Annotated in this window: 51 protein-coding genes (2 of these 51 only partly in view); 40 read left to right on the top strand and 11 right to left on the bottom strand. The window is 56.6% G+C overall.

Annotated elements, in window-relative coordinates; translation table 11 throughout:
* A protein-coding gene (gene pdxJ / locus ACOTY9_RS07505) for a pyridoxine 5'-phosphate synthase (protein WP_348565328.1) crosses the window boundary here: on the top strand, positions 1 to 208 show its 3' end. Its footprint begins 524 nt before the window's first position; 208 of the gene's 732 nt are visible here — the last part of the coding sequence; the start codon falls outside the window, past its left edge; the stop codon is at positions 206 to 208.
* The gene (gene acpS / locus ACOTY9_RS07500) at positions 208 to 588 is read left to right on the top strand and encodes a holo-ACP synthase (protein WP_348565329.1); all 381 of its coding nucleotides are present in this window, start codon (positions 208 to 210) and stop codon (positions 586 to 588) included. The genes pdxJ and acpS overlap by 1 nt, the downstream gene beginning before the upstream one ends.
* On the opposite strand, the gene ACOTY9_RS07495 is transcribed toward acpS, so the two are convergent.
* Positions 585 to 845, bottom strand: a complete 261-nt coding sequence (locus ACOTY9_RS07495) for a YfhL family 4Fe-4S dicluster ferredoxin (RefSeq protein ID WP_014884842.1) — start codon at positions 843 to 845, stop codon at positions 585 to 587. The two genes, acpS and ACOTY9_RS07495, sit on opposite strands and share 4 nt — an antisense overlap.
* 56 nt (positions 846 to 901) lie before the next feature.
* Positions 902 to 1,750 carry a MurR/RpiR family transcriptional regulator gene (locus ACOTY9_RS07490; protein WP_014884841.1) on the bottom strand — a complete coding sequence of 283 codons (849 nt, stop codon included), beginning with the start codon at positions 1,748 to 1,750 and terminating at the stop codon, positions 902 to 904.
* Between the two features lie 118 nt (positions 1,751 to 1,868).
* On the opposite strand from ACOTY9_RS07490, the gene murQ reads away from it, so the two are divergent.
* From murQ to tadA, 4 genes are read left to right on the top strand one after another with little or no spacing between them, the layout of a single operon-like run.
* Entirely contained in the window at positions 1,869 to 2,762 is an 894-nt protein-coding gene (murQ, locus tag ACOTY9_RS07485) for an N-acetylmuramic acid 6-phosphate etherase (protein ID WP_032635831.1), read from the top strand.
* A gap of 11 nt (positions 2,763 to 2,773) precedes the next feature.
* The gene (locus ACOTY9_RS07480; RefSeq protein ID WP_014884839.1) at positions 2,774 to 4,135 is read left to right on the top strand and encodes a PTS transporter subunit EIIC; all 1,362 of its coding nucleotides are present in this window, start codon (positions 2,774 to 2,776) and stop codon (positions 4,133 to 4,135) included.
* A gap of 3 nt (positions 4,136 to 4,138) precedes the next feature.
* Entirely contained in the window at positions 4,139 to 4,774 is a 636-nt protein-coding gene (gene yfhb, locus ACOTY9_RS07475) for a phosphatidylglycerophosphatase C (RefSeq protein ID WP_023331092.1), read from the top strand.
* A gap of 24 nt (positions 4,775 to 4,798) precedes the next feature.
* Positions 4,799 to 5,338 carry a tRNA adenosine(34) deaminase TadA gene (gene tadA, locus ACOTY9_RS07470; RefSeq protein WP_014884837.1) on the top strand — a complete coding sequence of 180 codons (540 nt, stop codon included), beginning with the start codon at positions 4,799 to 4,801 and terminating at the stop codon, positions 5,336 to 5,338.
* Here tadA and mltF read toward each other — a convergent pair.
* Entirely contained in the window at positions 5,226 to 6,776 is a 1,551-nt protein-coding gene (gene mltF, locus ACOTY9_RS07465; RefSeq protein WP_179121138.1) for a membrane-bound lytic murein transglycosylase MltF, read from the bottom strand. The genes tadA and mltF overlap by 113 nt on opposite strands.
* 268 nt (positions 6,777 to 7,044) lie before the next feature.
* On the opposite strand from mltF, the gene purL reads away from it, so the two are divergent.
* The 5 genes from purL to glnB all read left to right on the top strand — a co-directional run bounded on the left by purL (position 7,045) and on the right by glnB (position 15,358).
* Entirely contained in the window at positions 7,045 to 10,932 is a 3,888-nt protein-coding gene (purL, locus tag ACOTY9_RS07460; RefSeq protein WP_348565331.1) for a phosphoribosylformylglycinamidine synthase, read from the top strand.
* 532 nt (positions 10,933 to 11,464) lie between these two features.
* Positions 11,465 to 12,892: a two component system sensor histidine kinase QseE/GlrK gene (gene qseE, locus ACOTY9_RS07455; RefSeq protein ID WP_014884834.1), complete on the top strand. Its 1,428-nt coding sequence runs from the start codon at positions 11,465 to 11,467 to the stop codon at positions 12,890 to 12,892.
* A 1-nt stretch (position 12,893) separates the two neighbouring features.
* Positions 12,894 to 13,631: a two-component system QseEF-associated lipoprotein QseG gene (gene qseG, locus ACOTY9_RS07450; RefSeq protein ID WP_023337635.1), complete on the top strand. Its 738-nt coding sequence runs from the start codon at positions 12,894 to 12,896 to the stop codon at positions 13,629 to 13,631.
* A complete protein-coding gene (glrR, locus tag ACOTY9_RS07445) occupies positions 13,618 to 14,955 on the top strand; it encodes a two-component system response regulator GlrR (protein WP_014884832.1) in 1,338 nt (445 codons plus the stop codon). Before qseG ends, glrR begins: the two co-directional genes overlap by 14 nt.
* A 64-nt stretch (positions 14,956 to 15,019) precedes the next feature.
* Entirely contained in the window at positions 15,020 to 15,358 is a 339-nt protein-coding gene (glnB, locus tag ACOTY9_RS07440) for a nitrogen regulatory protein P-II (RefSeq protein WP_003860685.1), read from the top strand.
* An 83-nt stretch (positions 15,359 to 15,441) separates the two neighbouring features.
* Here the strand turns inward: glnB and hmpA are convergent, their stop codons facing one another.
* Positions 15,442 to 16,632 carry an NO-inducible flavohemoprotein gene (gene hmpA, locus ACOTY9_RS07435; RefSeq protein ID WP_348565332.1) on the bottom strand — a complete coding sequence of 397 codons (1,191 nt, stop codon included), beginning with the start codon at positions 16,630 to 16,632 and terminating at the stop codon, positions 15,442 to 15,444.
* A gap of 304 nt (positions 16,633 to 16,936) precedes the next feature.
* On the opposite strand from hmpA, the gene glyA reads away from it, so the two are divergent.
* Complete coding sequence (gene glyA / locus ACOTY9_RS07430; RefSeq protein ID WP_008502165.1) at positions 16,937 to 18,190, top strand: serine hydroxymethyltransferase; 1,254 nt, start codon at positions 16,937 to 16,939, stop codon at positions 18,188 to 18,190.
* Positions 18,191 to 18,244: 54 nt separating this feature from the next.
* Here glyA and ACOTY9_RS07425 read toward each other — a convergent pair whose 3' ends face one another.
* Positions 18,245 to 18,667: a DoxX family protein gene (locus tag ACOTY9_RS07425; protein WP_014884830.1), complete on the bottom strand. Its 423-nt coding sequence runs from the start codon at positions 18,665 to 18,667 to the stop codon at positions 18,245 to 18,247.
* 172 nt (positions 18,668 to 18,839) lie between these two features.
* Between ACOTY9_RS07425 and ACOTY9_RS07420 the strand changes: the two genes are divergently transcribed.
* Positions 18,840 to 19,979, top strand: a complete 1,140-nt coding sequence (locus ACOTY9_RS07420; protein WP_050862350.1) for a 3-phenylpropionate MFS transporter — start codon at positions 18,840 to 18,842, stop codon at positions 19,977 to 19,979.
* Here ACOTY9_RS07420 and csiE read toward each other — a convergent pair whose 3' ends face one another.
* Complete coding sequence (gene csiE / locus ACOTY9_RS07415) at positions 19,980 to 21,257, bottom strand: stationary phase inducible protein CsiE (protein ID WP_023337632.1); 1,278 nt, start codon at positions 21,255 to 21,257, stop codon at positions 19,980 to 19,982.
* Positions 21,258 to 21,382: 125 nt separating this feature from the next.
* On the opposite strand from csiE, the gene ACOTY9_RS07410 reads away from it, so the two are divergent.
* Together ACOTY9_RS07410 and ACOTY9_RS07405 are read left to right on the top strand one after the other, a co-directional pair.
* Positions 21,383 to 22,021, top strand: coding sequence for a DUF1007 family protein (locus ACOTY9_RS07410; RefSeq protein ID WP_014884828.1), 639 nt, complete (start codon positions 21,383 to 21,385; stop codon positions 22,019 to 22,021).
* On the top strand, positions 22,012 to 22,992 hold the full coding sequence (locus tag ACOTY9_RS07405; protein ID WP_348565333.1) for a nickel/cobalt transporter: 981 nt from the start codon (positions 22,012 to 22,014) through the stop codon (positions 22,990 to 22,992). The genes ACOTY9_RS07410 and ACOTY9_RS07405 overlap by 10 nt, the downstream gene beginning before the upstream one ends.
* A 60-nt stretch (positions 22,993 to 23,052) precedes the next feature.
* On the opposite strand, the gene suhB is transcribed toward ACOTY9_RS07405, so the two are convergent.
* The gene (gene suhB, locus ACOTY9_RS07400; protein WP_003860668.1) at positions 23,053 to 23,856 is read right to left on the bottom strand and encodes an inositol-1-monophosphatase; all 804 of its coding nucleotides are present in this window, start codon (positions 23,854 to 23,856) and stop codon (positions 23,053 to 23,055) included.
* A gap of 131 nt (positions 23,857 to 23,987) precedes the next feature.
* Here suhB and trmJ point away from each other — a divergent pair, with 131 nt between their 5' ends.
* The 11 genes from trmJ (at position 23,988) to sseB (ending at position 32,729) form a co-directional block, all read left to right on the top strand.
* Positions 23,988 to 24,713 carry a tRNA (cytosine(32)/uridine(32)-2'-O)-methyltransferase TrmJ gene (gene trmJ / locus ACOTY9_RS07395; protein ID WP_348565334.1) on the top strand — a complete coding sequence of 242 codons (726 nt, stop codon included), beginning with the start codon at positions 23,988 to 23,990 and terminating at the stop codon, positions 24,711 to 24,713.
* A gap of 236 nt (positions 24,714 to 24,949) precedes the next feature.
* Positions 24,950 to 25,441 carry a Fe-S cluster assembly transcriptional regulator IscR gene (gene iscR / locus ACOTY9_RS07390; RefSeq protein WP_008502158.1) on the top strand — a complete coding sequence of 164 codons (492 nt, stop codon included), beginning with the start codon at positions 24,950 to 24,952 and terminating at the stop codon, positions 25,439 to 25,441.
* 116 nt (positions 25,442 to 25,557) lie between these two features.
* Positions 25,558 to 26,772 (top strand): cysteine desulfurase, encoded by a 1,215-nt coding sequence (gene iscS, locus ACOTY9_RS07385; protein WP_008502157.1) that lies wholly within the window; start codon positions 25,558 to 25,560, stop codon positions 26,770 to 26,772.
* A 24-nt stretch (positions 26,773 to 26,796) separates the two neighbouring features.
* Positions 26,797 to 27,183, top strand: coding sequence for a Fe-S cluster assembly scaffold IscU (gene iscU, locus ACOTY9_RS07380; protein WP_003860661.1), 387 nt, complete (start codon positions 26,797 to 26,799; stop codon positions 27,181 to 27,183).
* Positions 27,184 to 27,196: 13 nt separating this feature from the next.
* On the top strand, positions 27,197 to 27,520 hold the full coding sequence (gene iscA / locus ACOTY9_RS07375; RefSeq protein WP_003860659.1) for an iron-sulfur cluster assembly protein IscA: 324 nt from the start codon (positions 27,197 to 27,199) through the stop codon (positions 27,518 to 27,520).
* Between the two features lie 76 nt (positions 27,521 to 27,596).
* Entirely contained in the window at positions 27,597 to 28,112 is a 516-nt protein-coding gene (gene hscB / locus ACOTY9_RS07370; protein WP_003860657.1) for a co-chaperone HscB, read from the top strand.
* Positions 28,113 to 28,126: 14 nt separating this feature from the next.
* Complete coding sequence (gene hscA / locus ACOTY9_RS07365; RefSeq protein ID WP_014884825.1) at positions 28,127 to 29,977, top strand: Fe-S protein assembly chaperone HscA; 1,851 nt, start codon at positions 28,127 to 28,129, stop codon at positions 29,975 to 29,977.
* 1 nt (position 29,978) lies between these two features.
* The gene (gene fdx, locus ACOTY9_RS07360) at positions 29,979 to 30,314 is read left to right on the top strand and encodes an ISC system 2Fe-2S type ferredoxin (protein WP_003860652.1); all 336 of its coding nucleotides are present in this window, start codon (positions 29,979 to 29,981) and stop codon (positions 30,312 to 30,314) included.
* 1 nt (position 30,315) lies between these two features.
* Positions 30,316 to 30,516, top strand: coding sequence for a Fe-S cluster assembly protein IscX (gene iscX, locus ACOTY9_RS07355; protein ID WP_014171178.1), 201 nt, complete (start codon positions 30,316 to 30,318; stop codon positions 30,514 to 30,516).
* A 53-nt stretch (positions 30,517 to 30,569) separates the two neighbouring features.
* Positions 30,570 to 31,856: an aminopeptidase PepB gene (pepB, locus tag ACOTY9_RS07350; protein WP_023331086.1), complete on the top strand. Its 1,287-nt coding sequence runs from the start codon at positions 30,570 to 30,572 to the stop codon at positions 31,854 to 31,856.
* A 96-nt stretch (positions 31,857 to 31,952) separates the two neighbouring features.
* The gene (sseB, locus tag ACOTY9_RS07345; protein WP_014884823.1) at positions 31,953 to 32,729 is read left to right on the top strand and encodes an enhanced serine sensitivity protein SseB; all 777 of its coding nucleotides are present in this window, start codon (positions 31,953 to 31,955) and stop codon (positions 32,727 to 32,729) included.
* A 16-nt stretch (positions 32,730 to 32,745) separates the two neighbouring features.
* Here sseB and ACOTY9_RS07340 read toward each other — a convergent pair whose 3' ends face one another.
* The 4 genes from ACOTY9_RS07340 to ACOTY9_RS07325 all read right to left on the bottom strand — a co-directional run bounded on the left by ACOTY9_RS07340 (position 32,746) and on the right by ACOTY9_RS07325 (position 37,379).
* On the bottom strand, positions 32,746 to 33,516 hold the full coding sequence (locus tag ACOTY9_RS07340) for a MurR/RpiR family transcriptional regulator (protein ID WP_014884822.1): 771 nt from the start codon (positions 33,514 to 33,516) through the stop codon (positions 32,746 to 32,748).
* Entirely contained in the window at positions 33,516 to 34,364 is an 849-nt protein-coding gene (gene sseA / locus ACOTY9_RS07335; protein ID WP_014884821.1) for a 3-mercaptopyruvate sulfurtransferase, read from the bottom strand. The genes ACOTY9_RS07340 and sseA overlap by 1 nt, the downstream gene beginning before the upstream one ends.
* A gap of 90 nt (positions 34,365 to 34,454) precedes the next feature.
* Complete coding sequence (locus ACOTY9_RS07330) at positions 34,455 to 35,822, bottom strand: 6-phospho-alpha-glucosidase (protein ID WP_023331083.1); 1,368 nt, start codon at positions 35,820 to 35,822, stop codon at positions 34,455 to 34,457.
* Positions 35,823 to 35,834: 12 nt separating this feature from the next.
* A complete protein-coding gene (locus tag ACOTY9_RS07325) occupies positions 35,835 to 37,379 on the bottom strand; it encodes a PTS transporter subunit EIIC (protein ID WP_348565335.1) in 1,545 nt (514 codons plus the stop codon).
* A gap of 287 nt (positions 37,380 to 37,666) precedes the next feature.
* Here ACOTY9_RS07325 and ACOTY9_RS07320 point away from each other — a divergent pair, with 287 nt between their 5' ends.
* From ACOTY9_RS07320 to der, 14 genes are all read left to right on the top strand, one after another.
* A complete protein-coding gene (locus tag ACOTY9_RS07320; RefSeq protein ID WP_213784406.1) occupies positions 37,667 to 42,619 on the top strand; it encodes an alpha-2-macroglobulin family protein in 4,953 nt (1,650 codons plus the stop codon).
* Position 42,620: 1 nt separating this feature from the next.
* Positions 42,621 to 44,948 carry a peptidoglycan glycosyltransferase PbpC gene (gene pbpC, locus ACOTY9_RS07315; protein WP_348565337.1) on the top strand — a complete coding sequence of 776 codons (2,328 nt, stop codon included), beginning with the start codon at positions 42,621 to 42,623 and terminating at the stop codon, positions 44,946 to 44,948.
* A gap of 88 nt (positions 44,949 to 45,036) precedes the next feature.
* Positions 45,037 to 47,415 carry a DMSO/selenate family reductase complex A subunit gene (locus ACOTY9_RS07310; RefSeq protein WP_047361985.1) on the top strand — a complete coding sequence of 793 codons (2,379 nt, stop codon included), beginning with the start codon at positions 45,037 to 45,039 and terminating at the stop codon, positions 47,413 to 47,415.
* Positions 47,412 to 48,041 (top strand): DMSO/selenate family reductase complex B subunit, encoded by a 630-nt coding sequence (locus ACOTY9_RS07305; protein ID WP_348565338.1) that lies wholly within the window; start codon positions 47,412 to 47,414, stop codon positions 48,039 to 48,041. Before ACOTY9_RS07310 ends, ACOTY9_RS07305 begins: the two co-directional genes overlap by 4 nt.
* A complete protein-coding gene (locus ACOTY9_RS07300; protein ID WP_023338668.1) occupies positions 48,034 to 48,822 on the top strand; it encodes a dimethyl sulfoxide reductase anchor subunit family protein in 789 nt (262 codons plus the stop codon). Before ACOTY9_RS07305 ends, ACOTY9_RS07300 begins: the two co-directional genes overlap by 8 nt.
* Positions 48,822 to 49,697, top strand: coding sequence for a 4Fe-4S binding protein (locus tag ACOTY9_RS07295; RefSeq protein ID WP_348565339.1), 876 nt, complete (start codon positions 48,822 to 48,824; stop codon positions 49,695 to 49,697). The genes ACOTY9_RS07300 and ACOTY9_RS07295 overlap by 1 nt, the downstream gene beginning before the upstream one ends.
* A 121-nt stretch (positions 49,698 to 49,818) precedes the next feature.
* Positions 49,819 to 50,250, top strand: a complete 432-nt coding sequence (ndk, locus tag ACOTY9_RS07290) for a nucleoside-diphosphate kinase (protein ID WP_003860625.1) — start codon at positions 49,819 to 49,821, stop codon at positions 50,248 to 50,250.
* A 169-nt stretch (positions 50,251 to 50,419) separates the two neighbouring features.
* Entirely contained in the window at positions 50,420 to 51,586 is a 1,167-nt protein-coding gene (locus ACOTY9_RS07285) for a bifunctional tRNA (adenosine(37)-C2)-methyltransferase TrmG/ribosomal RNA large subunit methyltransferase RlmN (protein ID WP_014884812.1), read from the top strand.
* Positions 51,587 to 51,878: 292 nt separating this feature from the next.
* The gene (gene rodZ / locus ACOTY9_RS07280) at positions 51,879 to 52,886 is read left to right on the top strand and encodes a cytoskeleton protein RodZ (RefSeq protein ID WP_348565340.1); all 1,008 of its coding nucleotides are present in this window, start codon (positions 51,879 to 51,881) and stop codon (positions 52,884 to 52,886) included.
* Between the two features lie 26 nt (positions 52,887 to 52,912).
* Complete coding sequence (ispG, locus tag ACOTY9_RS07275; RefSeq protein WP_023337626.1) at positions 52,913 to 54,031, top strand: flavodoxin-dependent (E)-4-hydroxy-3-methylbut-2-enyl-diphosphate synthase; 1,119 nt, start codon at positions 52,913 to 52,915, stop codon at positions 54,029 to 54,031.
* 80 nt (positions 54,032 to 54,111) lie between these two features.
* Positions 54,112 to 55,386 (top strand): histidine--tRNA ligase, encoded by a 1,275-nt coding sequence (hisS, locus tag ACOTY9_RS07270; protein WP_014884809.1) that lies wholly within the window; start codon positions 54,112 to 54,114, stop codon positions 55,384 to 55,386.
* 13 nt (positions 55,387 to 55,399) lie between these two features.
* Entirely contained in the window at positions 55,400 to 56,020 is a 621-nt protein-coding gene (locus tag ACOTY9_RS07265; protein ID WP_014884808.1) for a YfgM family protein, read from the top strand.
* 10 nt (positions 56,021 to 56,030) lie between these two features.
* Positions 56,031 to 57,209 (top strand): outer membrane protein assembly factor BamB, encoded by a 1,179-nt coding sequence (bamB, locus tag ACOTY9_RS07260; protein WP_014884807.1) that lies wholly within the window; start codon positions 56,031 to 56,033, stop codon positions 57,207 to 57,209.
* Positions 57,210 to 57,321: 112 nt separating this feature from the next.
* Positions 57,322 to 57,671: the 5' end (the start) of a ribosome biogenesis GTPase Der gene (gene der, locus ACOTY9_RS07255; RefSeq protein WP_014884806.1), read on the top strand. 1,123 nt of this gene lie beyond the right edge of the window; the window shows 350 of its 1,473 coding nt (coding positions 1-350); the start codon lies at positions 57,322 to 57,324; its stop codon lies beyond the right edge, outside the window.

Raw genomic sequence — 57,671 nt, 5'->3', positions numbered from 1 at the left:
TGCCAAAGCGGCCACCTACGCGGCGAGCCTGGGGCTGAAGGTTAACGCCGGACACGGCCTGACCTACCATAATGTTAAGGCTATCGCTGCCCTGCCGGAGATGCATGAGCTGAATATCGGTCATGCGATTATTGGTCGTGCGGTGATGAGCGGCCTGAAAGAGGCGGTCTCAGAAATGAAACGCCTGATGCTGGAAGCGCGTCAGTAATGGCCATTCTGGGCTTAGGCACTGATATCGTTGAGATAGCCCGCATAGAAGCGGTGATCGCCCGTAGCGGCGAGCGCCTGGCAAAACGCGTGCTCAGCGATAACGAATGGGCCATCTGGGAAGCGCATCAGCAGCCGGTGCGCTTTCTGGCAAAACGTTTTGCGGTAAAAGAGGCGGCAGCCAAAGCGTTCGGTACGGGCATTCGTAACGGCCTGGCGTTTAATCAGTTTGAAGTATTTAACGACGAACTGGGCAAGCCGCGCCTGCGGTTATGGGGCGAGGCGCAAAAGCTTGCGGAGAAACTGGGCGTGAATCACATGCATGTGACGCTCGCGGACGAACGTCACTACGCCTGCGCAACGGTGATTATTGAAAGCTAGAGTTTGTCCGCGTGGTGCAGCAGGACAAACTTATCCCACAGCTGCTCTTCACTCTCAACGTGTGCCGGATCCTTCAGGATGGTATTCGGGATCGGGCACACTTTCTGACAGGTCGGCGTTTCATAGTGGCCGACGCATTCGGTGCAGCGGTCGCTGTTAATCTCATAAATGCTGTCGCCCATCGAAATCGCCTGGTTCGGGCATTCCGGTTCGCACATATCGCAATTGATGCATTTTTTGGTAATTAACAGCGCCATCAGGAAATTCTCAGAAACATCACAAACAGGGCGGGCATTATACGCTCATTCCTTACTCAGACCAGTTTTTTTACCAGCTCTTCACTATGGCGAATGCGCTCAGGCGCCCGCTCTAAATCCTGCTGCACCAGCGCCATAAACAGCAGGTCCGTCAGCATCATTTGCGCACTGGTTGACGAGATCGCCGCGCTGCGCGTGGCCTGCTCTTCGGCAATGGTATACAGACAGCGCGTGGCCCGCTGTTGCAGGGCATTCGGGGTGAACCCGGTGATGGCGAGGATTTTGCCGCCGACGCGCAGCACTTCGTCCGTTGCCATGTTAATCTCGCGGCGCTCACCGGAATAGGAGATGGCCAGCAGCAGATCTTCAGGATCCATCGCCTGCACGGTCGCCAGCAGGGCGTGCATATCCTGCTCGACAATCGCGTTAAAACCGATTTTGGTCAGCTTCCAGCCAAAATTACGCGCCACCAGGCCGGATGCGCCAATACCGGTTAAAATAATACGCCGCGCCGCTCGCAGCATCGCCACGCTTTCCAGTAACTTCTCTTCGGTATTCACGTCGAGGGTGGCATGCATGGCCGCGACGTTCTCTTTAATCAGCTTTTCCCCGACCACACGCATTGGATCATCCCCGCGGATCTGGTTATGCACCGGCATAGATTGCGGGTTGGGATTACTCACCAGCGCTTCGCTAATTGCCAGCTTTAGGGCAGGGAAGCCTTTAAAACCGATCTTCTGGGCAAATTTCACCACGCTTGACTGACTTACCCCGGCTTCGCTTGCCAGCTGTTGCGAGCTGAGATGACGGGCGCGGTCAGGCTGAGAAAGCAGAAAGTCCGCCAGTTTTTTGTCGCTTTGAGCAAAGCCGGCGTAGCGCTGGCGAATGCGAATTAAACAGTTCATAAGTACTCCCGGCGGAAATGTGATTGTCTACGCAAATACGAATTTTGCTCGCCTGAATGAATTTTATATTCCATTATAGTGTGATTATTATGAATTAAAAATTCTTGAGGTACAAAAAATGAATCTTGGCTCACTTGTTTCTGAAACGCGTAACCCGCAAACCATGGATCTGGATGCGCTCTCTACTCTGGAGCTGGTTAACCGCTTTAATCAACAGGATACGCTGGTCGCGCAGGCAGTGAAAGAGACATTACCTGAGGTAGCGAAAGCGGTCGATGCGGCGGCGGAAGCCCTCAAAGCGGGTGGCCGCATTATCTATATGGGCGCCGGTACCAGCGGCCGTCTCGGCGTGCTGGACGCCTCCGAATGTCCGCCAACGTTTGGCGTGCCGCATGGGCTGGTGGTCGGGTTGATTGCGGGGGGGCCTGGTGCGCTGCTGAAAGCCGTTGAAGGGGCGGAAGATAACAAACAGCTGGGTGAGGATGACCTGAAGGCACTTACTCTGACGGCGAAGGATCTGGTCGTCGGGCTGGCGGCATCCGGGCGCACGCCGTACGTCATTGGCGGTCTGGAATACGCCAACCAGACCGGCTGCACGACGGTCGCCATCTCCTGTAACCCCGGCTCTCCAATCGCTCAGGTGGCCGCCATCGCCATCTCGCCGGTTGTCGGGCCAGAAGCACTCACCGGCTCCACGCGACTGAAATCCGGTACCGCGCAAAAGCTGGTGCTCAATATGATCTCCACCGGTGCGATGGTGAAGTTCGGCAAGGTGTATCAGAACCTGATGGTGGATATGCAGGCCACTAACGTCAAGCTGGTGGACAGAGCCTGCCGCATGGTGATGGAAGCGACAGGCGCAGGTCGTGAAGAGGCAGAAGCAGTGCTTAAACAGACCGATCACGATGTCAAACCCGCCATATTGATGATCTTAAGCGGGCTGGATGCGGCAGCCGCGCGAGCCAGACTCGATGCGCATAATGGCTTCTTACGGGCGGCATTAGAAAACTAACAGAGGCGTGTATGGACAAAACAGCAGCGCTCGCCAGCGATATCCTGCGAGGGATCGGCGGAGAAGAGAATATTCAGCGTCTGGAAAACTGCATGACGCGCGTGCGCGTCGAGGTGCATAACGACGACCAGCTGGATGTGCCGGGCCTGAAGAAGCTTTCCGGTGTCAGCGGTTACGTGAAGCAGGGGCAGCAACACCAGCTGATCGTCGGGCCGGGGAAAGCGGCGCAGGTGGTTGATGCCATGCGCGCGCTGATGGGCGGCGGCGCGAGTGTGACGCTCGACGATGCTGCGCGCACCAAAGCGCAGGCGAAGGCGAAATACAAAGCCCCCATGAGCGACGCGCTACGACAGCTGGCAAATGTCTTTATCCCGCTGATCCCGGCGTTTATTGCTTCCGGCTTGATCACCGGGATTATCAATATTCTCAAGCGTCCGGATATCGTCGGGGACTTTGCCACCCAGTATCCGAACCTGTTGGGTATTCTGGGGATCTTCGGCAGCGCGGTGTTTGCCATTATGAACATTCTGGTCGGGGTGAATACTGCCAAAGTGTTTGGCGGTTCGCTGGCGATGGGGGGCGTGATGGCGGGCATTCTCTCCAGCCCGCAGCTGGCGCAAATTACGCTGTTTGGCGAGGCGCTCCAGCCTGGTCGCGGCGGGGTGATTGCCGTGCTGCTGGTGGTCATCCTGATGTGCTGGATTGAGAAAAGACTTCGCGCGGTATTGCCCGGCTCGATTGAACTCATCCTCAACCCCCTGCTGACCACGTTAATTACCGGTAGTGTGGCGATTGTGGTTCTTCAGCCATTAGGGGGATGGATCTCTGATGCCATCGCTCATGGCGCGTCTCTGGCCATTGACCGCGGCGGTTTGTTAGTGGGGGCGGTGCTGTCAGGCACCTTCCTGCCGCTGGTGCTGACCGGTCTGCATCAGGGACTGGTGCCGATCCACGTCGAACTGGTGCAGGCGCACGGTTACAACGCGCTGCTGCCTATACTCTCAATGGCGGGGGTGGGGCAGGTCGGTGCGGCGATTGCCGTACTGCTGAAAACCCGCAACGCACGCCTGAAAAAAGTGATTAAAGGCGCGCTTCCGGTTGGATTGCTCGGCATTGGCGAACCGCTGATTTTTGGCGTCACGTTGCCGCTGGGTAAACCGTTCCTGGCTGCCTGTCTGGGCGGCGCGGTCGGCGGGGCGCTCATCAGCTACTGGAAAGTTGCTACCGTCATTACGTTTGGTCTCTCCGGTTTGCCGCTGGCGTTAACTATCGTGACCGGAAAAGTGATGCTCTATCTGTTAGGCTATTCTGTAGCGGTGATCGCCGGGTTCCTGTTTACCTGGCTGTTAGGATTCAACGACCCAGAGGAGTAAGGTTTGGCAAATCACGAGCGTCGCGTTGTCTTTTTCGATCTGGATGGAACGCTGCATCAGCAGGATATGTTTGGTACGTTTATGCGCTACCTGCTGCGGCGCCAGCCTCTGAATGCGCTGCTCGTCTTACCGCTGTTACCGGCGATCGGCATCGCGCTGCTGGTGAAAGGCCGGGCGGCGCGCTGGCCGATGAGCCTGCTGCTCTGGGGATGTACGTTTGGCCACAGCGAAGCGCGGCTAAAACAGCTAGAAAAGGAGTTTGCGCACTGGTTTCGCGGTCATGTCGCCGCGTTCCCGGTTGTACAGGCGCGCCTCACCAGTTACCTCGACGCCAACGATGCCGACATCTGGTTGATCACGGGCTCCCCGCAGACGCTGGTTGAACAGGTTTATTTTGATACGCCCTGGCTGCCGCGCGTGAATCTTATCGCCACACAAATTGCCCGTGGTTACGGCGGCTGGGTACTGAGTATGCGCTGCCTGGGGCATGAAAAAGTGGTGCAGCTGGAGAAACGAATCGGCACGCCGCTGCGTCTCTACAGCGGCTACAGCGACAGCAAACAGGACAACCCGCTGCTCTATTTTTGCCAGCATCGCTGGCGCGTCACGCCCGCAGGCGAACTTCAGCAACTCGAATAGTCTTATCTATAGCGGGTGTGTATAATGCCGCCCGCTTTTAGACTGGAGTATCAACCGTTGTGCAACCCTGAACGCGATCATGAATACTGGATGCGCCATGCGCTTACGCTTGCCCAGCGCGCCTGGGACGAGGGAGAAGTGCCCGTGGGTGCCGTGCTTGTCCACAATAACCAGGTGATAGGGGAAGGGTGGAACCGCCCGATTGGCCGTCACGATCCGACTGCGCACGCTGAAATCATGGCCCTTCGTCAGGGCGGAATGGTGCTGCAAAACTATCGTCTGCTTGATACCACGCTGTATGTCACGCTTGAGCCGTGCGTGATGTGTTCCGGCGCGATGGTGCACAGCCGGATTGGTACGCTGGTCTTTGGCGCGCGGGATGAAAAAACCGGTGCGGCCGGTTCTCTGCTGGACGTGCTGGGTCACCCAGGGATGAATCACCAGGTGAAAACTATCGGTGGGGTACTTGCACCAGCGTGTTCGGCGCTATTAAGCGATTTCTTTCGAATGCGCCGTCAGCAGAAAAAGCAACAAAAGGCAGAATTGAAGTTGTCGGACGATTAAGCTCGTCCGGCGCCACAACCGGATAACTCTCAGCCAGCTGTCTTGCCTCTGTCGCCTCTTTTTCTTTCTCGAGCAGATAGCCGACCAGGCTAATCTGATACTTACGGATATTTTCCACGTAGGCGTAGGCTTCATGTCCGCGCGCGTAGCCGTAAGTCAGCTTGTTATACCACGGCTTCTGGCTTAGCAGCGGCAGACGTTGCTTTACGTCTGACCAGCTGTCCGGGTTACCTTTCGTTTTCGCGGTCAGCGCCCGCGCGTCAAGCATATGCGCGTAGCCCATATTGTAGGCTGCCAGCGCAAACCAGATCCGTTCCTCTTCCGGCACCGTTTCCGGCACTTTGGCCATCATATCCTGCAGATAGCGAGCCCCGCCGCTGATGCTCTGTTCCGCATCGGTACGGTCATTCACGCCCAGGCTCAGCGCGGTATTTTTGGTTAACATCATTAAGCCACGCACGCCGGTCGGGGAGGTGGCCTGGGTGTCCCAGTGGGACTCCTGATACGAAATAGCCGCCAGCAGTTTCCAGTCAATCTCCTGGGCGTATTTTTCGAATAATGGCTGCAGGTCTGGCAGGACGCTATCTACCGCGCGCAGGAAGCTGCGGGTGTCAACATAGTCAAAGTCATCACCGTGGCCGAGATATTTTTCCTCCAGGCGTGCCAGCGTGCCGTCTTCATTGATGGTGTTGTAGAAATCGAGCATGGCCGCAGAAAGAGTCTGATCGTCATCGAGCTGGCTAAACCAGGTCACCGGCTGCTCGTCGGTAACGTCGAGCGCTACGGCAATTTCAGGATGCACGCGCTGGAACAGACTGATCGCAACCGAATCGGCAATGGTGTAGGGCAGTTTCTGATCTTTTACCTGCTCCAGCAGCTCCGTTGTGCCCAGTTTCGAATCAACCTTCCAGCTCAGGTCGGGGTATTTCTTCTCTTTCAGCTCACGCAGATCCTCAATCACCACATGGCCGGGCGCAATGGTCAGCTGTTGATCGTTAATGGAGGCCAGCGTGCGTGGCCGCAGACTCCCGACGCGATAGACCAGCTGTTGCGAAACGGAGTAATAGGTCGGGCCCGGTTGATAGTTTTTGCTACGCTCACTGTTATAGACCAGACCGGCTGCCAGTATGTCGGCATCGTTGTTATCAAGGTCGTCGAACAGCTGGTTGATATTCTGGCGAACGGTAATTTTAAGCTTCACGCCAAGATAATCGGCGAACTGCTGCGCCAGTTCATAATCAAGGCCAATAATTTTGCCGTTAATGTCGCTGTAAATCAGCGGAGAGTTGAGCGTACTGACGCGCAGCTCCCCCCGCTCCTGAATGGCGGCGATACGGTTTTCGGCTTTACCGAACCAGGGGATGGAAGGCCAGAGGGCCACTGCCAGCAGCAACGTAACAATGCCGATGAGCAGATAATTAATCTTTAATTTTTTCAATTAGTTAATTCTCTGCGACGCCGGTTGCCTCAGTATGCTGTAGCCATGTTTGATAATCAGGTTTGCCATTGAATGAGCGGCATTTTGCGTAAACTTGCGCCACTTGGCAACCAATTAGAGAGACAGGTCACATCTATTGCTAAATGTCTCCGCCAATTTTATTTCCACGCAAACGGTTTCGTCGGCGCTCAGGATTCTCTATAATGACGCCCGTTTTCCCCCCTTGCGCACACTGAAAGCGCCCCGGCGCTTCGAAGACGAGAGACTTATGATGGAAATTCTGCGTGGTTCGCCTGCACTGTCTGCCTTCCGTATTAACAAACTGCTGGCACGTTTTCAGGCGGCCGACCTTCCGGTAAGCAATATTTACGCTGAGTATGTCCATTTTGCTGACCTGAATGCCCCCCTGAATGCAGAGGAGCGCGTACAGCTGGAACGCCTGCTCAAGTATGGCCCAAATCTGAGTAGCCATACGCCAACCGGCAAACTGATCCTTGCGACGCCGCGTCCGGGCACCATCTCCCCCTGGTCTTCTAAAGCCACCGACATTGCCCACAACTGCGGCCTGAGCCAGATTAACCGTCTGGAGCGCGGCGTGGCCTACTACGTTGACGCCTCGACCCTGAGCGACGCGCAGTGGCAGGCGGTTGCCGCCGAGCTGCATGACCGCATGATGGAAAGCGTGTTTGCCTCTCTTGATGACGCACAGAAGCTCTTCTCCCACCATCAGCCTGCGCCGGTACAAAGCGTAGACCTGCTGGGGCAGGGCCGTCAGGCGCTGATTGACGCTAACCTGCGTCTCGGCCTGGCGCTGGCAGAAGACGAAATCGACTACCTGCAGGATGCGTTTGTTAAGCTGAACCGCAACCCGAACGACATCGAGCTCTACATGTTCGCGCAGGCCAACTCCGAGCACTGCCGCCATAAAATTTTCAACGCCGACTGGATTATTGACGGCGAACAGCAGCCTAAATCGCTGTTCAAAATGATCAAAAACACCATGGAGCAAACCCCCGACCACGTGCTGTCTGCCTATAAAGACAATGCCGCGGTGATGGAAGGCTCCGAGGTTGGGCGCTATTTTGCTGACCACGCTACCGGTCGTTACGACTTCCATCAGGAGCCTGCGCATATCCTGATGAAAGTGGAAACCCACAACCACCCGACGGCAATTTCCCCGTGGCCGGGTGCGGCCACCGGTTCAGGCGGTGAAATCCGTGATGAAGGTGCAACGGGACGTGGTGCGAAACCAAAAGCGGGTCTGGTTGGTTTCTCCGTCTCCAACCTGCGCATCCCGGGCTTTGAGCAGCCATGGGAGGAGGATTTCGGCAAGCCAGAGCGCATTGTGACCGCGCTGGATATCATGACCGACGGTCCACTGGGCGGCGCGGCATTCAACAACGAATTTGGCCGTCCGGCACTGAACGGCTACTTCCGTACCTATGAAGAGAAAGTGGACAGTCATAACGGCGAAGAGCTGCGTGGCTATCACAAACCGATCATGCTGGCGGGTGGGATCGGCAATATCCGTGCCGATCACGTCCAGAAAGGCGAGATCGTGGTTGGCGCGAAGCTGATCGTGCTGGGCGGCCCGGCGATGAACATCGGCCTGGGCGGCGGCGCGGCATCCTCCATGACCTCCGGTCAGTCAGATGCGGATCTCGACTTTGCTTCCGTTCAGCGCGACAACCCGGAAATGGAGCGTCGCTGCCAGGAAGTCATCGACCGCTGCTGGCAGCTGGGCGACGCGAACCCGATTCTCTTTATCCATGACGTGGGCGCGGGCGGTCTGTCTAACGCCATGCCGGAGCTGGTGAGCGATGGCGGACGCGGTGGCCGCTTCAACCTGCGCGATATCCTGAGCGATGAGGCAGGCATGAGCCCGCTGGAAATCTGGTGTAACGAATCCCAGGAACGTTATGTTCTGGCGGTTGCAGCGGATCAACTGCCGCTGTTTGACGAGCTGTGCCGCCGTGAGCGCGCGCCGTATGCCGTCATCGGCGAAGCGACCGAAGAGAAGCACCTGACCCTGAGCGACACCCATTTCGACAACCAGCCGATCGATCTGCCGCTGGACGTTCTGCTCGGTAAAACGCCGAAGATGACCCGCGACGTGCAAACGCGTAAAGCAGCGGGCAAAGCGCTGGATCGCCAGGGCATCACCGTTGCAGAAGCGGTCAACCGCGTGCTGCACCTGCCGGCGGTGGCAGAGAAAACCTTCCTGGTCACCATTGGCGACCGTACCGTAACCGGTATGGTCTCGCGCGATCAGATGGTCGGCCCGTGGCAGATCCCGGTCGCGAACTGTGCCGTAACCACCGCGAGTCTCGACAGCTACTACGGTGAAGCGATGGCCCTGGGCGAACGCACGCCTGTGGCGCTGCTGGACTTCGCCGCGTCCGCCCGTCTGGCTGTGGGTGAAGCGCTGACCAACATTGCCGCGACGCAGATTGGCGATATCAAACGTATCAAGCTCTCCGCTAACTGGATGGCCGCTGCCGGTCACCCTGGCGAAGATGCGGGCCTGTATGAAGCCGTGAAAGCGGTGGGCGAAGAGCTGTGTCCTGCGCTTGGGCTGACCATTCCGGTGGGCAAAGACTCCATGTCGATGAAAACCCGCTGGCAGGAAGGCAACGAGCAGCGCGAGATCACTTCTCCGCTGTCGCTGATCATCTCCGCCTTTGCGCGCGTGGAAGACGTACGTCACACCGTGACGCCGCAGCTTGCGACCGAAGACAACGCCCTGTTGCTGATTGACCTGGGTAAAGGTCACAACGCGCTGGGTGCCACGGCGCTGGCGCAGGTTTATCGTCAGCTGGGTGATACACCGGCCGATGTGCGTGACGTGGCCCAGTTAAAAGGCTTCTACGATGCAATTCAGGCGCTGGTCGCGCAGCGTAAGCTGCTGGCCTACCACGACCGCTCCGACGGCGGACTGCTGGTCACGCTGGCAGAGATGGCCTTCACCGGCCACTGTGGTGTGGAGGCGAATATTGCCTCTCTGGGTGAAGACCGCCTGGCAGCGCTGTTCAATGAAGAGCTGGGCGCGGTGATTCAGGTGCGTGCGGCAGACCGCGATGCGGTTGAAGCCATTCTTGCGCAGCACGGTCTGGCAGACTGCGTACATTATCTGGGTAAAGCCGTACAGGGCGACCGCTTTGTCATTGAAGCTGACGGTCATGCCGTCTTCAGCGAAAGCCGCACCACGCTGCGTATGTGGTGGGCGGAAACGACCTGGCAGATGCAGCGCCTGCGTGATAACCCGGAATGTGCCGATCAGGAGCATAACGCGAAGGCTAACGACAGCGATCCAGGCCTGAACGTGAAGCTCTCCTTCGACATCAACGAAGACATCGCCGCGCCGTACATTGCGACGGGTGCACGTCCGAAGGTGGCCGTGCTGCGCGAGCAGGGCGTTAACTCCCACGTTGAAATGGCGGCTGCCTTCCACCGTGCGGGCTTTGACGCCATCGACGTTCACATGAGCGATCTGCTGGCCGGGCGTACCGGTCTGGAAGATTTCCAGGCGCTGGTGGCCTGCGGTGGTTTCTCATACGGTGACGTACTGGGCGCCGGTGAAGGCTGGGCGAAGTCCATTCTGTTTAACAGCCGCGTGCGCGACGAGTTCGAAACCTTCTTCCACCGTCCGCAAACGCTGGCGCTGGGCGTGTGTAACGGTTGCCAGATGATGTCCAACCTGCGCGAGCTTATCCCGGGCAGCGAAGCCTGGCCGCGCTTTGTGCGTAACCAGTCTGACCGCTTTGAAGCGCGCTTCAGCCTGGTGGAAGTGACACAAAGCCCATCTCTGCTGCTGCAGGGCATGGTCGGATCACAGATGCCAATCGCCGTGTCCCACGGTGAAGGTCAGGTAGAAGTGCGTGATGCAGCACATCTGGCTCAGCTTGAAAGCAAAGGTCTGGTGGCGCTGCGCTTTGTCGATAACTTCGGCAAGGTCACCGAAACCTATCCGGCTAACCCGAACGGCTCGGTCAACGGTATTACGGCAGTCACCAGCGAAAGTGGTCGTGCAACCATTATGATGCCGCACCCGGAGCGCGTGTTCCGTACCGTGAGTAACTCCTGGCACCCGGAAAACTGGGGCGAGGACAGCCCGTGGATGCGTATCTTCCGCAATGCGCGTAAACAGTTGGGTTAAGATGTAAAGCAGGTACCTTCCAGGCCCGGTAAGCGTAGCGCACCGGGCTTTTTTATGTGTGTCGCAAAATTGCGACAAAGACGGTTTGCGACTGTCTCCAAAAGGAGACATTTAACTCATTGATTTATATACGCCAGAACAGGTTCCTGTTAAGGTGTTGCTTAATAGCGACACTTAGCCTGGAAATCATTCAAACGATAATGAACAGGAGAAGTTGGTAAAATGTATATATATCAATGTGTTAATGTTTTGTTTTGCATTCTGGCACGAGTGTTGCATAATATTAACCAGTGGCTCATTCACCTTCTTATGTCAGCCCCTTCGGGACGTGCTACATAAACTTCGAATGACGCACAAAAAGGTGCCTGCCGTCCAACTACTGATCATAGCGATGCTTTATCAGGCCAGGGCGAAACGTCGAGTTAGGCACCGCCTTATTCCATAACAAAGCCGGGTTTTTACCCGGCTTTGTTGTATCTGAAGGGCAGACTCAGTTACGCTCTGCGTAAACCCCCATGAAGAGAGTAATGCGTTGAAACGCTGGCCCGTTTTTCCCCGCTCCCTGCGACAGCTCGTGATGATGGCCTTCCTGCTAATCCTGCTGCCATTGCTGATCCTCGCCTGGCAGGCGTGGCAAAGCCTTAACGCGCTGAGCGCTCAGGCCGCACTGACTAACCGCACCACGCTTATCGACGCCAGACGCAGTGAAGCGATGACCAACGCCGCGCTGGAGATGGAGCGTAGCTATCGCCAGTACTGCGTGCTTGACGATCGGACGCTGGAAAAGGTTTACCAGAGTCAGCGCAAGCGCTACAGCGAGATGCTGGACGCGCATGCGGGCGTGTTGCCCGACGACAAGCTGTATCAGGCATTGCGTCAGGATCTGAACGATCTTGCGCAGCTGCAATGCCACAATAGCGGGCCGGATGCCGCCGCCGCCGCGCGTCTTGAAGCGTTTGCTGCCGCCAACACCGAGATGGTGCAGTCAACCCGCACGGTCATTTTCTCTCGCGGTCAGCAGCTGCAGCAGGAGATAGCCGAACGCGGGCAGTTCTTCGGCTGGCAGGCACTGGTGCTTTTCCTGGTGAGTCTCGGGCTGGTTCTGCTCTTTACCCGTATGATCATCGGCCCGGTGAAGGGCATTCAGCGTATGATCAACCGTCTTGGAGAGGGGAAATCGCTCGGGGATTCGGTTTCCTTTAAGGGCCCGCGCGAGCTGCGCTCCGTTGGTCAGCGTATTATCTGGCTGTCTGAGCGTCTGGCGTGGCTGGAATCCCAGCGTCATCAGTTCCTGCGCCATATTTCCCATGAACTGAAAACGCCGCTCGCCAGCATGCGTGAAGGAACGGAGCTGCTGGCAGACGAGGTGGCAGGGCCGCTAACGCCAGAACAGAAAGAAATTGTTGAGATTCTGGATGCCAGCAGCCGCAACCTGCAAAAGCTGATTGAACAACTGCTGGATTACAACCGCAAGCTGGCTGACGGGGCGGTCGTTCTTGAAGAGGTCGAGATTGCGCCGCTGGTGGATATGGTGATCTCCGCCCATAGCTTGCCAGCAAGAGCTAAAATGATGCATACCGGGGTGGAGTTGAGTGCGCCTGCCTGTCTCGCTGAACCGATGCTTTTAATGAGCGTTCTGGATAATCTTTACTCCAATGCGGTGCACTATGGTACTGAATCCGGTAACATTTATATCCGAAGTTATACGATGGGTTCCCGGGTGTTTATTGACGTCGCTAACACCGGCACCCCGATCCCTGATGACGAAAAAACCATGATCTTTGAACCCTTTTTCCAGGGGAGTCATCAGCGGAAGGGTGCGGTAAAAGGAAGTGGTCTGGGCTTAAGCATCGCCCGGGACTGCATACGACGCATGCAGGGTGAGCTAAACATTGCCACGGACGAACGTGCGGATGTTTGCTTCCGTATTGAACTGCCCCTGAGCCGGAAAAACCAATAAAATGAATCTAAGTCTGGTGAGTATGTCACACGTCTTTTTCCGCGCCGTACGCGCGGTGTTTTCCAGCAACACATTTCGCCTGGGTTTACCTTGTTTATTTCTGGCAGGGTGCGTTTCCCATGCGCCACAAAGTGCGATAAGCGGTAAACAAGAAGATAAATGGCCGGATAACCAGCTGGCGGATTTCCTCTCTACCCGCTGTGACGATATCTGGAATTTGTCAGGGCATGATGTCGAAAATAATCCGCTGTTCTGGCTGCGCGGAATAGATTGTGCCCAGCGTCTTGCGCCGGTGGACGCCCGTTCGAAAGCGGCGATGCTGGATGACGACACCTGGCAGGACGCTTTCAAGCGTGGAATTCTACTGGCCGATGCGAAAATCACCCCCGTCGAACGTCGGGCTAATGTGACCCGGCTGGATACCTTTACGATCGCGCTCCCGGTACAGGTACGACCGGTATACCAGCTCTGGCGGGATGGTCAGACATTACAGCTTCAGCTGTCTGAAGAGCGCTCTCGCTACAGCAAGCTCCAGCAGTCCACCGACAGCGAACTTGATACGCTGCGTCAACAGCAACAGCATTTACGCACTCAGCTGGATACCACGACGCGCAAGCTGGAAAACCTGACCGATATCGAAAGACAGCTCTCGTCGCGCAAATATCAGCCTGGTAGCGCATCCGCAGCACCGGACAGCGACACGCAGAAACAAGAGGATGTGAAGCATGACGAGCCGTAAACCTGCCCATCTCTTACTGGTGGATGACGATCCCGGGCTGTTAAAGCTGCTGGGGATGCGTCTGGTGAGTGAAGGCTACAGCGTAGTGACTGCGGAAAGCGGACAGGAAGGGCTGAAAGTCCTTAGCCGCGAGAAAATTGATCTGGTCATCAGCGATCTGCGGATGGACGAAATGGACGGTCTGCAGCTGTTCGCGGAGATCCAGAAGCAGCAGCCGGGCATGCCGGTGATTATCCTGACGGCACACGGGTCAATTCCGGATGCCGTCGCCGCAACCCAGCAGGGCGTATTCAGCTTCCTCACCAAGCCGGTAGATAAAGACGCACTCTACAAAGCCATCGACAGCGCGCTGGAGCACGCGGCACCCTCTGGCGACGACGCATGGCGTGAATCCATTGTGACCCGCAGCCCGATCATGCTTCGTCTGCTTGAGCAGGCGCGGATGGTCGCCCAGTCCGACGTCAGCGTGCTGATTAACGGCCAGAGCGGAACCGGGAAAGAGATCCTGGCGCAGGCGATCCATAACGCCAGCCCGCGCAGCAAAAATGCCTTTATTGCCATTAACTGCGGCGCGCTTCCGGAACAATTGCTTGAGTCCGAACTGTTTGGTCATGCCCGTGGCGCCTTCACCGGCGCGGTAAGCAGCCGGGAAGGGCTGTTCCAGGCCGCGGAAGGCGGCACGCTGTTCCTCGACGAGATTGGTGACATGCCTGCGCCGCTACAGGTCAAACTGCTGCGCGTGCTTCAGGAACGTAAAGTGCGCCCGCTGGGCAGCAACCGCGATATTGATATTAACGTACGAATTATTTCCGCCACCCACCGCGACTTACCAAAAGTGATGGCGCGCAACGAGTTTCGTGAAGACCTCTACTACCGTCTGAACGTGGTGAATCTCAAAATCCCGGCACTGGCAGAGCGTGCTGAAGACATTCCGCTGCTGGCGAATCACCTGTTGCGCCAGGCGGCCGATCGCCATAAACCGTTTGTCCGCGCGTTTTCCACCGATGCGATGAAACGGCTGATGGCGGCCAGCTGGCCGGGTAACGTTCGCCAGCTGGTAAACGTGATTGAGCAGTGTGTGGCGTTGACGTCATCGCCCGTTATCAGCGATGCGCTGGTGGAGCAGGCGCTGGAAGGGGAAAACACGGCCTTGCCGACGTTCGCCGAAGCGCGTAACCAGTTCGAGCTGAACTATCTGCGCAAGCTGCTGCAGATCACCAAAGGCAACGTGACCCACGCAGCGCGAATGGCCGGACGCAACCGCACCGAGTTTTACAAGCTGCTCTCACGCCACGAGCTGGAAGCAAACGATTTTAAAGAGTAATGCCGTATGGTACTGTGAGCAATCGATTACGAGGCAGCTTACAGGCAAGCGTTAAGGACCCACCATGAAAAAGATTGATGCGATTATTAAACCTTTCAAACTGGATGATGTGCGTGAAGCGCTGGCGGAAGTCGGCATCACCGGGATGACCGTGACGGAAGTGAAAGGTTTTGGTCGTCAGAAAGGCCACACCGAGCTTTATCGTGGCGCAGAGTACATGGTCGACTTTCTGCCGAAAGTGAAAATTGAAATCGTGGTCAGCGATGACATCGTCGATACCTGCGTGGATACCATCATCCGCACGGCGCAGACGGGCAAAATTGGCGACGGTAAAATCTTCGTCTTTGACGTGGCGCGCGTGATCCGTATCCGTACCGGCGAAGAAGACGACGCCGCGATTTAACGATGCCAACAGTTTTGTAGGCCGGGTAAGGCGTAGCCGCCAGCCGGCGAAAAAAAAGCCCCTCGTTCGAGGGGCTTTTTGCATTACAGCACTTTATGCGGGCCGAAACATTCGTAATGAATGTTGTCTTTATTCACACCCAGCGCCACCAGCTGCTTCGCGGCATATTGCATAAACGCCACCGGTCCGCAGACGTAGAACTGCATATCCGGCGCGCTGAACGCCCCTTCATGCTGGCTTAAATTCATCAACCCTTCGCTGTCAAAACGTGCGGCTGCGCGGTCTGCTTCCGTTGGCAAGCGATACCAGGTATGCGCGGTGAAGCGGGGCAGCGTCGCGCCCAGCGTTTTCACTTCGTCCGCAAAGGCATGCACCTCGCCGTTCTCTGCGGCATGGAACCAGTTGACCTGTGCGCTGTGGTTTGCTTTCGCCAGCGTATCCAGCATCGCCAGCATTGGTGTTTGGCCGACACCAGCCGAGATCAGCGTTACCGGGGTAGTAGCGTCTACCGCCATGAAGAAGTCACCCGCCGGTGCGGCCAGGTGAACGACGTCACCCATGCTGGCTTCGTTATGCAGCCAGCTGGAAACCTGGCCGCCGTCCTCGCGTTTCACCGCAATGCGATAGACTTTGCCGTCGGGTTTGCGGGTCAGGGAATACTGGCGGATCTCCTGATGCGGAAAACCTTCAGGCTTCAGCCACACGCCGAGATATTGGCCTGGCTGATAATCCGCTACCGGCTGACCATCCACCGGTTCAAATTCAAAACTGGTGATCAATGCGCTGCGCGGTGTTTTCTCAACGATGCGGAAGGCGCGCGTGCCTTCCCAGCCGCCGTTCTTGCTGGCGTTTTCACTGTAGATCTGCGCTTCACGGTTGATGAAGACGTTTGCCAGCACGCCGTAGGCTTTACCCCAGGCGTCAAGTACCTCCTGGCCCGGGCTGAACATTTCGTCCAGCGTTGCCAGCAGGTGGCCGCCGACAATATTGTACTGCTCGGGTTTGATCTGGAAGCTGGTGTGCTTCTGCGCGATTTTTTCCACCGCAGGCAGTAATGCCGCCAGGTTTTCAATGTTGCTGGCGTAGGCTGCGATGGCGTTGAACAGGGCTTCACGCTGATCGCCATTACGCTGGTTACTCATGTTGAAAATCTCTTTCAACTCTGGGTTATGCGTGAACATGCGATCGTAAAAATGAGCGGTGAGTTTAGGACCGGTTTCCACCAGCAGGGGGATGGTGGCTTTAACGGTAGCGATGGTTTGAGCGTCGAGCATGAGCGCGTCCTTTTGATGTAACTTTAATGATGTATTTTAAATGCATCTTATAAAAAATACCCCTGCGTTGTAAATGGTTCTTTGCAAGATGAAAAATATGCATCACAAACCTGAAAAGAAATCCGTTGAAACAGGGGAGCGCTTTATTCCTCAAACCCTTGCGTGGCGTGAAGGAAAACGTTTGCGTAAAATCGTTTGTCAAGACCTGTTATCACAGAACTATTCAGTTATACTGTTGCCCGTCGTCCAACAGGACTGCCTTTTCAGGCCAAAATTTACTTGTTAGCTGAGTCAGGAGATGCGGATGTTAAAGCGTGAAATGAACATTGCCGATTATGATGCCGAACTGTGGCAGGCTATGGAGCAGGAAAAAGTACGTCAGGAAGAGCACATCGAACTGATCGCCTCCGAAAACTACACCAGCCCGCGCGTCATGCAGGCACAGGGTTCTCAGCTGACCAACAAATACGCTGAAGGTTATCCAGGCAAGCGCTACTACGGCGGTTGCGAGTACGTTGATATCGTTGAGCAGCTGGCAATCGACCGTGCGAAAGAACTCTTTGGCGCTGACTACGCGAACGTGCAGCCGCACTCCGGCTCTCAGGCTAACTTCGCCGTTTACACCGCGCTGCTGCAGCCGGGCGATACGGTGCTGGGTATGAACCTGGCGCAGGGCGGCCACCTGACTCACGGCTCCCCGGTGAACTTCTCCGGCAAACTGTACAACATCATCCCTTACGGTATCGATGAGTCCGGTAAAATTGACTACGAAGACATGGCGAAGCAGGCTAAAGAGCATAAACCGAAGATGATCATCGGTGGCTTCTCTGCTTACTCCGGTATCGTTGACTGGGCAAAAATGCGTGAAATCGCAGACAGCATCGGTGCTTACCTGTTCGTCGACATGGCGCACGTAGCGGGTCTGATTGCCGCTGGCGTTTACCCGAACCCGGTTCCGCACGCTCACGTTGTGACCACCACTACCCATAAAACCCTGGCGGGTCCACGCGGTGGCCTGATCCTGGCGAAAGGCGGTGACGAAGAGCTGTACAAAAAACTGAACTCTGCCGTGTTCCCAAGCGCGCAGGGCGGCCCGCTGATGCACGTTATCGCGGCAAAAGCGGTAGCGCTGAAAGAAGCGATGGAGCCAGAGTTCAAGGTTTATCAGCAGCAGGTTGCTAAGAACGCCAAAGCGATGGTGGAAGTGTTCCTGAACCGTGGCTACAAAGTGGTTTCTGGCGGTACTGAAAACCACCTGTTCCTGCTGGATCTGGTTGATAAGAACCTGACCGGTAAAGAAGCTGACGCTGCCCTGGGCCGCGCTAACATCACCGTGAACAAAAACAGCGTGCCAAACGATCCGAAGAGCCCGTTCGTGACGTCCGGTATCCGTATCGGTTCTCCGGCTGTGACGCGTCGCGGCTTTAAAGAAGCGGAAGTGAAAGAGCTGGCTGGCTGGATGTGTGACGTTCTGGACAACATCAATGACGAAGCGGTTATCGAGCGCGTCAAAGGTAAAGTTCTGGATATCTGCGCACGCTTCCCGGTATACGCATAATTCCTCTGCTCAGCAGAACGTTAAAAGGCCGCGCGTGCGGCCTTTTTTTATGGCTTAACGGCGGTCAAGGGATATTGCGCCTGGACCTACAATCGCCAGCAATATAAATGCGCCCGCAATACTGACATTCTTGTAGAAATTAATCATATTCGGTACGACCGCGTCACCGGTCATATTCCAGTAATGGTGACCAATCACCGCCGTGCCCAGCGTGTAGAACACAAACAGCACGGCAAGAGGACGGGTGAAAAAGCCCAGTACGATCAGGATGGCGGCTGGCACCTCCATCACCACCGCAATAATGGCCGCCAGCATGGGCATCGGTGTCCCCAGCGAGGTCATATATTGTACGGTGCCGCTAAACCCCGTCAGTTTCGGATAACCAAAGATAATAAACAGGACGACAAGCGCGATACGGGCAATCAACAACAACAGATGGCGTGACTGACCAAAATCGAGATAACGTAGTGAGTTCATGGCAGAAAACCTCTGCAAGTGGAGTAATTTAAACGTAATACACATTTTCATTCCCTGCCATAAGCCTGACGACTGCACGATATGTTAATTTTTCGTTAATTTATAGCAGGCTATCTACTTGCTTAATTTTTCTATTCTCGCCAGACTATGGCCTCCATTTCGGGAGGGATTCATGGTCTTGCATTCCACGCGCTGGCTGGCGCTCAGCTATTTCACCTATTTCTTTAGCTACGGTATTTTTCTGCCATTCTGGAGCGTCTGGCTCAAGGGAATCGGCCTGACTCCAGAGACCATCGGCGTTCTGCTGGGGGCCGGACTGGTGGCGCGTTTTCTTGGCAGCCTGCTGATTGCCCCGCGCGTCAGCGATCCCTCTCTGCTGATCAAGGCTGTACGCATTCTCGCGCTGCTCACCCTGGTCTTTATCGCCTGCTTCTGGGTAAGCCATCAGTTTGCCTGGCTGATGGTGGTGATGGTCGGCTTTAACCTGTTCTTCTCTCCGCTGGTTCCTCTGACGGATGCGCTGGCGAACACCTGGCAAAAGCAGATCACCATGGACTATGGCCGCGTGCGCCTGTGGGGCTCTATTGCTTTTGTTATCGGTTCCGCGCTGGTGGGGAAACTGGTCAGCCTTTACGACTACCGTGCGATTCTGGCTCTGCTGAGCATCGGGATAGCGTCGATGCTGCTCGGAATGCTGTTACGTCCATCCGTGATGCCGCAGGGAGAAAGTCGCCATCAGGAGAGCGCGGGCTGGCCAGCCTGGCGGAGCCTGGTCGCACAGAGCTGGCGCTTTCTGGCGTGCGTCTGTCTGCTTCAGGGGGCGCATGCGGCGTACTATGGCTTCAGCGCTATCTACTGGCAGGGGGCGGGCTACTCTGCCTCTGCGGTTGGTTATCTCTGGTCGCTGGGCGTGGTGGCCGAAGTCATTATTTTCGCCCTGAGCAAAAAGCTGTTCCGCCGTTTTGGCGCGCGCGATCTGCTGCTGCTTTCGGCGATTTGCGGCGTGGCACGCTGGGGTATTATGGGCTGGACGACGGATCTGCCATGGCTGATCGTGGCGCAAATTCTGCACTGCGGCACCTTCACCGTATGTCACCTGGCGGCGATGCGCTATATCGCTGCGCGTGAGGGCGGGGATGTGATTCGTCTGCAGTCGGTCTATTCCGCGGTAGCAATGGGCGGCAGTATTGCGGTGATGACGGTCTTTGCCGGTTTCCTGTATCAACACCTCGGGCACGGCGTCTTCTGGGTAATGGCGCTGGTGGCGCTACCGGCGATGTTTGTTCGACCAAAAGTGGCCGCACGCGCGTAACTACGACTCCAGCATCGCGCGAATATGCTCTTGCTGCTGCGCATTCAGTGATTCAACAGCGTGGATCAACGGCGGCGAGAACAGCGGCAGGGCAACAGGATAGGGGGTGACCACCAGCGCGGCTTCGCGCGGCGCGCCCTCTTTCTGAAAAGCCTGCAACGTCAGATAGCGAATATTGAGCGGCAGCAGCGTCAACTCGCGCAGCTGCTGTTCAATCAGCTCCTCACAGGATTTATCTTCCCCGGTCAACAGCACCACCTGCTTTTCATGGAGATCGGACTCCTGCATCAGCCAGGCGCCGAAAATCACCGCGACCAGGCTCATCTCTTCATCGGAAAAACGCAGGCCAAACTCCGCTTCCAGCTCAAACAACGCCTCTTTCGTGGTGCGTAACAGCCGGGGATAGAGACGATGGATCTCCTCTGGCAGGCTGTTGTCGATGCCAATTTCAAACAGGGAACGGTCCAGCGCCTGAGACAGATGGATATACAGCTGATCGGTCAGCCCTTGCTCGTCGCTGAAGTTCATCCCGGTCTGCGAGCGAAAACGGGCCACCATGCGCACGATGGCGCGACGCAAACGCTCATCCTGCTGGTGCTTATCGAGCACCGGATCGGGCGTGCGGAGCATCATAAACAGCAGCGCCAGAAACAACTGCTCATCCACATGCGCGCCCTGAGGAACGCGCCGCTTCCAGTGACGGACGATCTCCTGCGCCGTAAAATACTCTCCCCGCGACTGCGTCCAGCTGCGCTGGGCATGGGAAAATTGTGGCGTATTCCCCAGGTGGTGCTGGATAAGGCAGTATTGTAAGTAGAGCTGTAAGAACTGGATGTCGCGACACTCAAACTGCCGCTGCAGCTTGCGCGAGCAGAAGTTGATTAACGCCCGCAGGTTAGCATCGTCGTAAAGTGGCCGCGCGATGCCGTGTTGTTTAAGCGCGGTTTTTAACGCTGGCGTAAACTGGTGCGAGACAAACTGCGGGCAAAGGCGGAGCGCCCTGCGCAGCCAGTGCAGCAGGCATAAACGCTGGTTCAGGGCAGTGCCTTCGATCCGGTAGCTGCCGTCGTGGTGCGTGACGATATCCAGCCGGTGATAGCGCTGGATTTCATCGCGCGTCTCGGCTATATCTTGCCGTGCCAGGACGTCGTCCACGCCGTTGGCTGCGATTATGCTCTGTGCGGTGACGGCAGCATCGGGCAGGTAAAGCATTAAAAGCACCTGGCAACGGCGCTGCGAACTGGAAAGCACAGATGGAATTTCAAGCGTCGTCATCATCTGTCGGGTATCCAGTGTGAATGTTTGATAAGAATAGCTAAAGGATGGGGGCTGAAAAGCGCACCGGCAGGCCTTTCACTCAGGATTGCTGGAGAACATCACAGAATTTTTGACGTGAGGAATTGATGCAGACAGTTAAACACAGTGCGATGGCGTTATTTTTGGCGGTTATCTCCTTCACCACCTGCGCACATCCTCACAGTTTTATTAGCCTGAAAACCGAACTGGTCACCGACGGCACGCAGTTAAGTGGCCTGAAGATGCGCTGGACGATGGATGAAATCACCTCGGCTGACCTGCTTTATGATGCGGGAAATGCGAAGCCCGGCGATGAAATCTGGAAAAAGCTGGCGGCGGAAGTGATGGCTAACGTGCTGGGTCAGCACTACTTCACCGAGTTCTGGCATAACGGCCAGAAGGTGAAGTTTCTTAACCGACCCACGGAGTATGGTATGTCACGCGACGGGCATCAGGCGGTGCTGACGTTCGTCCTTCCCCTGGCGCACCCGCAGCCGCTGGCAGGGCAAAAATATACTTTTTCCACTTTTGACCCCACCTACTACGTCGACATGCACTACGCCGACGAGAGCGATGTACAGCTTCCGGCCTCGTTGCAGAAAACCTGCAAAATGGCGGTTCACACCCCGAAGCCCAGCGAAGAGACGCTGAACTTTGCCGTCTCTCTTGATAAAGAAGATGCGCCACCGGAGGACATGGAGTTGGGTAAACAGTTCGCGCAGGAGGTGACGTTACAATGTCAGTGATCGCTTCTCCGTCCCGCAAATCTCGCCGCTGGCTTCATCTTTGGCCGCTGGCGCTTTTTATACTGTTAGCTATTGGCGGTTCGCTCTGGCTGTGGCAGGCCTGGCCGCAGGTGATGATGAAAAGCATCATCTGGCAACGCGAGGTGAACCAGCAGATGAGTGGTTTACTGAAAGCGGTGGCGGAGAACCCAACGAAAGCGGGCGGTTCCCTGCTGGCGTTCAGCTTTATCTACGGGGTGCTGCATGCGCTGGGGCCTGGGCATGGCAAAATCGTTATCACCACCTGGCTTGCGACCCATCCGTCGAAGCTGAAATCGAGCATGGGTCTTACGCTGGCCTCCTCGCTGCTTCAGGGGGGCGTGGCGATTGGGCTGGTTGTCGTGGTGCTTTCACTTCTTCAGCTTCCAGCCCGGCAGCTGCACATGAGTAGCTTCTGGCTGGAAAAGGGGAGCTATGCGCTGGTGGGCGTGCTGGGGCTGATCCTCTGCTGGCGAGCGCTGAAAAAACTGCGCGCGCTGCTGCAAAAACCGCAATTCAGGACTTTTACGCCGCATCACGTTCACGATGAAAACTGTGGCTGCGGACATCAGCATCTGCCGACGCAGGAACAGCTACAGAACGGTGATGACTGGCGTGCGCGGCTGATGATTGTGCTCTCGATGGGGATGCGCCCGTGCTCGGGGGCAGTCATGGTGTTGTTGTTCAGCAAGGTGATTGGCGTGTTTGGCTGGGGAATGCTTTCTGCGCTGGCGATGGCGGCTGGAACGTCACTGACGATTTCTTCGCTGGCGTTGCTGGTGCACAGCTTCCGTCAGCTGGCGGTTAAACTCAGCGGCAATAAAACGCCGGTGCTGTGGCGACAGGTCGGATGGACAACGCTCGCGCTGGCGGGCGGGGTGATTCTGCTGGTGGCGGCGGTGACGATGTGGATGAGCGCGGTGCCGGTGGGAAGGGGATTGCGGCCTTTCTGACGTACCTGAGGGATTTTGTAGGCCCGGTAAGCGTAGCGCCACCGGGCATAATACGCTCGATTAACGCTTCAGTGCGTCGCTCAGTTCATCACGCATGTTTGCCAGCATGGCTTTAACGACGCGTGGGTTACCTGCAACGATGTTGCCGGTAGACATATAGTTATGGCCGCCGGTGAAATCACACACGATGGCACCTGCTTCACGTGCGATCAGCTCGCCCGCGGCAAAATCCCATGGCTTCAGAGACAGCTCGAAGTATCCGTCAACGCGGCCGGTCGCCACGTAAGCCAGATCCAGCGCAGCAGAACCGGTGCGACGGAAGTCCGCGCATTCGGTGAACAGTTTGCCCAGGATATTCATGTAGGTGGTTGCGTGCTGTTTCGCCTTGAACGGGAAACCGGTCGCCAGGATGGTGCCGTCCAGATCGCGAGCGTTGCTGCAGCGCAGACGGTAGCCGTTCAGCTGTGCGCCCTGACCGCGGGTAGCGGTGAACAGTTCGTTACGCATTGGATCGTACACAACAGCGACTTCAGTACGGCCTTTGATGCGTACGGCGATAGACACAGAGAAGTGTGGCAGGCGTTTGACGAAGTTGGTGGTGCCATCCAGTGGATCGATAACCCATTGAACATCCTGATCGGTACCTTCATGTTCACCGCTTTCTTCGGTGATGATGGTGTGCTGCGGGTAAGATTTGCGGATCGTTTCGATAATAATCGCTTCTGCGGCTTTATCGACATTCGTCACGAAATCATTGCTGCCTTTCTGGCTGGTTTCTACGGAGTCTGGCGTTTCGTAGTGTTTGGCAATTACATTACCCGCCTTGCGCGCTGCGCGCACGGCGATGGTCAGCATCGGATGCATCGGTCTCTCTCACTGGATGTTAAAGAACAGGAAAATCGGCGCAGAGTATAGCAGCGGGATCGGATTATGTCTCTCGTTTATGATAATATGCCCGAATATTCTTCAGACGCTGAATTCAGACACTAAAAATTATGCTGCAAAACATTCGAATCGTGCTGGTCGAAACATCGCATACCGGCAACATGGGCTCCGTTGCCCGCGCTATGAAAACCATGGGCTTAACGAACCTGTGGCTGGTTAACCCGCTGGTGAAGCCAGACTCGCAGGCCATCGCCCTGGCCGCCGGAGCCAGCGACGTGATTGGCAACGCGCAGATCGTCGATACCCTCGACGAAGCGCTGGCAGGTTGCAGCCTGGTGGTCGGCACCAGCGCTCGCTCCCGCACATTGCCGTGGCCGATGCTGGACCCGCGCGAATGCGGTCTGAAGAGTGCCTCTGAGGCAGAACAGGCGCCGGTTGCGCTGGTGTTTGGCCGTGAGCGCGTTGGCCTGACCAACGACGAACTGCAGAAATGCCACTACCATGTGGCGATTGCCGCTAACCCGGAATACAGCTCGCTGAACCTGGCGATGGCAGTGCAGGTGATCGCCTACGAAGTGCGTATGGCGTGGCTGGCGACGCAGGAGAAAGAGGTAGAGCCTAAAGAAGAGACGGCCTACCCGCTGGTGGATGACCTGGAGCGTTTCTATGGTCACCTGGAGCAGACGCTGCTTTCGACCGGCTTTATTCGTGAAGGCCATCCAGGCCAGGTGATGAACAAGCTGCGCCGTCTGTTCACCCGCGCCCGCCCGGAAAGCCAGGAGCTGAACATCCTGCGCGGCATTCTGGCGTCGATTGAGCAGAAGAATAAAGAGTAGTGTCGTCTGTTCGCCGGGTGGCGCTTCGCTTACCCGACCTACAAAACCCGTAGCCCGTGCAAGCGCAGCGCCGCCGGGCAAAAGGATACGGCACAGAAGGTTAAATACCTGACTAAAACAGTCAAGTAAATAGTTGACCATTTTAGTCAGGAATGTCAGACTTGGCCCTGCTATGCAATACCCCCATTTTACAATAAAAAACCCCGGGCAGGGGCGAGTTTGAGGTTAAGTAAGACATGAGACTGACATCTAAAGGGCGTTATGCCGTGACCGCGATGCTGGACGTTGCGCTCAACTCCGAAGCGGGCCCGGTTCCGTTGGCTGATATTTCTGAACGACAAGGGATCTCCCTCTCCTATCTGGAACAGCTGTTCTCCAGACTGCGTAAAAATGGACTGGTTTCCAGCGTTCGTGGCCCGGGCGGCGGTTATCTGCTGGGTAAAGACGCGGGCAGTATTGCAGTGGGTGAAGTGATTAGCGCAGTTGACGAATCCGTCGACGCGACCCGTTGCCAGGGTAAAGGCGGCTGCCAGGGCGGCGATAAGTGCCTGACCCACGCGCTGTGGCGCGATCTGAGCGACCGTCTGACCGGCTTCCTGAACAACATCACCCTCGGTGAGCTGGTGAATAACCAGGAAGTTCTGGATGTATCAGGCCGTCAGCACAGCCATGATTCCCAACGCAGCACCCGCGCGCAGGACGCCATCGACGTCAAACTGCGCGCGTAATAAAACGATAAGTATTTCAGAATCAGGCCGGGGCACCGCGCCCCGCGTACTCGGTCGTACATCCAGCCGGTTGCCTGATTCCTTGCATTGAAGCGATGTACGGAGTTTATAGAGCAATGAAATTACCGATTTATCTCGATTACTCCGCAACCACGCCGGTGGACCCGCGTGTTGCCGAGAAAATGATGCAGTGTCTGACCCTGGACGGAAACTTTGGTAACCCAGCTTCCCGTTCACACCGTTTTGGCTGGCATGCTGAAGAGGCGGTTGATATCGCCCGTAATCAGATTGCTGACCTGGTGGGTGCCGACCCGCGTGAGATTGTTTTCACCTCCGGTGCGACCGAATCCGACAACCTGGCGATCAAAGGTGCAGCCAACTTTTATCAGAAAAAAGGCAAGCACATTATCACCAGCAAAACCGAACACAAAGCCGTGCTGGACACCTGCCGTCAGCTGGAGCGTGAAGGGTACGAAGTGACTTACCTGGCGCCGCAGAGCAACGGGATCATCGACCTGAAAGAGCTCGAAGCAGCGATGCGTGATGACACCATTCTGGTCTCCATCATGCACGTCAACAACGAAATCGGCGTCGTTCAGGACATCGCCACCATCGGCGAAATGTGCCGTGCGCGCGGTATTATCTACCACGTAGATGCGACCCAGAGCGTGGGTAAACTGCCTATCGACCTGAGCCAGCTGAAAGTGGACCTGATGTCCTTCTCCGGCCACAAAATCTATGGCCCGAAAGGGATCGGCGCGCTGTACGTTCGTCGTAAGCCACGTATCCGCATCGAAGCACAGATGCACGGCGGCGGTCACGAGCGCGGCATGCGTTCCGGTACGCTGCCTGTTCACCAGATCGTGGGCATGGGCGAAGCCTACCGCATTGCGAAAGAAGAGATGGAAACCGAGATGGCACGCCTGCGCACGCTGCGTAACCGTCTGTGGGACGGCGTGAAGGATATGGAAGAAGTGTATCTGAACGGCGATCTCGAGCAGGGCGCGCCAAACATCCTCAACGTCAGCTTCAACTATGTTGAAGGCGAGTCGCTGATCATGGCCCTCAAAGACCTGGCCGTTTCTTCCGGTTCTGCCTGTACGTCTGCAAGCCTGGAGCCATCCTACGTGCTGCGCGCGCTGGGTATGACTGACGAGCTGGCACACAGCTCTATCCGTTTCTCTTTAGGTCGTTTCACTACCGAAGAAGAGATTGACTACACCATCAAGCTGGTTCGTAACTCCATCGGCCGTCTGCGTGACCTTTCTCCACTGTGGGAAATGTTTAAGCAGGGCGTGGATCTGAACAGCATTGAATGGTCACATCACTAATCGGTACATAAGGAGAATTCAATCATGGCATACAGCGAAAAAGTCATCGATCATTACGAAAACCCGCGCAACGTTGGCTCTTTTGACAACAGCGACGAATCTGTTGGTAGCGGCATGGTCGGTGCACCGGCGTGTGGCGACGTGATGAAGTTGCAGATTAAAGTCAACAATGAAGGTATCATTGAAGACGCGCGCTTCAAGACCTACGGCTGCGGTTCTGCCATTGCGTCCAGCTCCCTGGTCACCGAATGGGTGAAGGGCAAGTCTCTGGACGAAGCACAGGCAATCAAGAACACGGATATTGCTGAAGAACTCGAACTGCCACCGGTGAAAATTCACTGTTCTATTCTGGCAGAAGACGCGATCAAAGCCGCCATTGCGGATTACAAAAGCAAACGTGAAGCAAAATAATTGAGGTTTGAGTATGTCGATTACCCTTAGCGACAGCGCTGCCGCGCGAGTAAGCTCTTTTCTGGCGAACCGTGGTAAAGGCTTTGGCCTGCGACTGGGCGTACGTACCTCCGGCTGTTCTGGTATGGCTTACGTACTGGAATTTGTTGACGAGCCGGCGTCTGATGACACCGTGTTTGAAGACAAGGGCGTGAAGGTGGTGGTCGATGGCAAAAGCCTGCAATTCCTCAACGGCACTCAGCTGGACTTCGTCAAAGAAGGCCTGAACGAAGGGTTCAAATTCACGAACCCGAACGTCAAAGACGAGTGTGGTTGCGGCGAAAGCTTCCACGTTTAACCGCGCGTCATCCGAAACCCCACCGTGGCTTTGCTGCGCGTGGGGTTTGTTCTAACAGGCTACCCCTGAGATTGTTATGGATTACTTCACTCTCTTCGGACTACCCGCTCAATACCCGATCGATCTTCAGGCGCTGACGGTCCGTTTTCAGGATTTGCAGCGTCAGTACCATCCGGATAAATTCGCCAGCGGGACGCAGGCCGAGCAGTTGGCTGCAGTTTCGCACTCTGCCACCATTAATCAGGCCTGGCAGACGCTGCGTCATCCGCTGGCGCGTGCTGAATATCTGCTCTCGCTCCACGGTTTTGATCTGGCGAGCGAACAGCATACCGTTCGCGATACGGCGTTTCTGATGGAACAGCTGGAGCTGCGCGAAGAGCTGGATGAGATTGAACAGGCCAAAGACGAAGCGCGGCTGGAAAGCTTTATCACGCGCGTGAAGGGTATGTTTGATACCCGCCATCAGCAGATGGTGGAGCAACTGAACAACGAGACCTGGGACGTGGCGGCAGACACTGTGCGCAAACTCCGTTTTCTCGATAAACTGCGAAGCAGTGCTGAACAACTCGAAGAAAAGCTGCTCGATTTTTAATTTCGGAAGCAATTATGGCCTTATTACAAATTAGTGAGCCTGGCTTAAGTGCCGCACCGCACCAGCGTCGTCTGGCGGTGGGTATTGACCTGGGCACCACCAATTCTCTCGTGGCGACCGTGCGTAGCGGCCAGGCGGAAACGCTGGCTGACGAGCAGGGCCGCCATCTGCTGCCTTCCGTGGTCCACTACCAGCAGCAGGGTCACGCGGTAGGCTACGACGCGCGCGCCAACGCCGCGCGCGATCCGGCCAACACCATCAGCTCGGTTAAGCGCATGATGGGCCGTTCGCTGGCCGATATTCAGACCCGTTACCCGCATCTGCCGTATCAGCTTCAGGCCAGTGAAAACGGCCTGCCGATGATCGCGACCGAGGCTGGTCTGCTGAACCCGATCCGTGTTTCTTCGGACATCCTGAAGGCGCTGGCAGCGCGCGCTACGGCGACGCTCGGCGGCGATCTCGACGGCGTGGTGATTACCGTTCCGGCCTATTTTGACGATGCACAGCGTCAGGGCACCAAGGACGCCGCCCGTCTGGCGGGCCTGCACGTATTACGCCTGCTGAACGAACCGACGGCGGCGGCCATTGCCTACGGCCTCGACTCCGGTCAGGAAGGGGTGATTGCCGTTTACGACCTCGGCGGCGGTACCTTTGATATCTCCATCCTGCGCTTAAGCCGTGGCGTATTTGAAGTGCTGGCGACCGGCGGGGATTCCGCGCTGGGCGGCGATGACTTCGACCATCTGCTGGCGGATTACATTCGTGAGCAGGCGGGGATTGCCGATCGCAGCGATGCGCGCGTCCAGCGTGAACTGCTGGATGCCGCCATCGACGCCAAAATTGCCCTCAGCGATGCGCAGACGGTTACCGTGAACGTGGCGGGCTGGCAGGGTGAAATCTCCCGTGACCAGTTTAACGATCTGATCGCACCTTTGGTGAAACGCACGCTGCTGGCCTGCCGTCGCGCATTGAAAGATGCGGGCGTTGAGGCTGACGAGGTGCTGGAAGTGGTCATGGTCGGCGGTTCTACCCGTGTGCCGCTGGTGCGCGAACGTGTAGGTGAGTTCTTTGGCCGCACGCCGCTGACCGCCATCGATCCGGACAAAGTGGTTGCCGTGGGCGCGGCCATTCAGGCCGATATTCTGGTCGGCAACAAGCCGGACAGTGAAATGCTGCTGCTGGACGTTATCCCGCTGTCCCTTGGTTTAGAAACCATGGGTGGCCTGGTGGAGAAAGTCATTCCGCGTAACACCACCATTCCGGTGGCGCGCGCGCAGGAGTTCACCACCTTTAAAGACGGCCAGACTGCGATGTCCATCCACGTCATGCAGGGCGAACGCGAACTGGTGCAGGACTGCCGCTCTCTGGCGCGCTTTGCGCTGCGCGGTATCCCGGCATTGCCAGCGGGCGGGGCGCATATTCGCGTTACCTTCCAGGTTGATGCGGACGGCCTGCTGAGCGTCACGGCGATGGAAAAATCCACCGGCGTGGAATCGTCCATCCAGGTGAAGCCGTCCTACGGCCTGACCGATGGCGAGATCGCCTCCATGATTCAGGACTCAATGAGCTACGCCGAGCAGGATGTGAAGGCGCGTATGCTGGCGGAACAGAAAGTGGAAGCCGCACGCGTGCTGGAAAGCCTGACCGGTGCACTCAATGCCGATGCCGCGCTGTTAAGCGCCGCTGAGCGTCAGGTGATTGACGAGGCTGCCGCGCACTTAAGCGTTGTCGCCATGGGCAATGATGCTGACGCAATAGAAGAAGCCATTAAAAACGTTGATAAACAAACCCAGGACTTCGCCGCTCGCCGCATGGACAAATCCGTCCGCGTCGCGCTGAAAGGCCAGTCCGTGGACGAGGTTTAATATGCCAAAGATTGTTATTTTGCCTCATGCGGACCTTTGTCCGGATGGCGCTGTTCTGGAAGCGAAGACCGGCGAAACCATTCTCGATGTTGCCCTGCGCGCAGGTATCGAAGTGGAACACGCCTGTGAAAAATCCTGTGCCTGCACTACCTGTCACTGCATCGTGCGTGAAGGTTTTGACTCGCTCGCCGAAAGCACCGAAGACGAAGACGACATGCTGGATAAAGCATGGGGTCTGGAGCCAGACAGCCGCTTAAGCTGCCAGGCCGCGGTGACCGACGAAGATCTGGTCGTGGAATTCCCACGCTACACCATCAACCACGCACGCGAGCATTAATATGGGACTGAAGTGGACAGACAGCCGTGAGATCGGCGAAGCGCTCTACGACGCGAACCCGGATCTCGATCCGAAAACCGTACGATTCACCGACATGCACCAGTGGATCTGCGATTTAGACGATTTCGACGACGATCCAAACGCATCCAATGAAAAAATTCTGGAGGCGATTCTGTTAGTCTGGTTAGATGAAGCAGAGTAAATCACTTAACGGGCTGCCTTCAGGCGGCCCGTTTGCTAATAAGGATAAATAAAATGACCGAAGCGATGAAGATTACGCTCTCTACGCAGCCTGCCGACGCGCGCTGGGGCGAGAAAGCCAGCTACAGCATCAATAACGACGGTATTACCCTGCACCTGACGGGCAACGATGATTTGGGCCTGATCCAGCGCGCCGCGCGCAAAATCGACGGTCTGGGGATCAAACATGTCTCGCTGGAAGGCGAAGGCTGGGACACCGACCGCAGCTGGGCATTCTGGGCGGGGTACAAAGGTCCGAAAGGCACCCGCAAAATTGAGTGGGCAAACCTCGACGAAGCAGGTCAGAAAGAGCTGGAAAGCCGCCTGCAGATCATCGACTGGGTGCGCGACACCATCAACGCCCCGGCGGAAGAGTTAGGTCCTGAGCAGCTGGCGCAGCGCGCCGTTGACCTGCTGTGCGGCGTGGCGGGCGACAAAATGTCCTACCGTATTACCAAAGGTGAAGACCTGCGCGAGCAGAACTATATGGGTATCCACACCGTAGGCCGTGGCTCTGAGCGACCTCCGGTCCTGCTGGCGCTGGATTACAACCCAACCGGCGATAAAGAAGCGCCTGTCTTTGCCTGCCTGGTCGGCAAAGGCATTACTTTTGACACCGGCGGCTACAGCCTGAAGCAGAGCGCGTTCATGGACTCCATGAAGTCCGACATGGGCGGCGCGGCAACCATTACTGGTGCGCTGGCGTTCGCGATTACCCGCGGCCTGAACAAGCGCGTGAAGCTTTACCTGTGCTGCGCCGACAACATGGTCAGCGGCAATGCCTTCAAGCTGGGCGACATCATTCGCTATCGCAACGGCAAAAATGTTGAAGTGATGAACACCGATGCCGAAGGCCGCCTGGTGCTGGCTGATGGCCTGATTGACGCCTCTGCGCAGAAACCTGAGCTGATTATCGACATGGCGACCCTGACCGGTGCGGCGAAAACCGCCCTGGGGAACGACTACCATGCGCTGTTCAGCTTCGATGACAAGCTGGCCGCACGCCTGCTGGCAAGCGCCGCGGCGGAAAACGAGCCATTCTGGCGTCTGCCGCTGGCCGAGTTCCACCGCAGCCAGCTGCCGTCCAACTTTGCCGAGCTGAATAACACCGCAAGCGCGGCGTATCCGGCAGGGGCAAGTACCGCAGCAGGCTTCCTGTCTCACTTCGTTGAGAACTATCACGAAGGCTGGCTGCACATCGACTGCTCCGCAACCTACCGTAAAGCAGCGGTAGAACAGTGGTCCGCGGGTGCGACCGGTCTGGGCGTGCGTACCGTGGCGAACCTGCTGACGGCTGAGTAACCTTTTTTGCCGGGTGGCGCTACGCTTACCCGGCCTACAAAACCCGTAGGCCCGTGCAAGCGTAGCGCCGCCGGGCAATTGTGAAGTAGCCAAACTATGTCCGAAACCAAAAACGAATTAGAAACTCTGCTGGAACAGGCGGCCACCGAGCCCGCTCACCGTCCGGCATTTTTCCGCACGTTGCTGGAATCTACCGTCTGGGTGCCAGGCACCGCGGCGGAAGGTGAGCAGGTTGTGGAAGACAGCGCGCTGGATCTGCTGCACTGGGAGAAAGACGACGGCTCTTCAGTGATCCCGTTCTTTACCTCACTGGAAGCGCTGCAGGAAGCTGTGGAAGATGAACAGGCATTCGTGGTGATGCCGGTGCGTACGCTGTTTGAAATGACGTTGGGCCAGACCCTGTTCCTCAACGCCAAACTGCCAACCGGGAAAGAGTTCACCCCGCGTGAAATCAGTCACCTGATGGGTGAAGAGGGCAATCCGCTCAGCACTCAGGAAGTGCTGGAAGGGGGGGAAACGCTGCTGCTCTCAGAAGTGGCCGAGCCGCCCGCGCAGATGATTGATTCCCTGACCACGCTCTTCAAAACGCTCAAGCCCGTCAGGCGCGCATTCCTCTGCTCAATTAAAGAGAATGCTGACGAGCAACCGGTGCTGCTGATCGGTATTGAAGCAGATGGCGATATCGACGACATCATTCAGGCGGCGGGAAGCGTGGCGACCGACACGCTGCCGGGCGACGAGCCGATTGATATCTGCCAGGTGACGAAAGGTGAGAAGGGCATCAGCCATTTTATTACCGAGCACATCACGCCGTTTTATGAGCGTCGCTGGGGCGGGTTCCTGCGCGATCTCAAAACCAACCGCATTATCTGATGACGCGGGGTGAACTTCACCCCGTTGCTTCCAGCAGCAGTAAATCCATCAGCAGCACCAGATTCGACTCAAATGACGTCACGCCTGCTGCTTCAGCAGCGAAATGTACCGCTTCGTCATAGAGGGCAAAGTGTACGTCCGCCATCCCCGCCAGCGTATTGGCCGAGGCGCGGGTAAACGCGACGACGGTCATCCCGACGTTTTTGGCAATTCGCGCTTTATCCAGCACCTGCTCCGTTTCGCCGCTGCGTGAAACGGCAATGAACACCTGATAGCGGGCGGCGTTGCTGAGAAAAATGTTCCGGCTGTCCCCTGGCCCGGAAATAAATGCCGTTTTGCCCAACACCTGCAATTTCTTGGTCAGGTACTCGGCAAACAGATAGGAAAACCCGGCACCGTAGAGAAAAAAGCTCTCTTTCTGGCGCAGCAGGTTGGCAAACTGCTGGCGTTTGTCCTGAGTGACCCACTGAAAAGTTTGCTGATAGTTGGCGATGAATTGATTAAAAAGGGCAGGTAGCTCAGGGAGCGATTGCCCCTGCACGGCGATATGCGGCGTGTCAGAAAGCAGCTGCTTGCAGTGCCAGATAAACTCGCTAAAACCGCTGAACCCCAGCTTCTGACACAGCCGCATAATGGTGGCGGTAGAAACAAATGTCGCCTGCGCCAGCTCGCGCACCGTGATATTGCCCACCAGCAGCGGATGCTCCGTGAGGTGGGCGAGGACGCGATACTCCGCGCGGGTCAGTGACGCCCCGCGCGTTAACAGCGTGGCCAGGCGGTTATCCATTATTTTGCCGGTTCAACCGGCAGATCGTCTCGCGCACCCCATTCGCTCCAGGCGCCGTCGTAAAGAGTGACGTCGTTAACCCCGAGGGTGGCAAGTGCCAGAATCACCACGCAGGCCGTTACGCCGGAACCGCAGCTGGCAATGATCGGACGATGTAAATCCACACCCGCACGGTCAAAAATGGCGCGCAGTTCATCGGTGGTTTTCAGCTCCCCTTCAAATACCAGATCGCCCCACGGCACGTTCAGCGCGCCCGGAATATGTCCACGCTTCAGGCCCGGACGCGGTTCATCTGCTTCGGCATTAAAGCGAGGAGCAGGACGGGCATCGACAATTTGCGCCGTCTTTTCGTGGCTAACGACCAGTACGTCAGTCAGACGTTTGACGACGTGTGCGTCAAACGTGGCATCAAAATCACCTTCCGGCAGCGTGACATCACCCTGCTGAAGCGGCAGGTCATCACGCTTCCAGCCCGCCAGACCGCCTGCCAGAATTGACACTTTCTCTACGCCAAACTGTTTTAACATCCACCACGCGCGCGGTGCGGAAAAGAGGTTGCCCTCATCGTAAACAACCAGATGCTTGTCCCGGCTCACGCCCAGCTCGCGCATCGCCACGGAAAAGGCTTCCGGGCGCGGCAGCATGTGCGGCAGGGGAGAGTTGTGATCGGAGAGGGCTTCAATATCAAAAAATACCGCATCAGGCAGATGGCCAGCACGGTATTCAGCGAGCATATCACGAAGATGTTCCTGCCCGGCTGGGGCCATCCGCGCGTCAATAATCTGGACTTCCGGGTCGTCGCCGTGCTCAATCAGCCAGTCGGCGGCGACAAAATATGAGGTGGACATGGGATGCCTCCATTCTTTTCCGTAAAAAAGGATTGTCGGTGTTTTTTATGACACCGACAAGCAAACCACGTTCAACTCGCGAGCAAGCCCCTATTTTTTCACCGTTTCGCCATTCTGCCAGGCCTTTTGCAGCGCGGGCCAGTAGTCGCGGTTGGCTTCGATCATCTCATCCAGAATTGCTTTCGCGTGCGCCATGGTCGGCACGGTGCGGTTCAGGGTGAAGGCCTGCAGGGCTTTCTCATAACTGCCTTCGATGGTCGCCTCCACCAGCAGCTGTTCGGATGCCAGCTGCTGTTGCAGCAGGGTCTGATGGAACAGCGGCACCCGACCGATGCGCACAGGCTCTGGTCCTTCGGAGGTGATATAGGCGGGCACTTCCACCATCGCATCGTATGGCAGGTTGGTAATCGCCCCGCGGTTTTCCACCATCACCAGATGGCGGCTGCGCAGGTTAAAGGCCAGCGAGCAGGCCACGTCGACGATAAACTCGCCGTGGACGCCCACGTGGAAAGCATCCGGCAGGATCCCGGTGCGCTTGTACTCTTGCGCAGCAGCAAAGAGTTTTTTCTCACGCCCGTCCATCACTTCGTTAGCGCGGGTATAGTCCGGGTTCTGATGCTCCACAATCTGGTTTGGCATCAGGTAATACTGCAGATACGGGTTTGGCAGGTACTCCGGGAAGTTATCCATGACGGGCTTGATGTTGCGCCAGGTCTTCACCCAGGAAGGATCTGAATGTTGCGGATCGGTTTTGGCGGCGTCTTCCGTCAACAGGCCAAACTTCGCGATATGTTTGCGCAGTTCGGGCAGCTTGTCTTCGCCGTCCACCAGCACGCGGGTAAACCAGCCGAAGTGGTTCAGGCCGAAATAGTCCACCTCCAGCTTGTGGCGATCCACGCCCAGAATGGCGCCCATATTGCGCATTGCGGCGACGGGCATATCGCAGATGTTCAGCACCCGCGCGTTCGGGCGCAGGCGGCGCACGCCTTCCGCCACGATCGCTGCCGGGTTGGAGTAGTTTACGATCCAGGCTTTTTCATGCGCGTAGCGATCCACCCGATCGATAAGCTCGACCATCGGCAGGATCGTGCGCAGTCCGTACGCCAGCCCACCGGGACCACAAGTCTCCTGGCCGACCACGCCGTGCCGCAGTGGGATCTTCTCATCCTGCTCGCGCATTTTGTACTGACCGACGCGCATCTGGGCGAAGACGAAATGCGCGCCGCTGAACGCCACTTCCGGGTCAGTGGTGACGGTGAATTTGATGCTTTCACTGTGGTCACGAATCACTTTCTCAACCACCGGCGCGATGGTGTTCTGACGCGCCTCGTCGATGTCATAGAGGCGGATTTCGGCCAGCGGGAAGTCATGCAGACGTACCATCAGGCTTTTCACAATACCCGGCGTGTAGGTGCTGCCGCCACCGGCAATCGACAGAATAAAGGGGGGGGTAAACATCTTTAGCTCCTTTCAGAGAAACGTCTCAACGGCTTCTCGCATTTTTTTGACATGCAGCCCGTAGACCACCTGAACGTTGTTACCTTGTTTGATGACCCCTTTCGCGCCGGTCGCTTTCAGGCGAGGCTCGTCGATGATGTCGACGTCCTTCACCGTGACGCGTAAACGGGTATAGCAGTTATCCACAACCTCAATATTCTCCCTGCCGCCGAGGCCCACTACGATGGACTCACCCAGCCCGTCGTTATTGCCCCTCGCCTTGTACTCCTGCTTGCTGTAGAGACGTGTCTCCTGATCCTCATCCTCACGGCCTGGGGTCTTCATGTTGAAGCGCAGAATAAGTAAGCGGAACACCGTGAAGTAGAGGGAAAACATGATCAGCCCTACCAGGATGTACATTGGCCAGTTGGATTTCTCCGTGCCGAGCGGCAGGTTGTAGAGAATGAAATCAATGATCCCGTTGGCACCGATGGCGTGAACGCCAAATAGCGAGAACAGCATCATGCCGATGCCGGTCAGCACCGCGTGAACCACGAACAGCAGCGGCGCGACGAACAGGAAGGAGAACTCAATCGGCTCGGTGACGCCGACCAGCAGCGAGGTCAGCGCCGCCGGGATCAAAATGGCTTTCGCAACGGCTTTGCGTTCCGGTTTTGCGGTCCTATACATCGCCAGCGCGGCGGCGGGCAGGCCGAACATTTTGCTGATGCCGCGCGCGTCCCACACCACGGTGCTGCTGAGCTGCTTCACCTCCGGGCAGGCCATTTCGGCGAAGTAGATATTGCGCGCGCCCTGATAGGTTGCGCCGCATACCTCCTGCGTCCCCCCGAGTTCGGTATAGAGGAACGGGGTATAAACCAGATGATGCAGGCCAGTCGGTACCAGAATGCGCTCAAGGAAACCGTAAATGGCTACGCCGAACGGACCTGAGCCTTTAATGGCCAGCGCCAGCGCGCTAATCCCGTGCTGAGCGTACGGCCAGATTTCGCTCATTACCACGCCGAGCAGCATGGAGACGGGCAGCATCACAATCGCGACAAAGCAGTGGCCGGAGTAAATCGCCATCGCACCGTTAAACTGTACGCCGGAATATTTGTTGTAAAGGTAGCCGGAGAGCGCCCCGGTCAGGATCCCGGCGAAAACACCCATCTCCAGCACCTGAACGCCCAGCACCATGCTTTGACCCGCGGCTTTCATCTGCCCGGCAGGCGCCAGCTCACCCTGAAGCTGTAACGTTACGTTCATGGCGTTGATAAACACCACGAAGGTCACCAGACCAATCAGCGCCGCGTAGCCTTTATCGCGCGTTGCCAGGCCAATCGGGATCCCGACGGCAAACACCAGCGCCAGGTTGACCAGCACCGACACGGCGGATTTGGCGATCAGCTGGCCGATACTCTGAATGAGCGGATGGCCAAGAAACGGCAGGTACTCGGCCAGGTTGCCGTTACCCAATACGTTACCAAAGGCGATAAACAGACCGACGATCGGTAAGATAAGTACGGGGCCGTACAATGATTTTCCGAAATTTTGTAGGGCGTTCACGGCTCGTTTCATGGCTTTCTCTCTTATTGAACCGCGCACTCGGGGTGCGTCATGGTCATAAAACTAGCAGGCTCCTGATGCTTTTATCCAGCTATCTTATTGTTTTAAAAACAAATGACGTGAAAGGTAACATGTGACGTTATGCTCTGTGATCGCGGTTCCACCTCCACGCCGCCGGACATGGCGATTCTGCGAGGCGCTTTCCAGATTCTAAAATTGGACTTTTTGTATTAACGAAACTTGCGGATAATACTTATCCGGACGACGACCAACAGGCCCCCTCAGGCCAGGGACAAAGGATGAAACCGTTTCGCTTAGCCGCGATCTCTCTCGCGCTGCTTACCACATTTACGCTTGTCGGCTGTGACAACAGCGACGATAAATCTCAGACTGCGGCTCCCGCAGCATCCACCACATCAACCCCGAAAGCGGCTGAAAAGCCTGATGCAGAAAAACTGGCAAAACTGGCGGCACAGAGCCAGGGCAAAGCATTAACCCTACTGGATGCCTCTGAAGTACAGCTGGACGGCGCCGCCACGCTGGTGTTGACCTTCTCTGTTCCGTTGAATCCCGACCAGGATTTCGCGAAAACAGTGCATGTCGTGGATAAGAAAAGTGGCAAGGTTGACGGAGCGTGGGAACTTGCGCCTAACCTGAAAGAGCTTCGCCTGCGTCATCTGGAGCCCAACCGTAATCTGGTTGTCACCGTCGAACGTGGTTTACAGGCGCTGAACAAAGCAACGTTCGACATTGATTATGAAAAAGCGATCACCACCCGGGATGTCGAACCGACGGTCGGTTTTGCCAGCCGCGGATCGCTGCTGCCGGGCAAAGTGGTGGAAGGGCTGCCGGTGATGGCGCTCAACGTCAACAATGTGGACGTCAATTTCTACCGCGTGAAGCCGGAATCGCTGGCTTCCTTTGTCAGTCAGTGGGAGTACCGTAACTCCCTGACCAACTGGGAATCCGACAACCTGCTGAAGATGGCGGAACTGGTTTATACCGGTCGCTTTGATCTCAATCCGGCGCGCAATACCCGTGAAAAACTGCTCCTGCCGCTCAAGGATATCAAGCCGCTCCAGCAGTCTGGCGTCTATATCGCGGTCATGAACCAGGCCGGACACTACAACTACAGCAATGCCGCAACCCTCTTTACCCTGAGCGATGTCGGGTTATCCGCTCACCGTTACCACAACCGCCTGGACATCTTTACCCAGAGTCTGGAAAACGGTGCGGCGCAGTCCGGTGTCACCGTCACGCTGCTGAATGACAAAGGGCAGACCCTTGCCGAGGCGAAAAGCGATGCGGACGGTCATGCGACGCTTGAAACCGACAAAGAGGCCGCGCTGATTCTGGCGAGCAAAGATGGCCAGACCACGCTGCTTGATCTCAAACTTCCGGCGCTCGATCTGGCGGAGTTTGATATCGCCGGTAATCCGGGCTACAGCAAGCAGTTCTTTATGTTTGGTCCGCGCGATCTCTATCGTCCGGGTGAAACCGTGATCCTCAACGGCTTACTGCGCGACAGCGACGGAAAGCCGCTCCCCGACCAGCCTGTGAAGCTTGACGTGTTGCGTCCGGATGGACAGGTGGCGCGCACGATGGTCGTTAAGCCAGAAAACGGGCTCTATCGTTTTAACTATCCGCTGGATAGCGGTGCGCAGACCGGCATGTGGCATATCCGCGCGAACACAGGTGATAACCAGCAGCGTCTGTGGGATTTCCACGTGGAAGATTTCATGCCTGAGCGTATGGCGCTGAATCTGACGGGTCAAAAAGCACCGGTTTCCCCGAAGGATGACGTGGACTTTAACGTAGTGGGCTATTACCTGTACGGTGCGCCCGCTAATGGGAATTCACTGCAGGGCCAGCTTTTCCTCCGCCCACTGCGTGAGGCCGTGCCTGCACTGCCAGGCTTCCAGTTTGGGGACATCGCTGAGGAAAACCTGAGCCGCAGTCTGGATGAAGTGCAGCTTACGCTGGACGAACAGGGGCGCGGGCAGGTTACGACTGAAAGCCAGTGGAAAGAAGTGCACTCGCCGCTACAGCTGATCCTGCAGGCCAGCCTGCTGGAGTCGGGCGGTCGCCCGGTGACGCGTCGCGCTGAGCAGGCCATCTGGCCGGCGGCTGAACTGCCGGGTATCCGTCCTCAGTTCGCCAGCAAGGCCGTATACGACTACCGCACGGATACCACCGTCAACCAACCCATTGTTGACGAAAACGGTAATGCCAGCTTTGACATCGTTTATGCCGATGCCAGCGGGGCGAAAAAAGCGGTATCCGGCTTACAGGTGCGCCTGATCCGCGAGCGCCGCGACTACTTCTGGAACTGGTCTGAGAGCGAAGGCTGGCAGTCTCAGTTCGATCAAAAGGATCTGGTTGAAGGTGAACAGGAGCTTAGCCTCAAGGCCGATGAAACCGGCAAGGTCACTTTCCCGGTGGAGTGGGGCTCATACCGTCTGGAGGTGAAAGCGCCTGATGAGATGGTCAGTAGCGTGCGCTTCTGGGCGGGATACAGCTGGCAGGATAACAGCGATGGCACGGGGGCAGCACGCCCTGACCGCGTGACGCTGAAGCTGGATAAACCCGCTTATCAGCCAGGCGATACCATCCAGCTGCATATCGCTGCACCCGCCGCAGGCAAGGGTTATGCCATGATCGAATCCAGCGAAGGGCCGCTGTGGTGGAAAGAGATCGACGTACCGGCAAACGGGCTCGATCTCTCGATTCCGGTCGATAAAGCCTGGAAACGTCACGATCTCTACCTCAGCACACTGGTGGTGCGCCCTGGGGATAAATCGAAATCCGCTACGCCGAAACGCGCGGTTGGTCTGCTGCATCTGCCGATGGGAGACGAAAATCGTCGCCTGAACATTGCGCTCGATAACCCGCAGAAAATGCGGCCAAATCAGACGCTCTCTGTGAAGGTGAAAGCCAGCGTGAAAGAGGGGGCGGTTCCACAGAAAGTGAACGTGCTGGTTTCGGCAGTGGACAGCGGCGTGCTGAACATTACCGATTACGTTACGCCAGATCCGTGGCAGGCGTTCTTCGGCCAGAAGCGCTACGGCGCGGATATCTACGATATCTACGGCCAGGTCATTGAAGGGCAGGGCCGCATGGCGGCGCTGCGCTTCGGCGGTGATGGCGATGAACTGAAGCGCGGCGGCAAACCGCCGGTGAACCACGTCACCATTATTGCCCAGCAGGCTCAGCCGGTTACGCTGGATGCTAACGGGGAAGGTACCGTTACGCTGCCGATTGGAGACTTCAACGGCGAGCTGCGCCTGATGGCACAGGCCTGGACGGAAGATGATTTTGGCAGCAGTGAAAGCAAGGTTGTGGTGGCCGCACCGGTCATTACCGAGCTGAACACCCCGCGTTTCCTGGCGAGTGGAGATACCTCGCGCCTGACGCTGGATCTGACCAACCTGACCGACCAGCCGCAAACGCTGAACGTTGCCCTGACTGCGACAGGCAAACTGTCCCTGGAGGGCGCGCCGCCGCAGCCGGTTCAGCTGCCGCCGGGCGCGCGTAGCACCCTGTTTATTCCAGTACGTGCGCTGGAAGGCTATGGCGACGGTGAGGTGACGGCACAGGTTACCGGCCTGCAGCTTCCGGGCGAAACCTTCGCACCGCAGCAGAAAAGCTGGAAAATCGGTGTACGTCCGGCATTCCCGGCACAGACGGTCAATACCGGAACGATGCTGAACCCGGGTGAATCCTGGACCGCACCGGCGCAGCATAGTAGCGGTTTCTCTCCAGCCACTCTGCAGGGGCAACTCCTGCTGAGCGGTAAACCACCGCTAAACCTGGCGCGCTATATTCGTGAACTGCAGGCGTATCCGTATGGCTGTCTGGAACAAACCACGAGTGGCCTGTTCCCGTCGCTCTACACCAACGCGGCGCAGCTCACCGCGCTTGGTATTAAGGGCGACACGGATGACAAGCGCCGTGCTGCCATTGATATTGGGATCTCGCGTCTGCTGCAGATGCAGCGCGAGGAGGGCGGTTTTGCGTTGTGGGATAAAAACGGCCCGGAAGAGTACTGGTTAACCGCCTATGTCACTGACTTCCTGGTGCGTGCAGGCGAGCAAGGCTACAGCGTGCCTGCCGAAGCCGTAAATAACGCCAATAGCCGCCTGCTGCGCTACCTGCAGGATCCGGGCATGATGTCCATTCGCTACAGCGACGACACCCAGGCCAGCAAATTTGCCGTACAGGCTTATGCCGCTCTGGTGCTGGCGCGCCAGCAAAAAGCACCTCTGGGTGCGCTGCGCGAAATCTGGGATCGTCACGCTCAGGCTGCTTCCGGGCTGCCGCTGATGCAGCTGGGTATGGCGCTCAAACTGATGGGCGATGCCCCACGCAGCCAGCAGGCACTGGACCTGGCGCTCAAAACGCCGCGTAACGACAGCAAAAATTGGATGGCCGATTACGGTAGTCAGTTGCGCGATAACGCGTTGATGCTCTCCCTGCTGGAAGAGTACAAGCTGCTGCCGAATGCGCAAAATACGTTGCTGAATGCGCTGTCTGAACAGGCTTTCAGCCAGCGCTGGCTGTCTACTCAGGAGAGTAATGCCCTCTTCCTGGCCGGACGTTCGCTGCAAACTCTGTCAGGTGCATGGCAGGCGAAAACCTCGCTGTCTGATACCGCCTCAGGCGGTGATACATCGCTGGTACAAAACGTCAACGGCGACCAGCTTGGTGCGCTGCAGGTGACCAATACCGGCACTTCGCCACTGTGGGTTCGCCTGGACAGCACGGGTTATCCGGAATATGCGCCTCAGCCGAGCTCGAACGTGCTGCAGATTGAACGTCATATCCTGGCAACCGACGGCAGCAGTAAATCGCTCTCATCTCTGAAGAGTGGTGAACTGGTACTGGTGTGGCTTGAGGTGAAAGCCAGCCAGAACGTGCCGGATGCGCTGGTGGTGGATCTTCTCCCGGCGGGTCTGGAGCTGGAAAACCAGAACCTGGCGAGCAGCAGCGCCAGCCTGCAGGACAGCGGCAGCGAGGTGCAAAACCTGCTGAGCCAGATGCAGCAGGCGGATATTCAGCATATGGAGTTCCGCGACGACCGCTTTGTGGCCGCTGTGCCGGTCAACGAAGGTCAGCCGGTCACGCTGGTTTACCTGGCGCGCGCCGTCACACCGGGAACTTACCAGGTGCCGGTCCCGATGGTGGAGTCTATGTACGTTCCGCAGTGGCGGGCAACGGGTGCGGCCAGCGGCCCGCTGATTGTTGTTCCGTAATATGCTGAAAGCACGTCTGACACGCTCCCGCTGGCTCTGGCTGGCGGGAGCGCTTCTCATTTTATGGGGGCTGGTTTTCGCCGCCGACCGCCTGTGGCCGTTACCTCTGAAAGAGGTTAACCCCGCCCGGGTGGTGGTGGATGAGAACGGCACGCCGCTGTGGCGTTTTGCTGACGCGGAGGGCATCTGGCGCTATCCTGTGACCATTGAAGAGGTCTCTCCCCGCTATCTTGAGGCGCTAATCCAGTATGAAGATCGCTGGTTCTGGGATCATCCCGGCGTAAACCCACTCTCTGTCATGCGCGCCGCCTGGCAGGATCTCACCTCCGGGAGAGTGGTCTCGGGTGGAAGCACGCTTACCATGCAGGTAGCGCGCCTGCTGGATCCGCATCCGCGCACCTTCGGTGGAAAGATCCGTCAGCTCTGGCGGGCGATGCAGCTGGAGTGGCATCTCTCCAAACGCGATATTCTTACGCTGTATCTCAACCGTGCCCCGTTTGGCGGCACGCTGCAGGGGGTAGGGGCAGCAAGCTGGACCTATCTGGGGAAACCACCTTCGCAGCTTAGCTACTCCGATGCAGCGCTGCTGGCCGTACTGCCGCAGGCACCAAGTCGTCTGCGCCCGGACCGCTGGCCGGAGCGGGCCGAAGCGGCACGCAATAAAGTGCTCGACCGCATGATGACCCAGGGCGTCTGGTCAGAAAAACAGGTAAAAGAGTCCCGTGAAGAGCCGGTATGGCTGGCTCCCCGTCAGATGCCGCAGCTGGCGCCGCTTTTTGCTCGCATGATGCTCGGCAAAAGCCGCGACACAAAAATTGTCACCACGCTGGATGCCGGACTACAACGACAGCTGGAAGAGCTGGCGATGAACTGGAAATCCCGCCTGCCGGCACGCAGCTCGCTGGCGATGATCGTCGTGGATCATACGGATATGAAAGTGCGCGGCTGGGTCGGTTCGGTGGATATTAACGACGACAGTCGATTTAGCCATGTTGATATGGTCAATGCGATCCGATCGCCGGGATCGGTGCTGAAACCCTTTATTTACGGTATGGCGCTGGATGATGGCCTGATCCATCCCGCCTCATTGCTTCAGGACGTTCCTCGAAAAACCGGTGATTATCGCCCCGGAAATTTCGACAGCGGCTTCCACGGGCCGGTCAGCATGAGTGAAGCGCTGGTACGCTCCCTCAATCTGCCGGCGGTGCAGGTGCTGGAAGCCTACGGGCCAAAGCGTTTTGCCGGAATGCTGAGCAATGCCGGGCTGCCGCTGATCCTGCCTGCGGGGGCACAACCGAATTTGTCGCTGATTTTGGGAGGTGCAGGCGCGCGGCTGGCCGATATCGCCGCTGCCTACAGCGCCTTTGCCCGACACGGCAAGGCGGGAAGGCTGCGCTTCCAGCCTGGCGACGCGCTTGTTGAGCGCCCGCTGTTATCGGCAGGTTCAGCGTGGATTATTCGCCGTATTCTCGCCAACGAGGCGCAGCCGCTGCCGGACAGTGCGCTACCGCAAATTGCGCCGCTGGCGTGGAAAACCGGCACCAGCTACGGCTACCGTGATGCCTGGGCAATAGGTCTGAACGCCCGTTACGTCATTGGCATCTGGACCGGACGACCGGACGGTACGCCCGTGGCCGGGCAGTTTGGTTTTGCCAGCGCGGTGCCGCTCCTGAATCAGGTAAATAACCTGCTTCAGTCTCGCTCGACGGTAGACGAAGCCCGCCTGCCGCGCGATCCGCGTCCGGAGAGCGTCGGGCAGGGTGTGATCTGCTGGCCTGGCGGTCAGTCGCTGCCGGAAGGCAGTGAAAACTGTCGGCGTCGCCTTTCCACATGGTTGCTGGAAGGAAGTGAGCCGCCTACGCTGCTTTTACCGGAACAGGAAGGTATTCGCGGCATTCGTTTCCCGGTCTGGCTTGATAAAACGGGTAAGCGCGTTTCAGCAGATTGCCCGGATGCCACGGAGAAAATCCTCGATGTCTGGCCGCTGCCGCTGGAGTCGTGGCTGCCAGCAGCAGAAAAAAGGGCGGCGCGTCTTCCTGCGAAATCAACAGTCTGTCCGCCTCTGGATAATAACAATGCGGCACCGCTTATGATTTCGGGAATCAGAGAGGGAGCTGTGATTAAGCGACTCCCGGGTGAAGGAAATGTGACGCTTTCTGTCAGTACGACAGGTGGAGAAGGTGAGCGCTGGTGGTTTTTAAACGGAGAACCGTTAAAAGGACGGAATTATAATTATTCATTACAATTATATTTGCCGGGTAATTATCAGTTATTTGTGATGGATGAGGCAGGACAAACGGCGACGGTAAATTTCGAGCTGGGCCGTTAAGTTTTACCCCTAAAGCGTTAGCTTGATAATTATCAACATTCGTTCCTGAAAAAAAACGAGAATGCGTTTTTATTTGAAGGAACGAGCAATGAAAAAAAATAAAAATCAGGGAGAGGGTTTTATTCCCGAGATATCCCGACGTCATTTTATTCAGGCAGGATCGGCGCTCGCCGCCCTTCCGCTTGTTGTGACAACCCGCAACGTACAGGCGCAGGACGCCGCGGCAACACGTGCGGCGCCGGAAGAAAAAGTGGTGCAAACCTGCAGCACGTTTGACTGCGGGGGGAAGTGTGATATTCGAGCTCATATCAGCGAAGGCGTTGTCACCCGAATTTCCACGCGCCCGGATAATGCATTGGATCCGCAGATGCCGGTTATGCGTGCCTGTGTTCGTGGCAGAGCGTATCGGAAATTTGTTTATCATCCCGATCGGCTTAAATATCCAATGAAGCGTACAGGTAAACGTGGCGAAGGAAAATTCGAACGTATTACCTGGGATGAAGCCACGACGCTTATTGCGAATCAATTAAAAACGATTACGCAAAAATACGGTGCGGCTTCACGCTATGTTCACGTGGGTACCGCAGTTTCTGGCGGAACGTTTTCCGGCGATAAAATGGTTCGTCGTCTGCTCAACTTAACCGGCGGCTACCTCGAAAGCTATCACTCGGTCAGTATGGGCAACACGGCGGCAGCCACGCCGTATACCTATGGCACCGCTGCCAGCGGCAGTTCTCTGGACACGCTGCTTGATACGAAACTGGTCATCCTCTGGGGGCATAACCCGACGGAGACGATTTTTGGTCACAGCAACTACTTCTTCCAGAAGATGAAGCAAAACGGCACCCGCTTTATCGTTGTCGATCCGCGCTATTCAGACACGGTTTCCTCCCTTGCCGATCGGTGGATCCCGCTGCTTCCTGCCACTGATAATGCCCTGATGGATGCCATGATGTACGTGATCGTCACAGAGAACCTGCACGATCGCGACTTCATTCAGCGCTATACCCTGGGCTTTGACGAAGCATCAATGCCGGAAGGCGTTCCGGCCAATGAATCCCTGATGGCTTACCTGAGCGGGGCAAAAGACGGCGTGGCGAAAACCCCTGAGTGGGCCGAGAAAATTACCCATGTGCCTGCGCAGACTATCCGTCAGCTGGCTCGCGACTACGCAAATACTAAACCTGCTGCACTGATCCAGGGTTGGGGGCCGCAGCGTCACAACTGCGGCGAGCGCACCGCGCGCGGCTCAACGTTACTGGCGACGCTAACGGGTAACGTCGGCGTAAAAGGCGGCTGGGCGGCAGGCTATGGCGGCTGCGCTAACCGCAAATTTGCCGTTGGGCCCGAAATGCCGGATAACCCGGTAAAAGCCAAAATATCGGTGATGAACTGGGTGCAGGCCGCCGACGATGCTTCTCAGGTGACGGCGGATGTTGGTTTGAAAGAAGCTGACAAGCTGGACAGCAATATCCGCATCCTGTTCTCGCTGGCCGGCAATTACCTGGCTAACCAGAACCCAGATCTCCATCAGGCAACCCGCGTGCTGGAAGACGAGTCGAAAATCGAATTTATTGTTGCAAGCGATCTGTTTATGACGCCGAGCGCCAGATACGCCGATCTTCTTCTGCCGGAAACCAGCTTTATGGAGCGCTGGAATATTGGCGAAACCTGGGGGACCGCGAGCTATCTGATCCTGTCGGAAAAGCTGATTGAGCCTGAGTTTGAGCGCCGTTCAGATTACGACTGGCTGCGTGAGGTTGCCGCTAAGCTCGGCATTGAACCCGCGTTCAGCGAGGGCCGTGACGAAAAAGCGTGGATTGAGCACATCTGGGAGCAGACGCGGCTGGCGATGCCGGAGGAAAATCTGCCGGACTTCACGACGCTACAGAAAACGCGTCAGCATCTTTTCAAAAGCGCGCCGTACGTTGCCTTTGAAGACAACATTCGCGATCCGCAAAATCATCCGTTCCCGACGCCGTCCGGGAAGATTGAGATCTTCTCGAAGCGTCTGTACGACATGCATCACCCGGAAATTCCGGCGCTATCGCACTACGTTCCCGCTCATGAAGGCCCGGAAGATGAACTGGCGAAAACTTTCCCGCTTCAGCTGATTACCTGGAAAGGGAAAAACCGTGCCAACTCAACCCAATATGCTAACCCGTGGTTAATTGAAGCCCAGCAGCAAAAGCTGTGGATTAACCCGCAGGATGCGCAAAAGCGCGGCATTGCACAGGGCGATACCGTGCGCATCCATAACGCGCGCGGCATTTGTGAAATCCCGGCCGAAGTGACGCCGCGCATCATTCCAGGCGTCGTTGCCATGCAGGCTGGTGCCTGGTGGCAGCCGGACGAGCAGGGTATTGATAAAGGTGGTTGCGCGAACGTCCTCAGTTCAGCCCGTATTACCGCGCTTGCGAAAGGGAATTCTCATCAAACCATGCTGGTGGAGGTAGCGAAAGCATGAGTCAGTTTAAACACTACGCGCCGGTGAGCGATAAACAGCTGGGTTTTTATATCGACTCCTACCGCTGTTCGGGCTGCAAGGCCTGTCAGGTGGCGTGCAAAGATAAAAATAACCTTGAGGTTGGACGTCGTTTCCGCCGCGTTTATGAAGTCAACGGCGGAAATTTCATTCCAACCGGGCAGGGGGGCGTCAGCAATAACGTTTTTGCTTACACGCTCTCTATTTCCTGTAACCACTGTGCGGACCCGGTCTGCACCAAAAACTGCCCGACTACCGCGATGCACAAGCGTCCGGGCGACGGCATCGTGCGCGTCGATACGGACAAGTGCGTTGGCTGCGGCTACTGCGCATGGTCATGTCCTTACGGCGCGCCGCAGCTCAATGAGCAGACCGGACAGATGTCGAAATGCGATTTTTGCGTGGATCTCCAGGCAAAGGGGGAGCAGCCAGTCTGTGTGGCAACCTGTCCACTCGAAGCGATCAAATTCGGACCCATTGATGAACTTCGGGAGAAATACGGCGCGGTCTGCGATGTGAAAGGTTTGCCTGATTCTTCCATCACACAACCGAACCTGGTAGTCAAAGCGCATCAGGGTGCAGAGAAAGAGGGGAAGCGTCATGCATGAGTTACCATTGCTGATATTTACGCTGTTCCTGCAGGGATCGGTAGGCGTGACCCTCTGGCTGGCGTTTGGCGAGGCGCGTGCATCGCAATCTCGTCTGCTGCTGCCCGCTGCCGGGGCGTTTGTCCTGGCCAGTCTGGGGCTTCTCTCCTCGGCGCTGCACATGGGCTATCCGCTCAACGCCCTTAACGCGCTGCGCCACGTTTCCAGCTCCTGGCTGAGCCGTGAGATCGTCTTCGCCAGCCTTTACCTTGTGGCACTGGGCCTTGCGACGCTGCTGATGTTTGCCAAAAAACCAGGCTGGAAGCTGCTGTTGGTTGTGGCCGGTGTTGTCGGGCTGGTGGATGTGTTCTGCATGGCGCAGATCTACATGCATACGTCGGTGGTGACCTGGCAGCACATTAACACTCTGGTGCTGTTCATCGGCTCGGTGGGGATCATAGGTTCAGCCTGCATGGCCGTTGGGCTGCGCTGCCAAACTTCCGTGCGTGCGGCGGTTGTCATTGTCGCGCTGCTGGTGCTTGTGCGTCTGGTCATGCAGCCCGTCTGGCTGGCAGACATTGCGACCATGGATAACACCGTGGTGACGTTCCCTCACGCACCGTTGCAGATGCTGGAGCAACTGCGCACGGTACATCTGCTGAGCTGGTGCGTTTCGGTTGCAGGTATGCTGTGCTTTGCCGCGGGCGGTCTGAAAGCGGCGCGAGGTCCAATGCTGCTGGGCAGTGCGCTGTTGATCGTGGGTGAGCTTATGCTGCGCTTCGTTTTCTTCAGTATTGGCTGATGGGCGAATTGTCATTATCCCCGGCGATAGAGGTGACGCATGCGTGCGTGCGTCGCCGTTTTCGCCATGCTGCCTGCAGTGCCTGCGCGGACGTTTGTCCCGCGCAGGTTTTTTCTTTTACTGAAATGGGCATCTCGGTTGATGAACAGCGCTGTATAGGCTGCGGTGACTGCCTGTTCGTCTGTCCCACCGAGGCCATTGCCGACATCACGCCGCGAAAACGCTTTCTGCGTGGCGATACCCTCGTTGGGCCTTTTACTGAACATGCTCCTGTTGTGAATGAGTTGCTGCTATGGCACATGCAACACGGCGTGCGTTTTATCAGTATTGAAGCGGAACACTACCCGGCCTGGTTACTGGCGCTTGCCCGGCTCAATCTTGTGCTTCGTCGACGGGGTGAAGCGGTATGGGCTTTTAAGCCTGACCCGATCAACGAGGTGAATATTGCCCGCCGTGCGCTTATGTATGTTCCGCGGGAGGATGTGCGCCGCTGTAACGTCGTGCCGGGCCAGCGTCAGCTGCGCAGGGCATTCGCAGGATTTAGTGAGTCAGATATCGTTCTCGACATCGGAAAATGTATGTTGTGTGGGGCATGCTGGCGAAGCTGCACGGAAAACGCAATTCGTTTTGAGAATGCCACGCTGGTGGTGGAAACCGGACGCTGTACCGGGTGTGGGGGGTGCGAAGCGGTGTGTCAGCATGGCGCGATAAGCATAACGCAGACAGAACAGAGCGCGAAAAGCAGCGTGACGCCTGCCTGTGAGGCTGTTTGCCTGACGTGTCATCGTCATTTCTGGTCATTCAGGATGGATGAAAAGCACTGCCCCCTCTGTTCACACCATCACTTCGCTATGCGCGATTCGGCCTGTTGCTAATCTTCGTCTCATTTTAAAAAAATGTTATGCAGAACCATAGGCAATGGCGCTATTGCTCATTATAATCCGCGCCACACCATACTCAGGTATGCAAAACAACAGAACATTGACAGAGGTTATCATGGCTATTGAACGTACTTTTTCCATCATCAAACCAAACGCGGTGGCAAAAAACGTTATTGGCAGCATCTTCGCTCGCTTTGAATCAGCAGGGTTCAAAATTGTTGGCACCAAAATGCTGCACCTGACCGTTGAGCAGGCTCGCGGTTTCTACGCTGAGCACGAAGGCCGTCCATTCTTTGACGGTCTGGTTGAGTTCATGACCTCCGGTCCTATCGTGGTATCCGTGCTGGAAGGCGAGAACGCAGTACAGCGCCATCGCGATCTGCTGGGTGCAACCAACCCGGACAACGCGCTGGCCGGTACCCTGCGCGCTGACTACGCGGACAGCTTCACCGAGAACGGCACCCACGGTTCTGACTCCGTTGAATCTGCTGCACGCGAAATCGCCTTCTTCTTCGCAGAAGGCGAAGTGTGTCCACGCACCCGTTAATTTAACGGTTTCGTTTACACATTAATTTCGTAAATGCCACGTGCAAACGTGGCATCCCTGCGCCAGACTTTGTACAATGCAACGCCCCGGATGAGCAGACCGCTTTCCGGGGCGTTTCTATTCAACCCTCCAGGGGCCACAACGTGTAACAACGAGGCCGGAAAATATTATGTCTGAATTAGTGAATACCTCCGAAGTCGCCATTCCTGCGGTTCCCAATAAAAATGGAAAAATTAACCTGCTGGACCTGAACCGTCAGCAGATGCGCGAGTTCTTTAAAGATATGGGTGAGAAGCCGTTTCGTGCCGATCAGGTGATGAAATGGATGTACCACTACTGCAGCGACAACTTTGATGAAATGACTGACATCAACAAAGTGCTGCGTAACAAGCTCAAAGAAGTGGCTGAAATCCGCGCCCCGGAAGTGGTGGAAGAGCAGCGCTCTGCCGATGGCACCATCAAATGGGCGATTGCCGTAGGCGATCAGCGCGTTGAAACCGTCTACATCCCGGAAGAAGACCGCGCCACGCTGTGTGTCTCCTCCCAGGTGGGCTGCGCGCTGGAGTGCAAATTCTGCTCTACCGCACAGCAAGGGTTCAACCGTAACCTGCGCGTTTCTGAAATTATCGGCCAGGTCTGGCGTGCGGCGAAAATCGTCGGTGCGGCAAAAGTGACCGGTACGCGTCCTATCACCAACGTGGTGATGATGGGGATGGGTGAGCCGCTGTTGAACCTGACTAACGTGGTACCGGCAATGGAAATCATGCTGGATGACTTCGGTTTTGGCCTGTCCAAGCGTCGTGTGACGCTGTCGACGTCAGGCGTTGTCCCTGCGCTGGATAAGCTTGGCGACATGATTGACGTTGCGCTGGCTATCTCTCTGCACGCACCAAACGATGAAATTCGTGACGAAATTGTACCGATCAACAAAAAGTACAATATCGAAACCTTCCTCGCTGCCGTGCGCCGTTACCTGGAGAAATCCAACGCCAACCAGGGCCGCGTCACCATCGAGTACGTGATGCTTGACCACGTTAACGACGGTACCGAGCATGCGCATCAACTGGCTGAGCTGCTGAAAGATACGCCATGCAAAATCAACCTGATCCCATGGAACCCGTTCCCGGGGGCGCCGTATGGCCGTAGTTCGAACAGCCGTATCGACCGTTTCTCCAAGGTACTGATGGAGTATGGTTTCACCACTATCGTGCGTAAAACCCGTGGTGATGATATTGATGCAGCGTGTGGACAACTGGCTGGCGATGTCATTGATCGAACCAAACGTACCCTGCGTAAACGCATGCAGGGTGAGACGATTGCGGTCAAAGCTGTTTGATTATTATGCACTCACGGCGCATTATCTGCGCCGTGATGCATAATCTTACTGAATAATCAGTCAGATTCGTGAAGACTGATCAATAATTACGGTGCGTTTCATCCGACTTTCGGGCAGTATGTAACGACGTAACAACAGTTTAGCCGTTCGGGCAGGGCTGTACTGTCATCTCCGGGCTGACAGTCTTATACTGTCTGTTCAAGGTTAACTGACCTGAAGTTTCGCGGTGCGGGTGGCATTGTGACTCACCGGCACCTGAACCCTTTTTTTCACGTACCAGTAGTTGTAGCGAATGAATACTGAAGCCACTCACGACCAACATGAAGCACTCTCCACTGGCGTTCGTCTTCGCAACGCCCGTGAACAACTCGGACTCAGCCAGCAAGCCGTTGCAGAACGCTTGTGCCTGAAGGTTTCCACGGTTCGCGATATTGAAGAAGATAAGGCGCCTGCCGATCTGGCTTCAACATTTCTGCGCGGTTATATCCGCTCTTACGCAAAACTGGTGCACATCCCCGAAAACGAATTACTGCCAATGATGGAGAAGCAGGCACCGGTTCGCGCAGCGAAAGTGGCGCCGATGCAAACTTTCTCCCTGGGGAAACGTCGTAAAAAACGTGATGGCTGGCTGATGAGCTTTACCTGGCTGGTGCTGTTTGTGGTGATCGGCCTGACCGGCGCGTGGTGGTGGCAAAACCATAAGGCGCAGCAGGAAGAGATCACCACCATGGCCGATCAATCCTCTGCTGAACTCAATCAGGCAGGGAATGGTGGCGCTCAGAGCGTCCCGCTGAACACCGACGGTGCAGCCACCTCAAGCGAGCCGCAAACAACGGCTCCGGCAACCGATGCGGCGCAGGCTCCGGCAGCCACGGCTAACACCGCTGCGCCTCAGGCTCAGGGTCAGAACGCGGTCGTTGCCCCTTCTCAGGCGAATGTTGATACTGCGGCGAACGCGCCTGCGGCGACTCAGCCAGCGGACAATACCGCGGCATCCCTGCCAACCGACCCGGCGGCTACTGCCGCGCCAGCAGCCGATCCAAACGCGCTGGTGATGAACTTCACTGCCGACTGCTGGCTGGAAGTCACTGACGCGACAGGTAAAAAACTGTTTAGCGGCCTGCAGCGGAAAGATGGCACGTTAAACCTAACGGGTCAGGCACCTTACAAACTTAAAATCGGCGCTCCGGCAGCGGTACAGATCCAGTATCAAGGAAAACCTGTCGACCTGAGCCGCTTTATCAGAACTAACCAGGTTGCACGTCTTACCGTTAATGCCGAACAATCAGCAGCACAGTAACAGACGGGCAACGCGGGAGATTTTTCATGCATAACCAGGCTCCGATTCAACGTAGAAAATCGAAACGGATTTACGTTGGGAATGTGCCAGTCGGCGATGGGGCACCCATCGCCGTTCAGTCGATGACCAACACGCGCACCACGGACGTGGAAGCAACGGTCAACCAAATCAAAGCATTAGAGCGTGTAGGCGCGGACATTGTTCGCGTCTCCGTGCCCACCATGGATGCCGCAGAGGCGTTCAAGCTGATCAAACAGCAGGTCAGCGTTCCGCTGGTAGCGGATATCCACTTCGACTACCGTATCGCGCTGAAAGTGGCCGAATACGGTGTTGATTGCCTGCGTATTAACCCGGGCAACATCGGTAACGAAGAGCGCATCCGCATGGTGGTGGACTGCGCCCGTGACAAAAATATCCCTATCCGTATCGGCGTCAACGCGGGATCGCTGGAAAAAGATCTGCAGGAAAAATACGGTGAACCCACGCCGCAGGCGCTGCTCGAATCCGCGATGCGCCATGTCGATCATCTCGATCGTCTTAACTTCGATCAGTTCAAAGTTAGCGTAAAAGCGTCCGATGTATTCCTCGCGGTGGAGTCGTACCGCCTGCTGGCAAAACAGATCGATCAGCCTCTGCACCTCGGGATCACCGAAGCGGGTGGCCTGCGTAGCGGTTCTGTAAAATCCGCGATCGGTCTGGGACTGCTGCTCTCTGAAGGGATCGGTGACACCCTGCGCGTTTCGCTGGCGGCCGATCCGGTAGAAGAGATCAAGGTCGGTTTCGATATCCTGAAATCACTGCGTATTCGTGCGCGTGGGATCAACTTCATTGCCTGCCCAACCTGCTCGCGTCAGGAATTTGATGTGATCGGTACGGTGAATGCCCTGGAGCAGCGTCTGGAAGATATCATCACCCCGATGGACGTCTCCATCATCGGCTGCGTGGTGAACGGTCCGGGTGAAGCGCTGGTGTCCACCTTGGGCGTGACCGGCGGTAACAAGAAAAGTGGTCTCTATGAAGATGGCGTTCGTAAAGATCGTCTGGATAATAGTGACATGATCGACCAGCTCGAAGCTCGCATCCGCGCTAAAGCCGCGATGATGGACGAGACACAGCGTATCAGCGTTCAGCAGGTTGAAAAATAACGTGATGGGAAGCGTGCCGCTTCCCATGTATGATTGAACCCATTCTTTGGGTTTTTTTTGTATATAGAAAGAGAATAAACGTGGCAAAAAACATTCAAGCCATCCGCGGCATGAACGATTACCTGCCTGGCGAAACCGCCATCTGGCAGCGCATTGAAGGCACACTGAAGCAGGTGCTCGGCAGCTACGGTTACAGCGAAATCCGTTTGCCGATTGTAGAGCAGACCCCGTTATTCAAACGCGCGATCGGCGAAGTGACCGATGTGGTTGAAAAAGAGATGTACACCTTTGAGGACCGCAACGGCGACAGCCTGACTCTGCGTCCGGAAGGGACGGCGGGCTGCGTACGCGCCGGCATCGAACATGGTCTTCTGTACAATCAGGAGCAGCGCCTGTGGTATATCGGCCCGATGTTCCGCCACGAACGTCCGCAGAAAGGTCGTTATCGTCAGTTCAACCAGCTGGGTGTGGAAGTGTTTGGCCTGCAGGGTCCGGACATCGACGCCGAACTGATTATGCTGACGGCCCGCTGGTGGCGCGCGCTCGGTATTGCTGAGCACGTTTCGCTGGAGTTGAACTCTATCGGTTCTCTGGAAGCGCGTGCGAACTATCGCGATGCGCTGGTTGCATTCCTGGAACAGCATAAAGACAAGCTGGACGAAGACTGCAAACGCCGCATGTACAGCAACCCGCTGCGCGTGCTGGATTCCAAAAACCCGGATGTGCAGGCGCTGCTGAATGATGCACCTGCACTGGGTGACTACCTGGACGACGAGTCTCGCGAACACTTTACCGGCCTGTGCAAGCTGCTTGAAGCGGCGGGCATTGCCTACACCGTGAACCAGCGTCTGGTGCGCGGCCTGGACTACTACAACCGCACCGTATTTGAGTGGGTGACCACCAGCCTCGGTTCACAAGGCACCGTGTGTGCCGGCGGTCGTTATGACGGTCTGGTTGAGCAACTGGGTGGCCGTGCGGCACCTGGCGTTGGCTTCGCGATGGGCCTTGAGCGACTTGTTTTGTTAGTTCAGGCTGTTAATCCGGAATTTAAAGCAGATTCCGTTGTCGATATATACCTGGTGGCCTCAGGCGCGGAAACGCAGTCTGCGGCGATGCAGCTTGCCGAACGCGTGCGCGATGCGCTGCCGGGCGTTAAGCTGATGACCAATCATGGCGGCGGCAACTTCAAAAAACAGTTTGCTCGTGCCGATAAGTGGGGCGCAAGTATTGCACTGGTGCTGGGTGAGTCCGAAGTGGCTAACGGCGAAGTGGTAGTTAAAGACCTGCGCTCTGGTGAGCAAACAACGGTAACGCAGGACGGCGTTGCGGCGCATTTGCGCACTCTATTGGGCTAAGGAGAAAGACTGCGTGGAAATTTACGAGAACGAACACGATCAGGTCGACGCGATTAAACGCTTCTTTGTTGAGAACGGCAAAGCGCTGGTTGTTGGGGTGATTTTAGGTGTGGGCGCGCTGATTGGCTGGCGTTACTGGAACAATCATCAGGCGGATACCGCGCGCGGCGCGTCTCTGACCTATGAAAATACCGTGAGTGCGATCCGTGCCGATCAGCCACAAACGCTGGTTGCGGCAGAGAAATTTGCTGCTGACAACAAAAACACCTACGGCGCGCTGGCTGCGCTGGAAGTGGCTCAGCAGTACGTTGATAAGAACGAACTGGATAAAGCTGTTGCTCAGTTGACTCAGGGTCTTGCTGCTGCCAGCGATGAAAACCTGAAAGCAGTGATTAATCTGCGCCTGGCACGTATTCAGGTTCAGCAGAAAAAAGCTGACGATGCGCTGAAAACGCTCGATACCGTTAAAGGCGAAGGTTTTGCTGCCATCGTTGCCGATCTGCGCGGTGAAGCGCTGCTGAGCAAAGGTGACAAAGCGGGCGCGCGTAAAGCGTGGCAAGCTGGCGTGGATAGCAAAGCTTCACCTGCGCTGAGCGAAATGATGCAGATGAAAATAAATAATTTGTCCGTCTGAGAGGGACCCGATGCAATTGCGTAAATTACTTCTGCCAGGACTGCTTTCTGTTACGTTATTGAGTGGTTGTTCACTGTTCAGTGGCGAAGAAGACGTTGTAAAAATGTCCCCACTGCCGACGGTTGAAAACCAGTTTACCCCTTCTACCGCGTGGGATGTCTCCGTTGGTAATGGTATTGGTGACTTTTATTCCAACCTTCATCCTGCCTTTGCGGACAGCGTTGTTTATGCCGCCGATCGTAAAGGTACCGTGAAAGCGGTCAATGCTGATGACGGAAAAGAAGTCTGGTCTGTTAACCTGGCGGAAAAAGATGGCTGGTTCTCCCGTAAACCTGCACTGCTGTCTGGCGGCCTGACGGTTGCCGGTGGTCATGTTTACGTGGGTAGCGAAAAGGCGCAGGTTTATGCCCTGAACACCAGCGACGGCTCCATTGCCTGGCAAACCACCGTGGCCGGTGAATCCCTGTCTCGCCCGGTCGTGAGCGACGGCCTGGTGCTGATTCATACCAGTAACGGCCAGCTGCAGGCGCTGAACGAAGCGGACGGTCTGGTGAAATGGACCGTTAACCTTGACATGCCTGCGCTCTCTCTGCGCGGTGAATCCGCGCCTGCTACCGCATTCGGTGCAGCAATTGTAGGCGGTGATAACGGTCGCGTGAGTGCCGTGCTGATGCAGCAGGGTCAGATGATATGGCAGCAGCGTATCTCTCAGGCTACAGGCTCAACGGAAATTGACCGTCTGAGCGACGTCGACACAACGCCGGTCATCGTAGACGGTGTGGTTTACGCGCTGGCCTATAACGGTAACCTCACCGCGCTGGATCTGCGCAGCGGCCAGATCATGTGGAAACGTGAACTGGGTTCTGTAAATGATTTCATCGTGGACGGTAACCGTATCTATATGGTTGACCAGAACGACCGTCTGCTGGCGCTGAGCACTGAAGGCGGCGTGACCCTGTGGACGCAAAGCGATCTGCTGCACCGTCTGCTGACCGCGCCAGCACTGTACAACGGCAGCCTGGTGGTAGGCGACAGCGAAGGGTATATGCACTGGATTGATCCGGATAACGGCCGCTTTGTTGCACAGCAAAAAGTCGACAGCTCTGGTTTCCTGACCGATCCGGTTGTGGCTGACGGCAAACTGCTGATTCAGGCAAAAGACGGTACGCTGTACGCGATCACGCGTTAATTACCCGGCGGTTGTAGTATACTAAACGGCTCCTGTTCACTCAGGAGCCGTTTTGACATTTTTAAAAACGCCGCGAATGCGACGTTTATTTGAATTTTATGAGGCTTCAAACATGGTACCTGTGGTCGCGCTTGTCGGGCGCCCTAACGTTGGAAAATCCACTCTTTTTAACCGTTTAACACGCACCCGTGATGCGCTGGTTGCGGATTTCCCGGGGCTGACGCGTGACCGTAAGTACGGTCGTGCAGAGGTGGAAGGACGCGAGTTCATCTGTATTGATACCGGTGGTATTGACGGTACAGAGGACGGCGTTGAAACCCGCATGGCGGAACAGTCATTGCTGGCGATTGAAGAAGCGGACGTGGTGCTGTTTATGGTGGATGCGCGCGCTGGCCTGATGCCGGCAGACTCCGCCATCGCCAAACACCTGCGCTCGCGTGAAAAGCCCACTTTCCTGGTGGC

The sequence above is a fragment of the Enterobacter cloacae complex sp. SHL012 genome, from assembly GCF_049237505.1.
GTDB lineage: Bacteria > Pseudomonadota > Gammaproteobacteria > Enterobacterales > Enterobacteriaceae > Enterobacter > Enterobacter kobei.
Note: the sequence above shows the minus strand (reverse complement) of the source record. Positions and strands in the feature narration are given on the sequence as shown.

Coding starts and splice junctions, on each gene's coding strand:
- acpS (WP_348565329.1), top strand. CDS start 208: ATGGCCATTCTGGGCTTAGGCACTGATATCGTTGAGATAGCCCGCATA.
- ACOTY9_RS07495 (WP_014884842.1), bottom strand. CDS start 845: ATGGCGCTGTTAATTACCAAAAAATGCATCAATTGCGATATGTGCGAA.
- ACOTY9_RS07490 (WP_014884841.1), bottom strand. CDS start 1,750: ATGAACTGTTTAATTCGCATTCGCCAGCGCTACGCCGGCTTTGCTCAA.
- murQ (WP_032635831.1), top strand. CDS start 1,869: ATGAATCTTGGCTCACTTGTTTCTGAAACGCGTAACCCGCAAACCATG.
- ACOTY9_RS07480 (WP_014884839.1), top strand. CDS start 2,774: ATGGACAAAACAGCAGCGCTCGCCAGCGATATCCTGCGAGGGATCGGC.
- tadA (WP_014884837.1), top strand. CDS start 4,799: ATGCCGCCCGCTTTTAGACTGGAGTATCAACCGTTGTGCAACCCTGAA.
- purL (WP_348565331.1), top strand. CDS start 7,045: ATGATGGAAATTCTGCGTGGTTCGCCTGCACTGTCTGCCTTCCGTATT.
- qseG (WP_023337635.1), top strand. CDS start 12,894: ATGAATCTAAGTCTGGTGAGTATGTCACACGTCTTTTTCCGCGCCGTA.
- glrR (WP_014884832.1), top strand. CDS start 13,618: ATGACGAGCCGTAAACCTGCCCATCTCTTACTGGTGGATGACGATCCC.
- glnB (WP_003860685.1), top strand. CDS start 15,020: ATGAAAAAGATTGATGCGATTATTAAACCTTTCAAACTGGATGATGTG.
- hmpA (WP_348565332.1), bottom strand. CDS start 16,632: ATGCTCGACGCTCAAACCATCGCTACCGTTAAAGCCACCATCCCCCTG.
- glyA (WP_008502165.1), top strand. CDS start 16,937: ATGTTAAAGCGTGAAATGAACATTGCCGATTATGATGCCGAACTGTGG.
- ACOTY9_RS07425 (WP_014884830.1), bottom strand. CDS start 18,667: ATGAACTCACTACGTTATCTCGATTTTGGTCAGTCACGCCATCTGTTG.
- ACOTY9_RS07420 (WP_050862350.1), top strand. CDS start 18,840: ATGGTCTTGCATTCCACGCGCTGGCTGGCGCTCAGCTATTTCACCTAT.
- csiE (WP_023337632.1), bottom strand. CDS start 21,257: ATGATGACGACGCTTGAAATTCCATCTGTGCTTTCCAGTTCGCAGCGC.
- ACOTY9_RS07410 (WP_014884828.1), top strand. CDS start 21,383: ATGCAGACAGTTAAACACAGTGCGATGGCGTTATTTTTGGCGGTTATC.
- ACOTY9_RS07405 (WP_348565333.1), top strand. CDS start 22,012: ATGTCAGTGATCGCTTCTCCGTCCCGCAAATCTCGCCGCTGGCTTCAT.
- suhB (WP_003860668.1), bottom strand. CDS start 23,856: ATGCATCCGATGCTGACCATCGCCGTGCGCGCAGCGCGCAAGGCGGGT.
- trmJ (WP_348565334.1), top strand. CDS start 23,988: ATGCTGCAAAACATTCGAATCGTGCTGGTCGAAACATCGCATACCGGC.
- iscR (WP_008502158.1), top strand. CDS start 24,950: ATGAGACTGACATCTAAAGGGCGTTATGCCGTGACCGCGATGCTGGAC.
- iscS (WP_008502157.1), top strand. CDS start 25,558: ATGAAATTACCGATTTATCTCGATTACTCCGCAACCACGCCGGTGGAC.
- iscU (WP_003860661.1), top strand. CDS start 26,797: ATGGCATACAGCGAAAAAGTCATCGATCATTACGAAAACCCGCGCAAC.
- iscA (WP_003860659.1), top strand. CDS start 27,197: ATGTCGATTACCCTTAGCGACAGCGCTGCCGCGCGAGTAAGCTCTTTT.
- hscB (WP_003860657.1), top strand. CDS start 27,597: ATGGATTACTTCACTCTCTTCGGACTACCCGCTCAATACCCGATCGAT.
- hscA (WP_014884825.1), top strand. CDS start 28,127: ATGGCCTTATTACAAATTAGTGAGCCTGGCTTAAGTGCCGCACCGCAC.
- fdx (WP_003860652.1), top strand. CDS start 29,979: ATGCCAAAGATTGTTATTTTGCCTCATGCGGACCTTTGTCCGGATGGC.
- iscX (WP_014171178.1), top strand. CDS start 30,316: ATGGGACTGAAGTGGACAGACAGCCGTGAGATCGGCGAAGCGCTCTAC.
- pepB (WP_023331086.1), top strand. CDS start 30,570: ATGACCGAAGCGATGAAGATTACGCTCTCTACGCAGCCTGCCGACGCG.
- sseB (WP_014884823.1), top strand. CDS start 31,953: ATGTCCGAAACCAAAAACGAATTAGAAACTCTGCTGGAACAGGCGGCC.
- ACOTY9_RS07340 (WP_014884822.1), bottom strand. CDS start 33,516: ATGGATAACCGCCTGGCCACGCTGTTAACGCGCGGGGCGTCACTGACC.
- sseA (WP_014884821.1), bottom strand. CDS start 34,364: ATGTCCACCTCATATTTTGTCGCCGCCGACTGGCTGATTGAGCACGGC.
- ACOTY9_RS07330 (WP_023331083.1), bottom strand. CDS start 35,822: ATGTTTACCCCCCCCTTTATTCTGTCGATTGCCGGTGGCGGCAGCACC.
- ACOTY9_RS07325 (WP_348565335.1), bottom strand. CDS start 37,379: ATGAAACGAGCCGTGAACGCCCTACAAAATTTCGGAAAATCATTGTAC.
- ACOTY9_RS07320 (WP_213784406.1), top strand. CDS start 37,667: ATGAAACCGTTTCGCTTAGCCGCGATCTCTCTCGCGCTGCTTACCACA.
- pbpC (WP_348565337.1), top strand. CDS start 42,621: ATGCTGAAAGCACGTCTGACACGCTCCCGCTGGCTCTGGCTGGCGGGA.
- ACOTY9_RS07310 (WP_047361985.1), top strand. CDS start 45,037: ATGAAAAAAAATAAAAATCAGGGAGAGGGTTTTATTCCCGAGATATCC.
- ACOTY9_RS07305 (WP_348565338.1), top strand. CDS start 47,412: ATGAGTCAGTTTAAACACTACGCGCCGGTGAGCGATAAACAGCTGGGT.
- ACOTY9_RS07300 (WP_023338668.1), top strand. CDS start 48,034: ATGCATGAGTTACCATTGCTGATATTTACGCTGTTCCTGCAGGGATCG.
- ACOTY9_RS07295 (WP_348565339.1), top strand. CDS start 48,822: ATGGGCGAATTGTCATTATCCCCGGCGATAGAGGTGACGCATGCGTGC.
- ndk (WP_003860625.1), top strand. CDS start 49,819: ATGGCTATTGAACGTACTTTTTCCATCATCAAACCAAACGCGGTGGCA.
- ACOTY9_RS07285 (WP_014884812.1), top strand. CDS start 50,420: ATGTCTGAATTAGTGAATACCTCCGAAGTCGCCATTCCTGCGGTTCCC.
- rodZ (WP_348565340.1), top strand. CDS start 51,879: ATGAATACTGAAGCCACTCACGACCAACATGAAGCACTCTCCACTGGC.
- ispG (WP_023337626.1), top strand. CDS start 52,913: ATGCATAACCAGGCTCCGATTCAACGTAGAAAATCGAAACGGATTTAC.
- bamB (WP_014884807.1), top strand. CDS start 56,031: ATGCAATTGCGTAAATTACTTCTGCCAGGACTGCTTTCTGTTACGTTA.